This is a genomic window from Aeromicrobium sp. EU05-FHT14F07 (assembly GCF_058790455.1).
Genome location: NZ_JBYTCR010000006.1, coordinates 1 through 55,080 on the forward strand (window position 1 = coordinate 1; position 55,080 = coordinate 55,080).

Consider the following 55,080-nt stretch of genomic DNA (forward strand, 5'->3'; position numbering starts at 1 on the left):
GGTGGTGTCGGAGGGGGTGCCTAGGTTGGAACTATGAACCCCACCGACACCCTCCTGGCCGACGCGATGGATGCGTCACGTCGGGTGTGGGCTGCGGAGGCGGAACAGGCTCGGGCGGTGCTGCGGTTCGTCGAGACCCGCCGCACCGACGCCCTCACCCAAGGATTGAGCGCGCGTCAGGTGGAGGACGCCCGTCAGGTCGCGATCCTGGAGATCGGCGTCGAGCTGAACGTGGCGCAGGGGTTCGTCGCGAACCTGGTCTCGGCGACCCGGACCCTGGTGATGGACCTGCCCACGGTGTGGTCCGCGCACCAGGCCGGGGAGGTCGACCGGGCCAAAGCGAGGGAGATCGCCTCGACCGCATGGAAGCTCCACGCGCCGGAGAACATCACCCGGTTGGACGAGGAAGTGCTCGCCTACGCCACCAGCCACACCCTGGGCCAGCTGAAGGGTTGGTTGCGCCGGTTCCTGGTCCGGGTCGAACCCGACCACGCCACCGAGCGCCGCAAGAGTGCGGAGGCGGATCGCACTGTCACGATCACCGCGCTGGATGACGGGATGAGCCTGCTCCAGGCGTTGATCCCCACGGCTGACGCGGTGCTGATCGATCGGGATCTGAGCCTCGCGGCGAAGGCCTCCCGCAGTCAGAGCCCGGACGATGGCCGGACGTTGGCGCAGGCCCGCGCCGACGCCCTGGTGAACACTCTCCTGCGCAAGGACGACACCGTGACCACGTCAGGGCGGGGCCGCTTCCACATCGGCATCACCGTCCCCCTGACCACCCTCCTCGGTGTCTCGAGCGAGCCGGCGGTGTCGGCCGATGGGCAGCACGTCCTCGACCCTGCCCTGCTCGCCGAGCTCGCCACCCAAGAGGGGACGCTGTTCTCGCGGTTGTTGACCGACGAGAACGGCGGGATCCTCGACGTCACCGAGCTCGGCCGCTTCCCCACCCAGCCCCTCCGCAGGGCGTTGAACCTGGTGGACGGCACGTGTGACGTTCCCGGCTGCACCCGCCCCGCCGTCGCCTGCGACCTGGACCACCAGATCCCCTACGACCCCGACCCACCACCAGGACAACCACCCGGGCAGCAGCGCGGGCCCACCGCAGCGGGCAACTTGCACCACCGGTGCCCACCCCACCACGGCCTCAAGACCCGAGGAGCACTGACCGTCAGCCACGACGAGCACGGCAACGCCCACTGGCACCTACCCACCCGCACCATCCCCGCCCAGACCGCGTTCACCCGCGCCTGGAACCGCCAGACCCGCACCCTCCAGCTCCTCGAGATCCACCACCTCGACCCGCGCCGCATCGCGGACCATCGTCGAGGGGGCGGACCACGGAGGGGCGCGACGCGCGCGCCGTAGGCTGCCCTCATGATCACGCTCACCGATCCGCCCACCCTGGTGGCGCCGACGGCGGCCGTGCGTGCCACCTACCTGGTCGGCGAGATGGCCGACATGAGGCACCGTGGCGCCAGCGCGGAGTGGCTCTCCGCCGCCAGTCGCGACTTCGACGCCTTCGTCGCGGAACGCATCGGCGTGCGCGAGCGATGGGGCGTGCCCTCCGAGGTGTTCTGGTTCGTCTCCGGCGAGTACTACCTCGGCAGCCTCGTGATCCGGCACCGCCTCATCGCCGACCAGGGCGGCGGCCACATCGGGTACCACGTGGTCAGCCCGTGGCAGGGCCAGGGACACGCCACCGAGATGCTCCGCCAGGCACTCGTGAAGGCCGGTGCCCTGGGCATCTCCCCCGCGCTCCTCACGGTCTCTCCCGTCAACCACGCCTCCCGACGCGTCGTGGAGAAGAACGGAGGCGTGCCGGACGGGATCAACCACGAGGGCGAGCAGCGCTTCTGGGTGCCCACACCGGCGTCCTCGTCGGCAGCCTCACCCGCCGTCGCCGTGTGACCACCATCACGCTAGCCTGATCGCGGGTCCGACGCTCGGCCTTCCAGGGACGTCCGCACCGGGCGGACGACGGGCGACGAGCCGGGCCCGGGGGGAAATATGCTCACCGGGATCTTCCTGCCCGAGCTGCTGGGCACGGCCACGTTGCTGCTGCTCGGGTGCGGGGTCGTCGCCAACGTGGTGCTCGCCAAGACCAACGGGCACGGCGGCGGACCGCTGATGATCACGATCGGCTGGGGACTCGCCGTCTTCGCCGGCGTGTACGTGGCCTATCAGTCCGGCGCCCACCTCAACCCGGCCGTCACCCTCGGCCTCGTCGCCTCGGGAGACGACCTCGGCGGCGACACCGCGGTGAAGGTGCTGGTCTACCTCGCGGCGCAGCTGGTCGGCGCGATCCTCGGGGCCGGGCTCTGCTGGCTCGCCTACCGCGACCAGTTCGACGCCGAGGAGAGCGACCCCGACGACAAGCTCGGCGTGTTCTGCACCGCGCCCCAGATCCCGCGCACCAGCTCGAACCTGCTGACCGAGGTGATCGGCACCTTCGTGCTCGTGTTCGTCATCATCGCGTTCGGCAAGACGCCCAGCGGGCTCGGCCCGCTCGCCGTGGCCCTGCTCGTGGTCGCCATCGGAGCGAGCCTCGGCGGCCCCACCGGCTACGCCATCAACCCTGCGCGCGACCTCGGGCCCCGCATCGCCCACGCCGTGCTGCCCATCCGCCGCAAACGCGACAGCAACTGGTCCTACGCCTGGATCCCTGTCGTCGGACCGGTCGTCGGTGGCATCCTCGCAGGACTGCTCGCCGCTGCCGCGAACTACGCCTGACCTGACCGAACCCCACCCGACCGCACCACAGAAACGAGAACCGAGCATGGCCGACAACACGTACGTCCTCGCGATCGACCAGGGCACGACCTCCACCCGCGCGATGATCTTCGACCGCAGCGGCTCCGTCGTCGCGGTCGACCAGGTCGAGCACGAGCAGATCTTCCCCCGCGCGGGCTGGGTGGAGCACGACGCGCTGGAGATCTGGGAGAACACCCGGCGGGTCATCGGTGGCGCGCTCGCGAAGGCGAACTTCAACAGCCGCAACATCTCCGCCGTCGGCATCACCAACCAGCGCGAGACCGCCGTCGTCTGGGACCGCAGCACGGGCCAGCCCGTGTACAACGCGATCGTCTGGCAGGACACGCGCACCCAGAAGATCGTCGACCGGCTGGGCGGCGACGCCGGCCCCGACCGCTACAAGGAGACCGTCGGCCTGCCGCTCGCCACCTACTTCGCCGGCCCGAAGGTCACCTGGATCCTCAAGAACGTCGACGGCGTCAAGGAGCGTGCCGAGGCCGGCGAGCTGCTGTTCGGGACCATGGACACCTGGGTGCTGTGGAACCTCACCGGCGGGGCGGAGAACGACGGCGTGCACGTCACCGACGTCACCAACGCCTCGCGCACCATGCTCATGAACCTCGAGACCCTCGAGTGGGACGAGCAGATCGCCGCCGACATGGGCATCCCGCTCTCGATGCTGCCCGAGATCCGGTCCAGCTCGGAGGTCTACGGCGAGTGCAAGCCGGGCATCCTGCGCGGCACCCCCGTCGCCGGCATCCTCGGCGACCAGCAGGCCGCGACCTTCGGCCAGGCATGCCTGGCGAAGGGAGAGGCGAAGAACACCTACGGCACCGGCAACTTCATGCTCCTGAACACCGGCACCGAGGCCGTCCCGTCGGAGAACGGTCTGCTCACCACCGTCTGCTACAAGATCGGCGACCAGCCGACGGTGTACGCGCTCGAGGGCTCCATCGCCGTCACCGGATCGCTCGTGCAGTGGGTCCGCGACAACCTCGGCCTCATCTCCAGCGCCCCGGAGATCGAGGAGCTCGCGCGGAAGGTCGACGACAACGGCGGCGCCTACTTCGTGCCCGCCTTCTCCGGCCTGTTCGCCCCGCACTGGCGGCCCGACGCACGCGGCGCGCTCGTGGGACTGACCCGCTACGTGAACAAGAACCACATCGCCAGGGCCGTGCTCGAGTCCACCGCCTACCAGACGCGCGAGGTGCTCGACGCCATGAACGCCGACTCCGGCGTGCCGCTCGCCGAGCTGCGCGTCGACGGCGGCATGGTCGTCAACGAGACGCTCATGCAGTTCCAGGCCGACATCCTCGGTGTCGACGTCGTACGCCCCAAGGTGGCCGAGACCACCGCGCTCGGCGCCGCCTACGCCGCCGGGCTCGCCGTCGACTACTGGCAGAACGAGGACGACCTGCGCGCCAACTGGGGCGAGGACAAGCGGTGGACGCCCCAGATGTCCGAGGACGAGCGCGAGAAGTACTACCGCAGCTGGAAGAAGGCCGTCACCAAGACCCTCGACTGGGTCGACGACGACGTCGACTGAGCTGAGGGGCCGATGTCGTTCCTCCTGGCTACGGTGGAGCCAGGAGGAACGATGGCCGACGACCCCCGCCGCCGGGCGGCACACTACCGGCTCGGCGACGACCCCGCGCCCGAGGAGACGCCGTCGCGCCCCGAGCGCGGACGCCGCCCCGAGGACCAGACCCTCTACGTCGACGGACAGGTCCGGGCCGCGATCGCGCGCGGCGAGTTCGACGACCTGCCGCTGGCGGGCAAGCCGCTCCCGGCGCGGGTCTACCGCCACGACCCCGACTGGTGGCTCAAGCAGCTGATGGAGCGCGAGAACGTCTCCGGCGTCCTCCCGCCGGCGCTCGCGCTGCGACGCGAGGACGCCGAGCTCGACGACCTCCTCGACACCTCCGGCTCGGAGACCCACGTCCGCGACCTCCTGACCGACTTCAACCGGCGGGTCGTCGAGGCCCGACGTCAGCTCCAGGGCGGACCGCCCGTCGTCACGCCCCTGCGCGACGTCGAGGAGGAGGTTGCCGCGTGGCGTGAGCGCCTGCGCGCACGGGCCGCCGCGCGCACGTCTCCCCCGCCGCCTCGACGACGCTGGTGGCAGCGGCGGACGCCCCGTGGCTGAGCCTGAGGCGCAACGCATCCACGACGACGGCGCGCCGCTCGACCTCCGCCGCACCCTCTCCACCCTGCGCCGGGGGCCCGCCGACCCGGCGTACCGGCGCGTCGGCCACGACCACTGGCGCGTCGTGCACACCCCCGACGGTCCCGCCACCACGCTGCTGCGCCAGGTCGGACCCTCAACCGTCCACCTGCAGGCGTGGGGCCCCGGCGCCGAGCACCAGGCGGAGGCGCTGCCCCGGCTCGTCGGGCTGCCCGTCGACGACCTGCCCCTCGCACACCCCGTCGTCGCCGACGCGCACCGACGCTTCCCGGGGCTCCGCGTTCCGTGCACGGGCGACGTCGTGGGCGCCCTGGTGCCCGCGATCATCGAGCAGAAGGTGCTCGGCGCCGACGCCTTCCTGTCCTGGCGCCAGCTGCTGCACCGCCACGGCGAGCCGGCGCCGGGCCCGGCGCCCGCGGGGATGCGTGTGCCCCTCACCGGTGCCGCCTGGGCGGCGCTGCCGTCGTGGGCGTGGCACCACTGCGGGGTCGACCCGAAGCGCTACCGCACGGCACAGGCCGCCACCCGGATGGCGGACGCGCTCGAGCGTCTCGGCCCCCACGACCTTCTCGGTGCCTACCGTGGCCTGCGCAGCATCCCCGGCATCGGGGTGTGGACGGCAGCGGAGGTCGGCTCGCGGGCATTCGGCGACACCGACGCGGTCCCCTTCGGCGACTACCACCTGGCCAGCACGGTCGGCACCGCGCTGCTCGGCCGACGGCTCGAGCACGACGACGAGGTCGCCGCCGCGCTCGAACCGTTCCGCCCGCACCGGTTCGTCGCGCTGCGCCTCATGCAGCTCAGCCCGCACGTGCAGGTCGAGCGACGCGGGTCCCGCATGTCGCGCGTCGACCACCGCGGGCGGTAGCCGTCGCCCGCTCCTACAGTGGGCGCGTGCTGCTTCCCGGACCCGTCCACCGTGCGTCCCGGTCGTGGCCGGCGCCGGCGCTGTCGCTCTTCGCCGTCGGCTGGGGCGCCAACCAGTTCGCCGCCCTGCTGCCCGTCTACCGCGTCGAGGACGGTGCGACCGCCGCCGAGGTCACCCTGCTGTTCGGGGCCTACGCCGTCGGGCTCATCCCGACGCTGCTGCTCGTCGCACCCGTCTCGGACCGGCTCGGCCGACGCCGCGTCATGCGGCCGGTGCTCGTGCTCTCCTTCGTCGCCACCGTGGTGCTGCTGCTCGGTGGCCACAGCCTCCTGCTGCTCCTGCTGGGTCGCCTGCTCGCCGGTGTCGCCTCGGGTGCGGCGTTCGCTCCCGGGACCGCCTGGGTCAAGGAGCTCTCGACCGGACCGGCCGGCACGGGCGCACGACGTGCGGCGATCGCGCTGTCGGCCGGCTTCGGCACGGGCCCGCTCGTCACCGGGCTGATGGCCCAGTGGCTCCCGCACCCCCTGCTGCTGCCCTACGTCCCGCACCTCGTCCTCACGGTGCTCGTCGCCGTGTTCGCCTGGAACGCGCCCGAGCCGGTGCGCGCGCACCACGACCCGCTCGACGCCGAGACGGGGCGTGTCGTGCACGCGCTGCGCTCCCCCGCCTTCGTGCGACGCACGCTGTTCACCGCGCCCTGGGTCTTCGGGTGCGCGACGCTGGCGTTCGCGACGGTGCCGCAGGTCGCCCCCGTGCCCGGCCCGAACGTCGCCGTGGGCGGAGCGCTCGTGGCGCTGACGCTCTGGACCGGGGTCCTCGTCCAGCCGCTCGGTCGTCGCCGCTCCCCGCGCACCACCGTCCTGCTGGGCGTGGGCGCCGGCGTCGTCGGCTTCCTCGTGGCCACGCTCGCGTCGCTGACGGGGTGGGGCGCGCTCACCGTCCTGGCGGCCGTGGGGCTCGGCGCCGCGTACGGCTGGATCCTCGTCGCCGGCCTGGCCACGGTCGAGGAGGTGGCGCGGCCGGCCGACCTCGCCACGGTGACGGCCGTCTTCTACAGCCTGACCTACCTCGGCTTCGCCGCACCGTACCTGGGGACGCTGCTGCTGTCGTGGCTGCCCGGGACGCCCGCCATGCTCCTGCTCGCGGCGCTGCTGGCCGCGACCGCACCGCTGGTGCTCAGCTCGGCACGGCGTCGCTGAGGCAGGCCACCAGGGCGTCGACCAGCTCCTGGGGCCGGGTCAGGGCGTTCAGGTGACCCCCTGGTACCGACCTCGGCGTGACACCGAGCCGTTCCTGCGCCACGCGCTCCTGCAGGCCCGGCGGGAAGAGCCGGTCGTCGTCGGCGACGAGTACGCAGGTCGGGACGTCGGGCCAGTGCTCACCAGGCCACGGGGATCCGAACGCGCGATCGGTCTGCTGCCGGTCGTGCTCGGCGGCCTCAGCCAGCACGTCGTCGGGCGCGTCGTGGAAGAACACCTCGAGCACGTCGAACGGTCGCGACGGGTCGCGTCCGGCGGCCGCCTCGGCCTCGCGCCGGGCTGCGGCCTGCCCGACGGCGCGCCACCACTGCACGCCCGACTCGCCGGGCCGCGGGACCATCGCGTTCAGCAGCACGAGCAGGTCGACGGGCTCGACGAGGGCCGCTGCCGACGCACTGAAGCCGCCGAAGGACTGGCCCACCAGCACCACCGGACCCTCCGCGCGCGAGGTACGCACCGCGGCGACCACCCGGTCGACGTAGCCCTGCAGATCGACGTCGGGGTCCTCCCCCGGCAGGTCGACCGCGACCGCCCGGTGACCGATCGCCTCGAGCAGCGGCACCACACGGCTCCAGAACCACGGCGAGCCCCCGGCGCCGGGAACCAGGACGAAGGTGGCTCCCGGTGCGGCCGACGGGCTCACCGGAAGCGGTCCGGGTCGCCCGCGCCCTCGCGCACGACCTCCGGCACGCCGTCGACGAAGTCCACGACGGTCGTCGGCTCGGCCACGACCTCGCCCGACTCGACGACGGCGTCCACGAGGTGGTCGAGCTCCTCCTTGACCAGCCAGCCCTCCGTCATCGGCTCGGTCTCGCCGGGCAGGATGAGGGTGCTCGACAGGATCGGCTCCCCCAGGGAGTCGAGGAGTGCCCGGACGACGACGTGGTCGGGGATGCGCACGCCCACGGTCTTCTTCTTCGGGTGGAGCAGTCGTCGCGGCACCTCGCGGGTGCCCGGCAGGATGAAGGTGTAGGGGCCCGGTGTGGCGTTCTTGACCGCGCGGAAGATCGCGTTGTCGAGGTGCACGAGCTGCCCGAGCTGCGCGAAGTCCTTGCAGACGAGCGTGAAGTGGTGCTTGTCGTCGAGCCTGCGGATGCTCCGGATCCGGTCGAGGGCGTCCTGGTTGCCCGGAGCCGCGCCGAGCGCGTAGCCCGAGTCCGTGGGGTACGCGACGAGGCCGCCGTCGCGCAGGATCGAGGTCGCCTGCTCGACGGCGCGGCTCTGCGGGTTCTGCGGGTGGATCTCGAGGTAGCGGGCCATGTCCCGACCCTACGAGCCCGACGCCCCGATGCCCACCCGTCGACACCCGCACAGTTCGCCAAGAGATCTTTGCAAAGATCTCTTGGCGATCTACGCTGGTCCCGTGACCGAGCCTTCCGTCGTCCCGTCCGCCCACGCCCTCCGCGCCCTGAGCCACCCCCTGCGGCTGCGCCTGCTGGGACTGCTGCGGATCGACGGGCCGGCGACGGCCACGACCCTGGCCGCGCGGACCGGCACCTCGTCGGGGGCGACGTCCTACCACCTGCGCCAGCTCGCCGTGCACGGGTTCGTCGAGGAGGCCGAGGGCGACGGAGACGCCCGGACCCGCTGGTGGCGTGCCGTGCACCGCTCGACGTCGACCAGCACGCCTCGGGACGCCGACGAGCTCGCCGCGGTCGACGCGTTCGGCCAGGCCGTCGCCGTCGTGCACGCCGAGCAGCTCCAGCGAGCCGTCGAGGAGTACCCGCTGCTGCCCGAGGAGTGGCGAGCGGCCTCGACCCTCAGCGACTGGGTGCGGCGGCTGCGACCGGAGCGGGCCCGTGCGCTGACCGAGCAGCTCGTCGCCCTGCTGTCGGCCGTGGAGGACGACGACCACCCCGACGCGCGACCGTTCAGCGTCCGCGTCCACGCGAATCCGTGGCCCGGCAGCGTGACCGACGCATGAGGCTCGACGCATGAGGAGGGGTCGGCTGCTCGTCGCGTGGCTCGTCGCCGACGGGCTCGCCCTGACCGGCACGCGACTGGCGGCCGTCGCCATCCCGTGGCTGGCGCTCACGACGACCGGGTCACCCTCTGCGGCCGGGCTCGTCGCGTTCGCCGAGCTCGCTCCGCTCGTGGTCGCGAAGGTCCTGGCCGGGCCCGTGATCGACCACCTCGGAGCCCGTCGGGTTGCGGTCGGCTGCGACGCGGCCAGCGCCGCGGTGGTGTGTGCTGTGCCCGTGCTCCACCACCTCGGGGCCCTGCCCTTCCCGCTCCTCCTCCTGCTGGTGGCGGTCGTCGGCGCGCTGCGCGGACCGGCGGACGCGGCGCGGCGAAGCCTCGCGCCGACCGTCGCCGAGGTCGCGGACGTGCCGCTCGAGCGGGTCACCGGGCTCTCGTCGGGCGTCGAGCGCACGGCCGGCCTCGTCGGTGCGGCGCTCGCCGCCCTGCTCGTCGCCCTCGTCGGAGCGGCCGACGCCCTGCTGGCGAACGCGGCCGGCCTCGCCCTCGCCGCCGTGGTGCTCGGGACGGGAACCGGTCGCCTCCTGCCTCGGACCGAGCCGGCAGGTCGCCCCGAGCGGTACGGACGTCGGCTGCGGGAGGGCTGGACGTTCCTGCGCGGAGACCCCGTCATCCTGGCGCTGACGTCGATGATCGCCGTCACCAACCTCCTCGACGTCGGCCTGACGGCCGTGCTGCTGCCGGTCTGGGCCGAGCGCAGCGGCGCCGGGGTCGCCGCCGTCGGGCTGCTGCTCGCGGTGATGGCGGCGACGTCGCTCGTCGGCTCGCTGCTGGCGGCCGCGTGGGCGCAGCGGATGCCCCGGTTCGCCGTGTACGTGACGGCCTTCCTCGTGTGCGGGCTCCCCCGGTTCGTCGTCCTCGCCTGGACGGGCTCGACGGCGTGGCCCGTCGTCGTCATGGCGGTCGCGGGGCTCGCCTCCGGCTTCCTGAACCCCATCGTGGGCGCCGTGTTCTACGAGCGCATCCCGCGTGGACTGGTCGGTCGGGTCGGGTCGCTGTCGACGGCCGTCGCGTGGGCGCTCATGCCGTTCGGCGGTCTCGTCGCAGGCGGTCTGCTGGCCGTCCTGGGGCTCGAGGGCGCCCTCGTCGCCGCCGGGACGCTCTACCTCGTCGCGACCCTGGCGCCTCTGGCCGACCGCCGGTTCCGCGCGATGGAGAGACCTGCTCCTGCCGTGTCGCGTGCCCCGGAGCGCGTGCCGTAGCCGACCTGTCCATCATGTGACTGCCGTGCCCACTCTTCGGGATGCCCGCCTACGCTTGAACCATGCCCGAGACCCTGCCCACCTCCGGCCTGACGCTCGCAGAGCGCCGGGACCGCCAGCTCGCGCACGACGCCGCGCGCGAGGAGCACCACCGCACCCGCGACGCGGTCCTCGGACCCCGCCGCGACGCGGACACGCTGCGCGCCGTCGCCGAGGAGGCCGCCGTGCGCCTCGCCGACGCGAGCACGGACGAGGTGCTGGCGTGGGTCGCGGACGAGTTCGGCTACCGCACGGCGGTCGCGTGCTCCATGGCCGACGCCGTGCTCCCCCACGTCGTCGCGCGGCACCTGCCCTGGGTCGACACGCTCTTCCTCGAGACCGGCTACCACTTCGCCGAGACCATCGGCACGCGTGACGCCGTCGAGTCCTCGATGGAGCTCACGATCGTCGACGTGATGCCCCGCCAGACCGTCGCGGAGCAGGACGCCGAGCACGGCAAGGACCTCTTCGCCCGCGACCCCGGGCTGTGCTGCCACCTGCGCAAGGTCGAGCCGCTCACCCGCACGCTCGCCGGCTACGAGGTGTGGATCACCGGCGTGCGCCGCGACGAGGGCCCGACCCGTGCCGACACGCCCCTCGTGACGTGGGACGAGAAGAACGGCCTGGTCAAGGTCAACCCGCTCGCCGCCTGGACCTTCGACGAGCTGCTCGCCTACGCGGAGGAGCACGACGTCGTCGTCAACCCGCTCGTGAAGGACGGCTACCCCTCGATCGGCTGCGCGCCGTGCACCCGCCGCGTCGCGCCCGGCGAGGACCCCCGCGCAGGTCGCTGGGCCGGTCTGGACAAGACCGAGTGCGGCCTGCACACGTGAGCGAGACCCTCACCCCGAACGAGAAGGAACGCATGACCGTCGTCGACGACGCGCCCGGTACCGCCGAGCGCCCGACCTACCGGCTCGACCAGCTCGCCTGGCTGGAGTCGGAGGCGATCCACATCATCCGCGAGGTCGCTGCGGAGTTCGAGCGTCCCGTGCTCCTGTTCTCCGGCGGCAAGGACTCCGTGGTGATGCTGCACCTGGCGACGAAGGCCTTCTGGCCCGCGCCGGTGCCCTTCCCCGTCATGCACGTCGACACCGGGCACAACTTCCCCGAGGTGCTCGCGTTCCGCGACGCGACGGTCGAGCGGCTCGGGCTGCGCCTCGTCGTCGCCTCCGTCCAGGACTACCTCGACGACGGCCGGCTGCGCGAGCGCAGCGACGGCACCCGCAATCAGCTGCAGACCCAGCCGCTGCTCGACGGCATCACCGACCACAAGTTCGACGCCGTCTTCGGTGGCGGTCGCCGCGACGAGGAGAAGGCCCGGGCCAAGGAGCGGGTGTTCAGCCTGCGCGACGAGTTCGGCCAGTGGGACCCCCGCAACCAGCGGCCCGAGCTGTGGAACCTCTACAACGGTCGGCACCGCCCCGGTGAGCACGTGCGGGTCTTCCCGCTGAGCAACTGGACCGAGCTCGACGTGTGGCAGTACATCGCCGCCGAGGGCATCGAGCTGCCCGAGCTGTACTACGCGCACGAGCGTGACGTGTTCGAGCGCGACGGCATGCTCGTCGCCGTCACCGAGGTCTCCCAGCCGCGACCCGGTGAGACCGTCGAGCGTCGCCTGGTCCGCTACCGCACGGTCGGCGACATGTCCTGCACCGGGGCCGTCGAGAGCGACGCCGCGACCGTCGAGGACGTCGTCGTGGAGGTGGCGGCCACGCGGCTGACCGAGCGGGGCGCCACCCGTGCCGACGACCGCGCGTCCGAGGCAGCCATGGAGGACCGGAAGAAGGAGGGGTACTTCTGATGGCCACGCTGCCCACCACGACGTCGCCCACCAGGACGCTGCTCAGGCTGGCCACCGCCGGCTCCGTCGACGACGGCAAGTCCACCCTCGTCGGCCGCCTGCTCTACGACTCCAAGTCGGTGCTGGCCGACCAGTTCGACGCGGTCGAGCGGGTCAGCCGCGACCGGGGGCTCGCGTCGGCCGACCTCGCGCTGCTCACCGACGGGCTGCGGTCCGAGCGGGAGCAGGGCATCACGATCGACGTCGCCTACCGCTACTTCGCGACCGCCGAGCGGTCGTTCATCCTCGCCGACTGCCCCGGACACGTGCAGTACACGCGCAACACCGTCACCGGGGCCAGCACGGCCGACGTCATCGTGCTGCTCGTCGACGCCCGCAAGGGCGTGCAGGAGCAGACCCGACGCCACCTCGCCGTCGCCTCGCTGCTGCGGGTGCCGCACGTCGTCGTCGTGGTCAACAAGATCGACCTGGTCGACTTCGACGAGGCCACGTACGACCGGGTCGCGTCCGAGGTGCTCGGGGTGGCCACGTCGCTCGGGCTGACCGACGTGACGACCATCCCCGTGTCCGCCCTCGACGGCGACAACGTCGTGGAGGCGTCCGCCCGCACGCCCTGGTACGAGGGGCCGAGCGTCCTCACGTTCCTCGAGACCCTCGCACCGGCGGGCGAGCCGCACTCCGAGCCGCTGCGCTTCCCTGTGCAGCTGGTCATCCGCCCGCAGGCCGCGGCCGGCGACGAGCACCGTGACTACCGCGGTTACGCCGGGCAGATCGCGTCCGGCCTCGTGCGCCCGGGCGATCCCGTCACGGTCCTGCCGAGCGGACGCACGAGCACCGTCGCGGGCATCGACACCGCCGACGGCGAGCTCGACGTCGCGTTCGCGCCCCAGTCGGTCACGCTGCGGTTGGCCGACGACGTCGACGTCTCGCGCGGTGACCTGATCGTGACCTCGCGGAGCGTCCCGGCGGTCACCCAGGACGTCGAGGGCACGATCGCGTGGCTCGCGGACCACCGGCTCGCGGGCCGCACGAAGGTGCTGCTCAAGCACGGCACCCGGACCGTGCAGGCGATGGTGACCGAGATCAAGGGACGCCTCGACCTCGACGCGGCGAGGCTCGAGCCCGCGGACTCCCTCGAGCTCAACGACATCGGGCACGTCACGCTGCGTCTGGCCTCCCCCATCGCGGCCGAGGAGTACCTGCACGCCCGCGCGGGCGGCTCGTTCCTCCTGGTCGACGGCCAGGACGGCACGACGCTCGCCGCGGGCATGGTGGGCGACGCGCTGCTCGCGACCGCTACGGTCTGAGCGTGCCTCTCCCCCTCACCCTGCGTCCTGAGGGCCGCCGCGTCGTGGTGGTCGGCGGTGGCACGGTCGCCTCGCGCCGCGTCCACGCCCTGTTGGGCGCCGACGCGGACGTCGTGGTGGTCGCCCCGGAGGTGAGCGCCCGCATCCGGGAGCTCGCCGGCCTCGGCCGCCTGACCTGGCTCGAGCGCGGGTACCGCACCGGCGACCTCGACGGTGCCTGGCTGGTGCAGACCGCCACCGACAGCGCGGTCGACGACCAGGTGGCCGCCGACGCGGAGCAGGCGCGGGTCTGGTGCCTCAAGGGTGGCGATCCCGACCACGCGACGGCATGGATGCCGGCCGTCGCGTCCGTCGACGACGTGCACGTCGCGGTGAGCGGCGGGGGCGACGCGCGCCGCGCCTCGGTGCTGCGCGACGCCGTCGCCGCGGCCTTGCAGACCGGTGACCTGCCGCTGCGGCACCGGACCCACCACCCCGAGGGATCGGTCGCCCTGGTGGGCGGCGGACCGGGTGACGCCGACCTGCTGACGACGCGCGGCCGACGGCTGCTGGCCGAGGCCGACGTCGTCGTCGTCGACCGGCTCGCGCCGCTGGACGCCCTCGAGGAGCTCGCGCCCGACGTGGAGGTGGTCGACGTCGGCAAGCTGCCCGACCACCACCCGGTGCCGCAGGACGAGATCAACCGGATCCTCGTGGACCGTGCCCTCGCGGGCAAGCTCGTCGTCCGGCTGAAGGGCGGCGACCCGTACGTGCTCGGGCGCGGCGGCGAGGAGCGTCAGGCCTGCGAGGCGGCCGGGGTGCCCGTCGAGGTCGTCCCCGGCGTCACGAGCGCGATCGCCGTCCCGGCGGCTGCCGGCATCCCCGTGACCCACCGAGGCGTCGCGACCGGCTTCAGCGTCGTCACCGCGCACGACGAGCTCGGCGACCTCCCCGCGTCGCCGGACCACACCATCGTCATGCTGATGGGTGTGCGCCGTCTCGCCCAGAGCGCGGCGACCCTCGTCGCCGCAGGACACCCCGAGAGCTCGCCCGTCGCCGTGGTGGAGCGCGGCTGCACCCCGGACCAGCGCGTCACCGTGGGCACGCTGGCCACGATCGCCGACCGCTGCGTCGAGGTCGGCGTGGGCTCCCCCGCCGTCACCGTGGTGGGCGAGGTCGTGCGCCTCTCCCCCGCCTGGCGCTGACGACTCAGGCCGGGCCGCGCGTGCGGTGCAGCCACCACAGGCCGACGAACGGCAGCACGAGCGGCACGTAGCCGTACCCGGCGCCGAAGTCCGACCACACCGTCGCGTCCGGGAACAGCCCGCCGTCGAGGAGCGTCAGCAGCCCGACCCCGAGCACGCCGGCCAGCTCGAACAGCACGGCTCCCACGGCGAGGCGGTGCCGGTCGGTGGCGAGAGCGTAGGTCGCGAGGACGTAGACGACGCCGGCGAGCGCCGAGAGGGCGTACGCCACGGGCGCCTCGTCGGCCTTGACGACCAGCTGGTAGACCGAGCGCGCCGTCGCAGCGATCGCGAAGACCGCGTAGACCGCCACGAGCGCCCGGCCCGGTCCGGTCGAGGTCCGGCCGGCGGCGCCGTCCTCGGAGGAGGTGTGCTCAGACATAGGTCCCCTTCCAGATCCCGAGCAGCCGCACCATCAGGGCGGCGACGGTGAGCAGTGCCACGACGACGACGCCGGTGCCCCACCGGCTCTTCTCGGCGATCCCCCACAGCACCGCGGCCGGCGGCAGGACCACCACCGTGAGCCAGTACGACACGTACAGGCCGCCCGAGACGTCGCGGTCGGTCTGCGCGAGCGCCACGAAGCCGCCGACCATGACGACGAGCAGGACCAGCTCCAGCACCGACACCGCGTAGAAGAGCGGGTTCCCGAACGGGGCGTCCCGCACGGTGTGCGTCGCCGCGAACACGGCCACCAGCAGCGCCAGCAGGGCGACGCCGTAGGCGATCGTGTCGGTCACGTCAGGCTGGTCCTCTGGTCGGCTCGTCGGTGTCGCGGGCCTCCCGCGCGTCGACGCCGAGGATCCGCAGGGTCGAGTCTTCCACGAAGCCGTTCCAGGCCGACACCTGGCGCAGCATGTAGTGCCCCGCGCCCGGGAGCGCCGTCCACGTCGCCTCCGTCGCGATCGGACGGCAACGCTCGACGAAGGTCCGGCTCAGGGCGGCGGAGGTCCACCGGTCGTGTGGTCCGTGCAGCACGTGCAGCGCCCGCCCGGCGAGCGCGCGGTGCGGCTCGCCGGCGGGCAGCCACGGCGCGAGGCCGACGACGCCGACGACCGAGGAGTCGTCCGCCGTGCGGCACGCGGTGCGTCCGCCCATCGAGTGACCGACGAGGACCACCGGCAGGTCGCCGTGCTGCTCACGCAGCCGGTCGAGCGCCCACCGGGCGTCTCGCACGGGCGACGGGTCGCGGTCGTCGTTCCAGCCACGCACCCGGTGCTGCAGGAGGTGCACGGCCAGCTGCTCGCGACGGGCCACCGGCCGAAGCGCCTTGGCGACCAGCAGCATGCGCCACCAGCTCGCGTTGCGGTTGCGCACGGGCTGCGTGCTGCGCTGCTGACCGCCGTGCAGGACCAGCACCACGGCCCGCGGCTGGTCCGGACGGTGGATGACGTCCAGCCGCGGCTCGCGCGGTTCCTCGCTCATCTGGCCACCGTGACACAGCGGCCCTGAGGCTGCAGCCGGAGGATGGGAGGCGCTCCCTAGGATGTGACCGAGAACTCTTCCCCGCTCGACCCATCCACCCCGGAGGCAGCCGCGAATGGCCCGTAGAAGCTTGTTCGGGAAGGAGTCGCGCATGAGCCAGTCAGCAGCCGATCGCCTGGCCGCGGTTCCGGAGACCGCGCCCGCGGTCGACCCCGACGACCTGCTCGTCCGTGTCGCCCGCGGCGACGAGAGCGCGTTCGCGGCGCTCTACGACGCCCTCGGTGCCACGGTCTTCGGCATGGCCCGTCGCGTCATCCGCGACCCCGCGCGCGCCGAGGAGGTGGCCCAGGAGGTGTTCCTCCAGGTCTGGCAGACCGCCGCCAGGTTCGACCCCGCCCGCGGGACCGCCAAGAGCTGGGTGCTCACCCTGGCGCACCGCCGGGCCGTCGACGCAGTGCGTCACGACCAGGCGGCGACCAACCGGGAGAACAGCTATGACTGGTCGCCCGGCGTCGACCACGACCAGGTGCTGGAGACGGTGACCGTCCGTCTGGAGCACGAGCAGGTGCGGCGCTGTCTCGAGGGCCTGACCGAGCTGCAGCGCGAGGCCGTGAACCTCGCCTATTACCAGGGATACACGTACGCCGAGGTGGCACAGGTGCTCGGCGCCAACCCTGCCACCGTCAAGACGCGCATGCGCGACGGACTCGTGCGTCTGCGTGACTGCATGGGAGTGGAGGTCTCATGACGCACGATCTGCACACCCTCGCCGCGCCCTACGCACTCGACGCGCTCGACCCGCACGAGCGGGCCCGGTTCGAGGGACACCTCGACCAGTGCGCCGAGTGCCGCCAGGAGCTGCGCGGATTCCACCTCACGGCGCTCCGCCTCGCGGAGGCCGAGGCCGACACGCCGCCGCCCGCGCTCCGCGCGCGTCTGCTGTCCGAGGTCAGCGCGACCGCGCAGGAGCGCCCGGTCGTCACGACGCTCGCCCAGCGGGGCCGCATCCGCCGCGCCGGTCCTCGGCTCCTGGTCGCCGCGTCCGTCCTCGTGGCCGCCGGTGCGATCGGTGGCTACGTCTCCGAGCACAACAGAGCCGACGACCTGCAGGCCGACTCCGCGCGGATCAGCGCGGTCATGGTGGCCGGCGACGCGACCATGCTCGACGGGAAGGTCCGCACCGGCGGCACCATGCGCGTCGTCGCGTCCCCCTCGCACGACGCCGCCGTCGTGATGGGCTCGGACCTCAAGCAGCTCGACGACGGGCACGTCTACCAGGTGTGGGCGATGCACGACGGTGTGCCGCGGTCGCTGGGCGTGCTCGGCAGCGGTGCCGGCATGCTCTACGCCCAGGACATCGCGGGCAGCGACGCCTTCGCGGTGACGGTCGAGCCCGACGGCGGCTCGCCGGCCCCGACGACCGATCCGGTCGCCGCGATGCCGGCCTGACCCCTCGGCCGACCCGCCGGACACCTGCGCGACCATGGACGACGTGAACCCGCACGTCCTCGTCTCCCCCGCCATGGCGGTCCCGTCCCGCTTCTACCGACCGCTGGTGGCGGCGTTCGAGGACGTCGGCTGGTCGGCGCAGGCGCTCGGCCGGCGTGGGTTCGAGCCCGACGGGCGGACGGCGTCGCGGGCGGACGACTGGTCCTACGCCGACGAGATCGACGACCTCGCCGACGCAGTCCGGGCTGCACGCAGGGCCGAGCCCGCGCGCCCCGTGCTGGTGCTCGGACACAGCCTCGGCGCCCAGCTGGCGGTCGGGCTCCAGCAGCGGGACGACACCACGGTGCACGCCGACGGGCTGGTGATGGTGGGGGCCTCCACCCCGCACCACCGCTTCTACCCCTACGGCGGCCTGCCCATGCTCGCCTTCGCGTCGGCGATCCCACTGGTGACGCAGGGGCTGGGCCACCTCCCGAAGCCGGCCTTCGGGGCACCGGGTGCGCGCACGCTGATGCGCGAGTGGGCGCACTTCGTCCGGACGGGACGCCCACCCTTCGAGGTGCGCGAGCCGGTGACCACCCCCGCGCTCGTCGTGCACCTGCAGGGTGACGCGTACGCGGTGTCCGCTGCCAACAAGCGCTTCGTGGAGCAGTTCCTCGACCCTGCCGCCGTCACCCGGTGGGTCTACACCCGCGACGCCGTGCCCGACGGGGGCAGCACGGACCACGTGCGCTGGGTGAAGCACCCGGGCGTGGTCGTGGACCGCGTGGTCACGTGGTGGCAGACCGCGTCGGTGCCGACGGCGTCCTAGGATCGGCTCCATGAGCCGGAGCAGCGCATGACGCCCGCCATGGACCTCCTCCTGCAGGCCGTCCGGGACGCGGTCGAGGACACGCCGTACGTCGTGGACGTCGTCGACGACGGATTCGACCTGCGGCTCGACCTCGCCGACCGTCGCTGGCGGACGGTCCTCGGGCAGGCCGGGATCGAGCGGACGGTGATCCACGAGGTACGACCCCGTGGTGACGCCGTCGCCATCACCGACGTCGTGCGCCGTGTCGACTGGGTCGCGGGAGCACCGGCACTGGCCGGTTCCGCGTCGGTCGAGCGGGGACGCACCATCGCGCTCGGGGTCGAGAAGGTCTGGGGGCTCGACGAGCACGGCATGCCCGTCAAGGTCGCCGACCTGCGCTTCGCTCCCCAGGAGGGACGCGAGCTCATCACCCTCGCGGCGCGCCAGGTGGGTCTGCGCGTGGCCCTCGGTTCGTCCGAGCTGGTCGGGCTGGTGTTCGCCGGCATCGCGGTCGGCGGACTCGTCATCGGCGGACTGGTGGTCCTGGTGCTCTGGCTGACCGGCGTGCTCCCGCCGGGCTGACGCGGGGGCGGCGACCGCTCAGGCGCCCTCGGGGCGCGCCGACGCCACGAACGACTGGAGCTGGGGGCCGAGGATGGCGAGCTGCTCGGCGAGGCAGGTCAGCGTGAAGACGACGACCGCGCGACGGTCCGCGTCCCTCGTCGGAGCCGTCGCCACGACCTGCGCCTGCCGCACCTCACGCTGACGCCCCTGCAGCGGCGCCCGGCCGGCGAGCACCTGGGTGACCCCGGGCGCCGTCGGGGTCCCCGACGTCACCCGGCCGACGACCTCGGCGTCCTCGACCTGCTCGGCGAACACGGCCAGGGACTCGTCGGCCACCACGGCCACGTCCTCGGCGGCGTCGCGCAGACCGCCCGACACGGTGAGCAGGGGTGCGAAGACGGCGCCGGGCTCGGGCCGGGTGGCCGCGAACGCCGCACCGGGGAGGCCGAGCTCGGCGGGGTCGGCCACCAGCCACGCGGGGTCGGGCAGCCTCAACGTCAGGTCGATGGGCAGCTGGGCCACGGCCGGTCCTCTCCTCGAGCGGTCACGCGGGCGGTCGCGGGAATGGTCACGGGAGCAGCTCCTGCAGGGCGGTGACCCCGCTGTCGAGCGACTCCACGAGCTCCGGGACGTCGACCTCGAGGTCGAGCCCGAGCTTGCCACCCAGCCCCCAGGCGGCTCCGCCGGACCCGCTCAGCCGGAAGACGCCGTCATCGTAGCCGAGCACGCCGTCGGCCCCGGCGCCCGCGCCGGCCCAGCCCTCGGCCGTGCCACGGGCGGTGATGCCGAAGAGCCCGCCCTCGAGGTCCCCGGCGATCCGCGCGCCGGCGAACACCTCGCCCCCGACGTGGGCACCGGTCGCCCCGATGTCGGCGTGCCCCTGGGCCGACGCCTCGACGGACCCCTCGGCGGACGCTCCGTAGTGACCGTGCTCCCAGGCGTGCTCGAACTGCCCGGAGGCGCCGACCAGCGTGAGCGTGCCGTCGGCGTTGAGGCGCAGCCCCTCGGGGGTCAGGCTGCCGCTGGCCGATCCGTCGGCGGTGAGGAACCGGAACTCGCCGTCGGCGGTGGCACGGCCCCCGGCAATGTAGTCCTCCCAGCCTCCCTGCGCGCGGAAGACCCAGGCGTCGCCGCTGAGACTGCCGAAGCTGAGGCCCGCGTCGCTGTGCTCGGCATCGCGGTAGTCGCCGGTGCGTCGGTCGCCGAACGCCTGGGAGAAGGCGTCCCAGGTGAAGGTTGGGCCGGACACCTCGCCCTCGGCGCCGAACCAGCTGCTGCTGCCCTCGGTCCGCGACCCCGGTAGCCCGCCGAGCGCCCGCACGGCGTCGGTTCCCGCCGCGTCGAGGGTGTCGCGCGCGTCGGAGAGGATCTGCTCGGCCTCGTCGCGCAGGTCCTGGCCGGGGTCGACGAACGTGCCCGGGTGCGGCGGGAGCGGTCCACCGGTGCGGATCGCGTCGTTGTAGGCGTCGACGTCGCGGTTGAACGCCTGGGTCGCGGTCTCGGTGGCCTGCTCCCCCCGGTCCCAGGACTCGATGGCCTCGCGGGCGCGGTCCTGCGCCGTCCTCAGGGCGCCGGCGTAGCCGGTGAACGCGGTCGCGGCGGTCTCCAGTACCTCCACGAGCCGGGTGAACCGGGTCAGCTCCTCGTCCATCCGCGTCTCCCAGGCGTCGGCCGCGACGCCTGTCCACGACGAGGCACGCACCCGCGACAGGGCGGTCCGGCGGTTCTCCACGTCGCTCGCGGTGTCGGAGAACCGCGTGGCGATGCTCTCGACGGTCTCGACGCTGCCGACGACGAGCCCCGCGGGGTCGTCGGTGCTGCCGAGGGACGCGCCGCCGACGAGCGTCACGGCTGTCCTCCCGTGCCCGATCCCTGCAGCGGGACGGCCGGGCCGATCCGCGGCGGCCCGGGGTCGAAGCCCTCGGGCAGGCCCAGCGCCGTGATCGGGTCCTGGGCGAAGCACTGCGCGACCTGGTCGTCGGTGCTCTCGTACCGCGACGCGACGTAGTCAAGGGCGCCCGCGATGCCCACCATGGCCTCGCGGAGCTGTGCGGCGGCGTCGTCGACCTGCTCGGCGATCGTCGTCATCCAGGTGTCGAGCTCGACGTGGCCGAGCGCGGTGTCGGCGTAGCAGACCTGCAGCACCAGGAACCCGGCGAACGGGTCGACCTCGGTGCGCAGCGTCTCGGCCGCCGCGCGCAGCTCGGTCGGAGCCACCTCGAAGGACATGACCCCACCCCCTCTGGACGAACATGTCAGACACTAGTCCAGGTCTCGGGTGCAGGTCACGTCCTCCCGCGTGGGCGTGGGTATCGTGGGTGCCCGAGCCGACCTCGGAGGAGCGCCATGGGACGTCGCACGGCCACCATGCTCGTGCTGGCCGCCCTCCTCCTCGCGGCGGCCTGCAGCGTCGAGGTGGGGGCGGGACGCGTCGGCAGCATGCCCGAGCGGCAGGTCGAGCAGCAGGTCATGGACAGCCTGAGCGAGAAGTACGGCCGCGCGCCGGACCGCATCGACTGTCCCGGACGTCTGGTGGGCGAGGTCGACCGCACCATGCGCTGCACGCTCGTCGACGGCGACACCCGCTTCGGCCTGACGCTCACGGTCACGTCCGTGACCGGCAAGCGGGTGCGGTTCGACATCCAGGTGGACGACACGCCGCTGCCCGGCGACACGGCCTGAGACCGCGCGCCGGGCCACGGCTCAGGCGAAGGCCTCGATCGGCGGGCAGGAGCAGGTGAGGTTGCGGTCGCCGTAGGCCTGGTCGATGCGCCCGACCGGCGGGAAGTACTTGTCCTGGGTGCTGCCGGTCGGGAACACGCCGGTGGCGACCGGGTACGCGTGCTGCCAGTCGAGCAGCTCGCGGGCCGCGTGCGGAGCCTGCGCCAGCGGGTTGTCTCCCTCGGGCCACTCCCCCGCCGCGACCCGGTCGATCTCCGCGCGGATGGCGAGCATCGCGTCGCAGAACCGGTCGAGCTCGGCGAGGTCCTCGGACTCGGTGGGCTCGACCATGAGCGTGCCCGCGACCGGGAAGCTCATGGTGGGTGCGTGGAAGCCGTAGTCGACGAGCCGCTTCGCGACGTCGTCGACGGTCACGCCGGTCTCCTTGGTGATGCCGCGGACGTCGAGGATGCACTCGTGCGCGACGAGCCCGGAGCGTCCGGTGTAGAGCACCGGGAAGGCCTCCTTCAGCCGGGCGGCGACGTAGTTGGCCGAGAGGACCGCCACCGACGTCGCGTCGGTGAGTCCCTGCGCGCCCATCATCGACACGTAGGCGAACGGGATCGGCAGGATGCCCGCCGAGCCGTACGGTGCCGCGCTGATCGCGCCGATGCCCTGGCGCTTCGCGGCGACCGGGTGCAGCGGGTGGCTCGGCAGGAAGGGCACCAGGTGCTTGGCCACCGCGACCGGGCCCACGCCGGGACCGCCGCCACCGTGCGGGATGCAGAAGGTCTTGTGCAGGTTCAGGTGCGACACGTCGCCGCCGAAGGTGCCGGGCTCCGCGTGGCCCAGGAGGGCGTTGAGGTTGGCGCCGTCCACGTAGACCTGTCCGCCCGCGGCGTGCACGACGTCGCACAGCTCCGTGATGCCGTCCTCGTAGACACCGTGCGTCGACGGGTAGGTCACCATGATCGCCGCGAGGTCGTCGGCGTGCTCGGCGCACACCGCGCGCAGGTCGTCGAGGTCGACCTCGCCGACCTCGGTGGCCTTGACGATCACGACCCGCATGCCGGCCATCACGGCCGACGCGGCGTTGGTGCCGTGCGCCGAGCTCGGGATGAGGCAGACGTCGCGGCGCTCGTCGCCGTTGCTGCGGTGCCAGGCGCGGATGGCGAGCAGACCGGCCAGCTCACCCTGCGAGCCGGCGTTCGGCTGCACGGAGACGGCTGCGTAGCCGGTGACCGCGGCCAGCCACGACTCGAGCGTCTCGACGAGCTCGATCATGCCCGCGGCGTCCTCGGCCGGCACGAAGGGGTGCAGGTCGGCGAACCCGGGCCAGCTGATCGGCTCCATCTCCGCCGTCGCGTTGAGCTTCATGGTGCAGGAGCCCAGTGGGATCATGCCGCGGTCGAGCGCGTAGTCGCGGTCGCTCAGGGTGCGCAGGTAGCGCAGCAGCTGCGTCTCGCTGCGGTGCTCGGCGAACACGGGGTGGGTGAGGATCGCGTCGTCGCGCACGAGGGCCTCGGGCAGCGCGTCGGCGGCAGGCCCCTGGTGCGAGCCGGCCACGCCGAACGCGCGCCAGACGGCCTGCAGGTGCGCCACGGTCGTCACCTCGGAGGTCGAGACCGCGACGTGGTCGGCGTCGACCCGGCGCAGGTGGATGCCCTCGGCGCGGGCGCGGCCGACGACGGCGTCCGCCTCGCCGGGGACGCGGGCCACCACCGTGTCGAAGTACGTCTCGTGGAGCACCTCGACCCCGCCGGCCACGAGGCCGGAGGCGAAGGTCGTGGCGGCGGTGTGCACGTGCTGCGCGATCCGCCGCAGGCCCTCGGCGCCGTGGTACACCGCGTACATGGACGCGGTGACGGCCAGGAGCACCTGCGCCGTGCAGATGTTCGAGGTCGCCTTCTCCCGGCGGATGTGCTGCTCGCGGGTCTGCAGCGCGAGGCGGTAGGCGGGACGCCCGTCCTTGTCGACCGAGACGCCGACGAGGCGGCCCGGCAGGTGCCGCTCGAGCCCGTCGCGCACGGCCATGAAGCCGGCGTGGGGGCCGCCGTAGAACATGGGGACGCCGAAGCGCTGCGACGAGCCGACGACGACGTCGGCGCCCAGCGACCCGGGCGAGCGCAGGAGCACGAGGGCGAGCGGGTCGGCGACGACGACGGCGAGCCCGCCGGCCGCGTGGACCGCCTCGATGGTGCGGGAGGGGTCGGTCACGGCACCGTCGGCCGCCGGGTAGGCGACGATCGCGCCGGCGACGTCCGCGGGCACGTCGTCGGTGCCGAGGTCGACGTCGAGGAGGTCGATGCCGAGGGCCTCGGCGCGGGTGCGCACCACGGCGAGCGTCTGCGGCAGGAGCCGCGTGTCGAGGACGATCGGTCGCAGGTCCTTGCCACGGGCGGCGCGACGCACGAGCGTCATCGCCTCGGCGGCCGCCGTGCCCTCGTCGAGCAGCGACGCGTTGGCCGTGGTCAGGCCGGTCAGGTCGGCGACCATCGTCTGGTAGTTCAGGAGCGCCTCGAGACGGCCCTGGGAGATCTCCGGCTGGTACGGCGTGTAGGCCGTGTACCAGGCGGGGTCCTCGAGCACGTTGCGCCGGATGACGGCGGGCGTCACCGTGGGGTGGTAGCCGAGGCCGATCATGGAGACGCCCGGGTTGTTGCGGGCGGCCAGGGCCTTGAGGGTGCCGAGCGCGGCCTGCTCGCTCAGCGCCGCGGGGAGCGCCGGGGCCGAGGTCGCCCGGATGGACTCGGGGACGGCCGCCTGCATGAGCGAGTCGAGCGAGGTGTGGCCGATGCGCTCCAGCATGGCCTGCTGGTCGCTGGCACGGGGGCCGATGTGACGGTCGACGAAGACGTCGGTCGGGGCCGTCAGCGGGCTGGTCGAGGGGGCGTCAGAGGACATGCAGGGACTCCAGGGATCGAGGTCTGGTTTCCCTCCCCTCCTGTCACGTCCGCACGGTGGCGTGCGCTCCAGGATGGCCTCGTCCGCATGGTCCGTGGTGCCTGAGAGGTTCCGGGGAGGAATTGCCCCTTCGGCGCCGCCTGGGCGATCTCTCCCACGCGTGGTCGACAGCGGTCCTACGGTACCAGCGTGGCGCCGGTCAGCTGGTCAGTCGGGCGCGACGACGCGCCGACAACTCGTCGTCGGCGGTCTCGGGCGCGACCGAGCGCTCGCTGGGCAGCTCGTGCAGCGACCCCTCGATCTCCTTCCACACACCGCCGATGGCGATGCCGAAGACGCCCTGGCCGCCCTGCAGCAGGTCGATGACCTCGTCGGCGGAGCGGCACTCGTAGACGCTGGCGCCGTCGCTCATGAGCGTCACCTGCGTCAGGTCGTCGGTGCCACGCTCGCGCAGGTGCTCGACCGCGGTGCGGATCTGCTGCAGCGAGACGCCCGCGTCGAGGAGCCGCTTGATGATCTTGAGCAGCAGGATGTCCTTGAAGGAGTACAGGCGCTGCGTGCCCGAGCCCGTCGCCGAGCGGACGGTCGGCTCGACCAGCTTCGTCCGGGCCCAGTAGTCGAGCTGGCGGTACGTGATGCCGGCCGCGCTGCAGGCGGTCGGACCGCGGAAGCCCGTGTCGCGCGGGAGCGGCTCGACGTCGTCGGTGAACAGCAGGCCTTGGTCGCCGGCCTGCGCCGCGGCCTCGGCGGCCTCCAGGGCCGTCGTGTCGTCGTCGCGTCGCTCGATCATCGGGTCTCGCCTTCCAGACAAGGGTGAGGGGGAAGACCACCTCGGCGAAACTACAACGGTGTTCGCGTGCGGCAGTGCTCTCACGGTAGGCCCGGCGGGGACTCCGGTCAATCACTGCGACGGCGTGTCGCAACCCTTGCGTGAGGGTTGAGGGTTGGTGTCGACGACCCGCTCAGGCGAAGTCGTCCGGCTCGACGTGGTCGAGGAACGCCCGGAACCGCTCCACCTGCTCGTCCTCCTCGCGCGTCGACGCGATGCCCGCCTCGTCCAGCACGTCCTCCGCGCAGAGGATCCGTGCGCCGCACCGCAGCGCGAGCGCGATGGCGTCGGACGGACGCGCGTCGACCGTGGCCCCCGACGCGAACACGAGGGTGGCGAAGAACACGCCGTCGTCGACGTCGACGATGTGGATCTCGGTGAGCTCGTCACCCAGCGCCTCGACGATCCGCTGCATGAGGACGTGGGTCAGCGGACGCGGGGTCTCCTCGTCCTGCTGGGCGAAGGCGATGGCCGACGCCTCCACCGCGCCGATCCAGATCGGGAGGTAGCGGGCACCCTCGCTCTCGCGCAGCAGCACGAGCGGCTGCTTGGTGGGCATCTCGACCCGTACGCCGAGGACGTCGAGCTCGCGCACGGTCAGTCCCGGAGCCGGTGCCGCAGGAGCACCGTGTGCAGACGCATGAGGAGGGCGGCCAGCTCCCCCAGCTGCTCCGCCGCGGCCGCCTTGTCCTCGCGGCGACGGCGCTCGGGCACCGCGCGGCCGAGGAGGTCGGACTCACGCTCCGCGGCCGTGCGCACCGTGCGCAGGTGACGCGGCTCCACGCCGAGCGCGGACAGCCGGACGACTGCGTCGACCACGACGAGGTCGTCGCCGTCGTACGCGTGCTGGCCCGGTCGACGCTCGAGCAGGCCGTGCTCCTCCACCTGGGCGAGCAGCTTCTCGCTCGCGCCGGTGCTCTCCAGCACCTCCTCGCGGCTCAGCCGCATCCGGCTGCGCCCCTCCAGGAAGGCACCCGGCGTCGGCAGGCCGTCGGCGTCGCTGGAGACCTCCGGCACCCGGACGTTGCCGTCGAGGTCGGTCTGCGGGACGAGGCCGCGGTCCATCTCGTCGAGCGCCTGTCGGATCGCGCTGAGCGGCCAGTAGCGCTTCTGCTGGCGCAGGACGAACCGCAGCCGCTCGACGTCGTCGAAGGAGAACTTGCGGTAGCCCGACGGCGTGCGCTCCGGCTCGAGCAGACCCTCCCGCTCGAGGTAGCGGATCTTGCTGATGGTCAGCGACGGGAACTCCTCACGGAGCTCCGCGAGGACCTTGCCGATCCCGAGCCGAGCCGTCTCCGGCAGCGGCTGGGTCACGCCTGGCCCCGCTGGGCGCCCGCGAAGTAGATGAGCCGGTACTTGCCGATCTGGACCTCGTCGCCGCCACCCAGCGCGATGTCGCCGTCGATGCGGTCACGGTTGACGTAGGTGCCGTTGAGGCTGCCCAGGTCGCTGACCACGTAGCCCCGGCCGGAGCGGCTGAACACCGCGTGGCGGCGCGAGACGCTGATGTCGTCGAGGAAGATGTCGCTGTCGGGGTGCCGGCCGACCGACACCGTGTCGGTGTCCAGCAGGAACCGCGCCCCCGCACCCGGACCGCGCTGCACGAGGAGCATCGCGCTGCCCGCGGGCAGGTTCTCCACCGCGTCCACGTCGGCCGAGGTCATCTCCTCGGTGTCGGCGTCGATCAGCGGGATGTGCGTGGTCTCGTCCGGGACGTTGCCGTGCTCGGGACCGGGCGAGGTCATCGGATCACTCCTGGCTGTGCTGTAGAGGCGGTCTGTGGAGGCGGCTGGAACGGGTGCTGCAGGGTCTCACCCCGGGGTCGAGGGTCGACGTGACCAACCTAGCACCCGCACCAGGTCCAGCCGGGGGGTCCGGCCCGACGTCAGGACGAGACGAGAGCCGTGTACTGCTCGGGTCCGAGCAGCGCGGCGGTGGCGTCGTCCTCGGAGGCTCGCACCTTGAACAGCCAGCCCTCGCCGTACGGGTCGGAGTTGATGACCTCGGAGGCCCCGTCGAGGCTCTCGTTGCGGGCCACGACCTCGCCGCTGACCGGGCAGAAGACGTCGCTCACCGACTTGGTCGACTCCAGCTCACCCACGACCGACCCGGCCTGCACCTCGTCGCCGACGTCGGGCAGGTCGACGTAGACGATGTCGCCGAGCTGGTCCTGCGCGAAGTCGGTGATGCCGACGACGAGGACGTCGCCCTCCATGCGCACCCACTCGTGCTCTTCGCTGTAGTACAGGTCCTCTGGGATCACGCGGCGCTCCTGCTCGGTGGGTGGTGGTGATGGTGATGGGGTCGGCCGGTCGCTCAGGGCGTGCCGACGTCGGGACGAGCGTACTCGGGGGTGCGCACGTCAGCCAGGGCCGTGATGGTGATCGTCGAGCGCCGGTCCACTGCGGCCTGGGCGCCGCGGGCCTGGAGCAGGTCGCGCACGCCGCCGCGGAAGGTGATGGACTCCTCGAGCGTGCTGGGGTCGCCGATGACGTCGAACACGTACGGGCTGCTGACCTGGCGGCCGCCGATGCGCAGACCCTGCTCGTCGTCCAGGACGTACGTCTGCGCGACGACCCGCGCGGTGTCGTTCACGACGATCGCCTCCGCGCCCGCCTCGCGCAGCTCCTGCAGGACGTCTAGGACCAGACCCGCGTCGACGAGCCCGTCCGGGTCGGAGACGGTGAGCCGCACGCCCGGCCCCGTCGCGCCGACCGAGCCGGCGAGCACGGCCAGCTCCTCGGCACGCTGGCGGGCGACGTCCTCGGCCTCCGCCGCGTCGCCGCGGGAGGCACGCAGCCGGTCCCGCGTCGCGGTGAGCTCGTCGATCTGCCCGGCGAGCCGCTCGTTGGCGACGTCGACGGACTTGAGCAGCTCGACCAGCTCCACGCCGCGCAGCGACCCGTAGTCGGTCGCGTCGTCCTGACGCACCTGCACGGTCACGGCGAAGGCGAGTCCGCCGACGAGGAGCGCGACCAGCACCTGGGACCCGGCGCGCCGGGACGGCGCCGCCCGGTGCGGCCGCTCGGCGTCAGGCATGGAAGATCCTGCGGCGGATGGCGGCGGCGTTGGCGAAGATGCGGATGCCCAGCACGACGACGACGCCGGTCGACAGCTGGGAGCCGACGCCGAGCTGGTCGCCGAGGAAGACCATGAACCCGGCGATGGTGACGTTGGAGATGAACGAGACGACGAACACCCGGTCGTCGAAGCGACGCTCGCCGAGCGCCCGCAGCGCACCGACGACGGCGTCGAGCGCGGCGACGATCGCGATCGGGAGGTACGGCTGCAGCCAGAGCGGCACGTCGGGCTGCAGGAAGAGCCCGAGGCCGACGCCGACGACGAGTCCGATCACCGGGATCACGGTCTGCCCTCTCCTCGTGGACCGTCCGCCGGTGCCGGGAGAGGCTCCGCGCGGCGCAGCGTGGTCCGTTGCTCGGGCGCCGACGGCACCACCTCGTCGTCCGATGGTGCCATGCCGACCGAGAGGCCGGCGTCCTCGGCACGCTCCTGGAGGTAGCGTCCCGCGAGGTTGGACTGCAGACGCGAGCGCAGCACCGCGCCGTCGCCGAGGGCCACGATCCGCACCGGCACCTCGATGCGGCGGAAGTTCACGGTGATCGCGCCGTCGAGCGAGGAGATCGCGGACGTCTCGGCGAGCCGCTGCCCGCCGACCGACACGGCCTCGGCACCGGCGTACCAGAGACCGTTCACCACGGCGACGACGTCCTGCGCGGTGACCCGGCCCGCCCGCGCACCGTCGGGGCTGCCCGCCATCGTCACCACCAACGCGCTCCCCCGCAGGGCTCGTGCCCCGGCCAGCACGGTGTCGGTGGCGACGTCGGTCGAGGTCTCCGCGGCCGTGCCGCCGCGCAGCGACGCCACCTGCTGGCGCAGCGCGCCGACGGCCTCCTGGCGCGCCGCCAGGACGTCACGCCGGTCGGCGACGTCCGCCACGAGCGTGCGGCGCTCCAGCTCCGACCCCGGGCGCTCGGTCTGGGTCTGGACCGCGGTCACGGTGAGCATGGCCGCGAGCACCGCGACCACCACGCCGACGGCCGGCGTGGCCACCGGGCGCTGCCCGTACCGCTCCCCCGCCCGCACGACGTAGTAGTCGTCGTCGAGCGCGTTCTCCGCGACCTGCTCCAGCAGGCTCTCCGCAGGACGGACGACAGCCACGGCCGACCTCAGCGAGCGAGGGGCTCGGTCGTGGCGAGCAGGCGTCGCACCTGGAAGGCGTAGAGCACCCCGCCCCACCAGTAGAGGCCGACGCCCCAGATGGCGAAGGCCCAGCCGAAGACCTCGGCGAGGTCGGCCACCGTGCCCGAGCCGTCGCCGAGGAGCAGCAGCGGGAAGGCGTAGAGCAGACCGGCCGTGGCGGCCTTGCCGAGGAAGTGCACCGGGAGGGAGCTGTACCCGCGGGTGCGCAGGAACGGCACGAGGCTGAACAGGAACACGTCGCGCAGCGGCAGCAGCACGGCCAGCCACCAGGGGATGATGTCGCGCAGCGCGAGCCCGACGACCACGGCGAGGATGTACAACCGGTCGGCGACGGGATCGAGGATGGCGCCGATCTTCGACGTCTGGTTCAGCCGGCGGGCGAGCTTGCCGTCGAGGTAGTCGGTGACGCCGGAGACGACGAGCACGAGCAGCGCAAGGACGTCCTGCTCCGGACCGAGGACGAGCCACAGGAACACCGGCAGCAGCACGATCCGGACCACGCTGAGCAGGTTGGGGATCGTGACGAGCCTGTCCTCACCCACGTCGACCCTCTCGCAGCTCCTTCATCGCGCGCTCAGCCTAGGGCATCGTCGACGGGCCGGGTGACTGCCCGGGCCGTCCGCATCGCGGGCCGGTCTTGCGTGCGGGTGAGCGACTGACAGACTGAGGGAGCACGATCCGCAACGACATCCGTGGGCACCGTGTGTGCCCCGACCTAGGAGGACGCGTGGCCGACTACACCCTGCCCGAGCTGCCCTACGACTACGGTGCGCTGGATCCGCACATCTCCGGCAAGATCATGGAGCTGCACCACAGCAAGCACCACCAGAACTACGTCAACGGCCTGAACACGGCCCTCGAGAAGCTCGAGGAGTCCCGCGCCAACGGCTCGTACGACACGATCAACCTGCTGGAGAAGAACCTCGCGTTCAACCTCGGCGGCCACATCAACCACTCCATCTTCTGGAAGAACCTCTCTCCCGAGGGTGGCGACAAGCCGACCGGAGAGCTGGCCGCGGCGATCGAGGACAACTTCGGCTCCTTCGACGCCTACCGTGCGCAGTTCGAGGCGACGGCCCTCGGCATCCAGGGCTCCGGATGGGCGATCACCGCCTGGGACACGCTGGGTCAGAAGCTGGTCATCGTCCAGCTGTACGACCAGCAGGCCAACATCCCGGCGACCCTGATCCCGATCTCCCAGCTCGACATGTGGGAGCACGCCTTCTACCTCGACTACCTCAACGTCAAGGGTGACTACGTGAAGGCGTTCTGGAACATCGCCAACTGGGCCGACGCCCAGGAGCGGTTCACCGCGGCCACGAGCGGCGGCCAGGTCCTCTTCTGAGACCCGGCGGCCCGCCACGCACGAGGGCCCCGCACCGACCATGGTGCGGGGCCCTCGTGCGTGCTGCGTCAGGCGTCGGGGTCGCGCCGCTTGCCGTGCTCGGCGAGGTCCTTGAGCCGGGCGTTGTAGGCGGCGAGGGCGGCGTCGCCGTCGCGGTCCGCGGCGCGGTCGATCCGTCGCGCCTCGCGCTGGTCGGAGCGGAACCACTGGAAGAGCAGCGCGATCATGACGAGCACGAGGGGCACCTCGCCCAGCGCCCAGGAGATGCTGCCCCCGAGGTACTGGTCGGCGAGCAGGTCGGTCCGGTACGGCCGGTCGATCGTGGTCCAGTACGGCTCCGCCAGGACACGTGCGGAGGACATGATGGCGATCGAGAAGAACGCGTGGAACGGCAGCGTGACGAGCATGATCCCGAACCGGGCCAGCGGCGGGAGACGTCGCGGTGACGGGTCGACGCCGATGATGACGTAGTAGAACAGTGACCCCACGAGCAGGAAGTGCAGCTCCATCGCGGTGTGCCCCCAGTGCTCGCGCATCAGGAACCCGAACAGCGGTGTGAAGTACAGCGCGTAGAGGCTGCCGACGAAGAGCACCGGCGGCACCACCGGGTGGGTCAGCACGTGCAGGAAGCGGGACGCGAGGAACGACGTCAGCAGGGTCCGCGGCGAGACGTCACCCGGCTGGCGCGGCCCGGGCAGGGTGCGCAGCGCGAGCGTCACGGGCGCGCCGAGCACGAGGAAGATCGGCGCGACCATCGACAGCAGCATGTGCGAGACCATGTGCGCGCTGAACAGCACGTGCGAGTAGACGCCGAGGCCGCCGATCGTCGACCAGGCCACCACGAGGAGGCCGACGAACCAGGCCACGGTGCGGCCGACGGGCCAGGCGTCACCGCGACGACGCAGCACCAGGAGCCCGCGCACGTAGAGGGCGGCCCCGAGCACGACGATCGTGAGCCCCAGCCCGTTGGGGGTGAAGCCGAGGGCCATGCGCAGCACGTCGGGCGCGGGCGGGACGGGCCCGCCGAGCAGCTCCTGTGCGGGCGTGGTGAGGATGTCCCCGACCGGCGTGGGCGTGCGCGACAGCGCGACTGCCAGGCCGACCGTCGCGGCCATGAGCAGCACCTCCGACGTCGCCACCAGCAGGAACCCGGCGTCGCGGTCGGCGAGCCGCCGGCGCTGGACCCAGCCGAACCAGCCGAGCGCGACGAGCGCGACGACCTTGGCCAGGACGAGCTGTCCGTACCCGGTGGCGACGACGTCGCTGACGCTGCGCAGCCGCACGGCGGCGTTCACCACGCCGGAGACCCCGACGACCACGAACGCCCAGAGCGCGAGCACCGAGTAGCGGCGCAGCGCCGGGGCGAGCCGCTTGCTGCCGCGCCAGGCGACCCAGGTGAGGGCGACGAGCCCGCCGACCCACAGGCAGACGCCCACGAGGTGCAGCAGCAGGCTCAGCGCGGCGAGGTCGTGCGACCCCGACGACGCCGAGTGGCCGGAGAAGGCGACCGGGACGAGCGAGGCGAGGACGACCCCGAGCACGACCGCGAGGCGTCGGACGGCGATCGTCCAGCGCAGCACCGCCCAGGCCAGCGCGCCGACGACGACCTGGAGCAGCACGACGCCGCCCGTCGCGGTCGTGGCGAGCTCCGAGAGCAGCGGGAACGTCAGGGAGCCGAGGGGGCGAGCGAACACGTCGGCGACCGTGAGGACGTAGAGCACGATGCTGAGCAGCGACCATGCGGCGGCGACGCGGGCGGCACCGCGGACCGCGTCGACCGACAGGCCCTGCACGTCGTCGGCCGACGTCGGCAGCAGGGCGACGACCGCGAGGAGGAGTCCGACGAGCACCAGGAGCAGACCGTCGGAGACGACCGACGCGAGCGGCAGCGACCAACCCACGAACGGACCGGGGTCCGGCAGGCCCTCGGGGACCTGCTGGGGTGCTCCCCCGCCCAGGCTGAGCGCAGCCACGCAGGCCGCGGACGCGACCAGGAAGCTGGCGACGGTGGTGCGCAGGACGCTCACGCGTGCTCCTCGGTCCGGCGGCGCAGGAGCGGCCAGACGATCAGGGCGACGGCCACGAGGCCACCGCCGACGGCCCACCACAGGTGCTCTGCGTGGCGGTGGAGGAAGGACTCCGAGGCGTCGTCCTCACGGGGAGCCTGCGCGACGGTGCGCCCGACGGTCGTGCGGAAGGTCGACTCCCCCGCGATCGGGTGGCCGTCGGCGGAGACGACGCGGTAGGCGATCGTGTAGGTGCCCCGCTGCCCGTCGGCCGTCCCGTCGCGCAGCCTTCCCGTGACCTCGCGGTCGCGGGCGCTCACGGCGAGCGGCACACGGCTCCCGTCGGGTGCGGTGAGCACGAGCTCCGAGCGCGTGACCGGTTCGTTGAACTCCAGGGTGACCGTGCCCGGCACCTTCTCGACGACCGCCTCGTCCCCGGGGTCGGTGCCCACCAGGGCGGCGTGCGCCGACGCCGGGCCGGCGGCCAGGGCCGGCGCCAGGACGACGGGCAGGAGCAGCAGGACGGCCAGGGCTCTACGCACGGCGTCGATCCTGTCGCAGGACGGCCAGCAGTGCGGCGAGCGCGACCACGAGGGCCGCTCCGCCGAGGACCCGGCCCAGGACGTCGGTGCCGGACCCGTCCGTCTCGTGCGACCCCGCGTCCTGGGAGCCCTCGCCGTGGCCCGCAGCGGAGCCGCCGTGCGCGTGGCCGCCCTCGCCGGCGGGCAGCAGGCTGAGCGTGGGGGCGGGCTTGTCGGGCTCGGTGTCGCCCTGCTGGACCTGGTCCCAGTCGACGACCTCGCCGTCGGAGTAGGTCTGCTCGGCCTCGAACCGGATGCTGTCGGCGTCGGGGAACGGACCGCCCGACAGCGCGAACTCGTCGAACTCGCCCGGGGGGATGCCGTCGCCGTCCGCGGACCACGTGACGGTGCGGACGGCCCGCGTGATCTCGGTGCCGTCGACCTCGACCGGCTCGGGCAGGCGGCCCTCGCGCGTCGTGATGGTCCAGCCGGGCTTGGTCTGGGCCGTGAGGTGCAGGAACGGGGCGTCGGCGGGCAGCGTCACGACGAGCTTGGTGGTGTCGGCCGTGTCGGACTCGGTGGGCACGCGGAAGACGATCTTGCCGTAGCCGTCGCGCGCGGCGTCGGGCGAGGAGACACCGACGTGGGCGACGGCGGGGCCGGCGACGGCCACGGTGGCGAGGGTGAGTGCCGCGACGGCGGCGAGACGGGTCGGACGGATGGTGGGCATGACGGGACCTTCGGGTGCGAGGGACTGGTGGACGGGCTCAGGCCGTCAGCGGCGGAGCCCGGCCCGCGGGTCGTCGGCCCGCGTCCCTCCCGTCGCCCACCAGCACGGCCCGCAGGACGCACGTGCCGGGCCTGACCCGTGCCACGACGCCCGGGACGCGCAGGAGCCCGAGCACGGTGTCGGCGGCGCGCCACCACAGGTCCTCGGCGTGACGCAGCGCGAGCAGGCTCACGAGCGTCGCGAGGCCGTGCGCTCCGAGCATCCTCGTGTCGTGGGACCCCGACGGCGTGGCGAGCAGGTGCACCGCGACCTGGCCGAGCACCAGCAGGCCGAGCAGCTGGGAGGACGTCAGCCGCCGGGCGCCGACCAGTCGGGTCACCGCAGCAGCACCGGCCGCCACGGCGGCGACGGCCGCGACCGGGACGTCTCCGCCGGCCAGGACGTGGGCGGAGGTCGCGCACGCGGCCACCACGACGCCCACGAGCGCAGGGCGCACCAGCCGCGGGCCGAGCCCGCGTGCCGCCGTCCTGCTGTGCGTCGTCACCCCACGAGGGTAGTCGGGAAGGACCACGGACCTGGCGGCGGCCGTTACGGTGGGAACCATGTCCGACATGCAGCAGACCGCCGGCATCATCGCGCTCGACGAGCAGTGGGGTGCCCACAACTACCACCCGCTCCCGGTCGTCATCGCCGAGGCCGAGGGCGCGTGGGTGACCGACGTCGACGGTCGCCGCTACCTCGACTTCCTCTCCGGCTACTCCGCCCTCAACTTCGGGCACCGCCACCCCGACCTGGTCCGTGCCGCGCACGAGCAGATCGACCGGCTCACCCTGACCTCGCGCGCCTTCCACAACGACCAGTTCGGGGCGTTCTGCGCCGAGCTGGCCGAGCTCACCGGCACCGAGATGGTGCTGACGATGAACACCGGGGCCGAGGCCGTCGAGTCCGCCATCAAGGTGGCACGCAAGTGGGCCTACGAGGTCAAGGGGGTCGCGTTCGACGCGGCCGAGATCATCGTGGCCACGCACAACTTCCACGGCCGCACGACGACGATCGTCTCCTTCTCCGACGACCCGGTCGCGCACGACAACTACGGACCCTTCACCCCGGGGTTCGTCACCGTCCCGTACGGCGACGCGCAGGCCGTGCGCGACGCCATCGGCCCGAACACGGCGGCCGTCCTCATGGAGCCGGTCCAGGGCGAGGCCGGCGTGGTCGTGCCACCGGCCGGGTTCTGGTCCGACGTCCGCGACGCGTGCACCGCGAACGACGTGCTCCTGGTCGCCGACGAGATCCAGTCCGGCCTCGCCCGCACCGGCCGGCTCTTCGCGCTCGACCACGAGGGCGTGCGGGCCGACCTGTACACCCTGGGCAAGGCGCTCGGCGGCGGCATCATCCCGGTCTCGGCGGTCGTGGGCCGCGCCGACGTCCTCGGCGTGCTCCGCCCGGGGTCCCACGGCTCCACGTTCGGTGGCTACCCGGTGGCCTGCGCCGTGGGCCGGGCCGTCGTCGGTCTGCTGTCCACGGGCGAGTTCCAGGAGCGGTCCGCCGACCTCGGCCGGCACCTGCACGACCGGCTCGAGGCCCTCGTCGGGCAGGGCGTCGCCGCGGTGCGCGGCCGCGGCCTGTGGGCCGGTGTGGACCTCGACCCGCTCGGACGCACCGGACGCGAGGTCTCCATGGCCCTGCGCGACGAGGGCGTCCTGTGCAAGGAGACGCACGAGCGGACCCTGCGCATCGCGCCGCCGCTCGTCATCACGCGGGACGAGATCGACCACGCGGTCGACGCGCTCGAGCGTGCGCTGAAGGTCTGAGCGGTGGGCACGCTGCTCACGGTCCTGGCGCTCGTCGCCGGGCTCGTGCTGCTGCTCGTCGCCGTCGGTGTCGTGCGGGTCGTGCTGCTGCGACGCGGCCACCGACGGCGCGTGGCCGGCTACGTGCCCGAGGTGGTCGAGCAGGCGGGTCTGTTCGCGGTGGCCTCCGACCGGCAGACCCAGGTGCGGGGCGTCGGCTCGCTGCTGCTCGGGCGGGAGCACCTCGCGTTCGTCCCGCTGGTGGCCGGGCGCGACGTGGAGGTGCCGCGCGAGGCGATCACCTCGGCGACGCTCTCGCGGACCTTCCTGGGGCGCTCGACGGGTGCGGACCTGCTGGTGGTCACGTGGTCGCTGGACGGTCTGGCCGACGCGGCCGCCTTCCAGGTGCCCGACCCGGCCGGGTGGCGCGACCGGCTCGTCTGAGCCTCAGCCGAAGAAGGTCGCTCCACCGGGCGGGGCGGGCGACGCCTCGGTCCGCGCGTCGGTGAACGCCGTCCCCCCGGCCAGGCGGTCGCGCACCTGGGCGGCGTCGAGCACGCGGTAGGGGAACATCGAGCCGGCGGCGCGCCGGGCGAGCGGCCCCGGGTCGACCGGCGCGCGGGACGCGACGACGAGCACGTTGCCGTGGCGTCGACCCTTGAGCGTGGCCGGCTCGGCGCTGACCACGACATGTGGCAGGGCGGTCTCGACGGCCCGCAGCGCGTCGCGCACGAACGGGAACGGCGCCCGGTCGGCCAGGTTCAGCAGGACCAGGCCCTGCGGTCCGGCCACGCGCGCGACGTCCGCGTACCACTCGCGGGTCACGAGGTCCGACGGCACGCGGGCCCCGGCGAACGCGTCGACGACTACGAGGTCGTAGGCGGCGTCGCGCAGGCTCGCGACGCCGGCACGGCCGTCCTCGGCGCGGACGCGGATCCCGCTCCGCTCGGGCAGGGGCAGCTCGGCCCGCACGAGCGCCGTCAGCTCCGCGTCGGGCTCGAGGACGAGCTGGCGGGAGCGCGGGCGCGTGGCGGCCACGTAGCGCGCCAGCGTCATGCCCGCACCGCCCACGTGCAGCGTGCGTACCTGCAGGCCCTGCGGCCAGGCGGTGTCGATCACGTCGGCCATGCGTCGCACGTAGTCGAACTCGAGGTGGGTCGGGTCGTCGAGGTCGACGTACGACTGCTCGGTGCCGTCGACGCGGACGGTGGCCGCGTGCGGGCGGTCCCGGTCGGCGACCACCTCGACGACGCGGCTCACCAGGGCACGTCGACGTCGTCGCCGGTCACGACGCGTAGCACCCGCGCACCGCCCGGGAGGGACACGGTGACGACGGCACCGTCGCCGAGCTGACGTCCGCGACGCGTCTCGACCTCGCCGTCGACCTGCACGTCGCCGGACGCGACGAGGGCACCGGCCTGGGCGCCCGACTCGGCGACGTCGGCGAACTTGAGCAGCTGACCCAGCCGGATCATGTCGCTCGTGATGGCGATGGTCTCCACCTGGTCCGGTCCCGTCATGACGACCAGCCTAGGCGGGGCGCGCCTAGGGTGGACGGGTGGAACCGAGCAGCGTGCGCGCCGACGTGTGGGTCTGGTCCGTGCGCCTGTTCGCGTCACGCTCCGCGGCGAGCGCCGCCTGCAAGGGCGGTCAGGTGCACGTGAACGGCCGTCGGGCCAAGCCGTCGCAGCCGGTGCACGTCGGTGACCGGGTGGAGGCGACCACCCCCGGGGGCCCACGGGTCGTCGAGGTGCGTCGCGTGCTGACCAAGCGCGTGGGCGCGTCCGTGGCGGCCGAGTGCTTCACCGACCACACGCCACCGCCCCCGCCGCGCGAGGAGCGTCTCGCCATGCCCCGTCGCGACCGCGGAGCGGGCCGGCCGACCAAGCGCGAGCGTCGCGAGATGGACCGCTTCCGCGGTCGTTGAGCGGTCGTCAGCGGCTGGTGAGCAGCGGGAGCAGGTGCTCCGCCGCGAGCGGAGCCAGGGCGACGTCGGGGGCGTGCGGGTCGACCCAGCGCGCCTCCTCGATCTCCGCGGCCACCTCGTGGGCGGGGTCGTCGACGGGGAGGCGGAAGCAGTGCGCGACGAGGTCGTGGCCCGGCTCGTTCGCGGCGACGGTCCGGATGGTGCCGAGCGGCTCGAGGCGGGCCGGGTCGACGACCAGGCCGAGCTCCTCGTCGAGCTCGCGGGTCAGCGCCTCGACGTGGGACTCCCCCGCCTCGGGCTTGCCGCCGGGATTCATGAAGAGTGCGGTGCCGCGCTTGCGCACGAGCAGGGTCCGGCCGTCCGCGCGCGTGACCAGCGCCGCGACGACCTCGATCACCGGGCGCTCGCTCACGGCCGGCTCACGGGGTGGGCGACGGCAGGGTGCCGCCCCACTTGTCGGTCCACGTCGGCGCCGAGGCGAGCACGTCGAGCAGCGCGTCGAGGTCGGCGTCGATGGTGACGATGTGCTGCTGCTCCTCGCGCACGAACCCGTCGGCGACCATGCGGTCGAGCATGGCCCGCATCGGCGACCAGAACCCCTCGACGTCGAGGAAGCCCGACCGCTTCGCGTGGATCGTGAGCTGCGCCCACGTCCACTGCTCCGCGACCTCCTCGAGGGTGCCGGCGCCGCCCGGCAGGGCGAGGAACGCGTCGGCCAGGTCGGCCATCATGGCCTTGCGCTCGTGCATCGTGTCGACCACGTGCAGCTCCGTGCAGCCGGTGTGCGCGAGCTCGCGGTCGTGCAGCGACCGGGGGATCACGCCCACGACGGTGCCGCCGGCCGCGAGCGCGGCGTCCGCGACGGTCCCCATCAGCCCGACGCGGCCGCCGCCGTACACGACCGTCGTGCCCCGCTCGGCGAGCGTGCGTCCGACGTGGTCCGCCGCCTCGGCGTACGCCGCGCTGCTGCCGTGGCTGGACCCGCAGAACACCGCGACGGCGCCCAGCGCGGAGGTCACGCGCCCTCCTCGAGCGCCGTGCGCAGGGCCTCGACGGCCTGCGCGGCCCCGGCGAGCGACCAGCGCAGCCCGGCGACCTCGACCTGCTCGGCCGCGCCTCCCGCGCCGCGGACGAGCGCGGCGCCGGGCAGCCAGTCCCAGGCCGGGGTGCTGTGCTGGAACCAGGCCCCGAGCCGCCCGGTGACGACGCCGACCAGGTCCATCGAGCCCGAGCCGTGCATGCGCAGCGTCGCGGGCAGCGCGGCGGCCCGCAGGAACGGCTCGCGGACGTGGGCGTCCGACACGTTGCCGGGGTGCAGGTAGGTGGCGGCACCGACGGTGGTCACGTCCACGTCGCGGATCCGCTCCACGAGCGTCCCGTTCCACGTCGTCGGCAGGTCGGGTCCGCCGACGAGCACGCCGTCGCGGGCGTGGGCCACCGCGCCCAGCACGAGCGTCTCGCCGTCGAGCAGCGCCAGGGCGGAGCACCAGTAGTCGGATCCGCTGGCGAAGTTGTAGGTGCCGTCGACCGGGTCGATCACCCAGCGGCGGCCCGAGGTGCCGGGCTCGTCGGTCCCCTCCTCCCCGAGCAGTCCGTCCTCGGGACGCAGACGTCGCAGGGTGTCGACGACGAGCGCCTCGGCGGCGTGATCGGCCGCGGTGACGACGTCGGAGACCGACGTCTTGCTGCGGACGTCGAGGTCGCTGCCCTCGCGCATGCGCGCGGCCAGCGCGACGGCCTCGGTGACCAGGCGGACCGCCAGGTCGGCGTCGGACAGGACGGACGGGTCGGCGGCGAGGTCGCTCACGCGTCCATCCTGCCGTGCCGGCCGCGGAGCGCGCTGTGTGGGTCGCCCAGTGTGGGTCGGCGAGCGTGGGTCGAACGCGGGTGGGGTCAGTCGACGGGCGCGGCGGCGAGCCGGTCGCGGACCGTGCCGATGAGGCGTCGCAGGGTGGCGAGGTCGGACTCCTCCATCTCGAGCACGTCGGCTGCGTGCTCGTAGAGCCGGTCGGCGAGGGGTCGCAGCGCGGCGCCGGCAGGCGTCAGGGTGACCAGGGTGGAGCGCTCGTCCTGCGGGTTGCGGGCCCGGGTGACCCGACCGTGCGCCTCGAGCCTCTTCACGAGCGGCGACAGCGTGCCGTAGTCGAGCCGCAGCCGCGCCGCGAGCTCCTTCACGCTCTGCCCGTCCTGCTCCCACAACGCCAGCAGCACCAGGTACTGCGGGTAGGTCAGGTCGTGCTCGTCCAGCAGCGGTCGGTAGGCCGCCGTCATCTGTCGCGACGTCGAGTACAGGTCGAAGCAGAGCAGGTCGGACACCGTGGGAGTGCTCATCCTCCGATGCTACATCGTGCACGATGGATTCGGGACGGGTTCGCGTGGTCGTGCGGAGGTCTCGACCTGCTGGTGCGTGGGCCGCGGGGGTTGGTGGATGCTGGTGCGCTGGCGGCGGTCGTCGTGACCTTGCCGGTGAGCTGGCGCAGGGGTCTGTGGTTGCTGGTGCGCTGCCGCAGGGGGTCTGTGGTTGCTGGTGCGCTGCCTCGGCTCACGCTGGGCCTGGCCTCCGAAAGGGCCTCGACCGGCAGCGGGTCCGGGGTGGCTTCGGGTCTCGGGTCTGGCCTGGGCCCGTGGGTGACGCACGATTCTTCTTTTCTGCGTTCTGGGGCCACGGTTCTGCGTTGGCGCGTCCTATCGGTGGATCTGCAACCGCAGGAGCGCTTCTGCGGTTGCAGATCCACCGATGGCGGGCTGAGCGGCGGAAGGATTCTTCCTTCGCGTGGAACGGTCCACGCGAAGGAAGAATCGTTCGTCCCCCCAACCCAAAGGGCACCCAAGATTCTGCATTCACGCGAACCAGACCGAACGCTTCTGCGTTCACGACGGGATCCCGTAGCAAACGCAGCATCCTTGACCCTCCCGCACACGAACGCAGATTCTTGCGTCCCACAGCGCGAGCCACAGCCCGAGACCCGAAGCCGGCTCCCGCCCAACCGCCCGGTCGAGGCCCTTTCGGAGACCACACCCAGCGCCAGCCGAGGCAGCGCACCACCAAGGCCAGACCCCCGCAGGCAGCGCACCAGCTGAACGAGACCCCCGCCGGCAGCGCACCGACAAGACTCCTACCGCGCCGAACGCGGCGCGCGGGGAGAGCGGCGGTAGGCCGACACGGTGGGGTCTCCTGCGATCCAGAACCGCCACGGCACGTCGGCGGCCTGCGCGACGCCGACCCTCGGTCCGCTGGCGACGTCGAGCTGCTCGGTCCGTTCCGGGCCGAGATGGACGCCGGTGGGGTCGAGGAGGTCGGTGCCGAGGTCGGTCACGGTGATGCCGAGCGCCTGCGCGAGGTTGCCCGGACCACGGGCGAGCCGCGGGTCGGCGACGTCGCCGCGTCGCTCGCGGGCGAGGGCGAGGCCGTCCACGACCCGTCCCGCCCGCACCAGGACGGCCGCCGCCTGCTCGGTCGGTCCGGTCACGACGTTGGCGCACCAGTGGATGCCGTAGGAGCGGTAGACGTACAGCCGCCAGGGAGGGCCGTACATGATCTCCGAGCGCGGTGTCCGCGTGTACGCGTGCGACGCCGGGTCGAGCACCCCGCCGTACGCCTCGACCTCGGTGATCCGCACGGTCACGCCGTGCCCGCGCAGCTCGCGGCCGAGCAGCGCCACCGCGCGCGCGGCGACGTCGTCGTCCGACGTCACGGCAGGTCCGGGACCGCGGTCGCCCTCACCCACTGGTCGAAGAGGTCGGTCTGCTCCCCCGCGACGTCTGCGACGACGCGCTCCAGGTCGGCCGTGTCGGCGTTGGCGTGGCGGAAGCGGTCCGTCCAGGTGCGCAGCACCGTGAAGAAGGCGTCGTCGCCGATCCGGAGGCGCAGCGCGTGCAGCGTGAGGGCGCCGCGCTTGTAGACCCGGTCGTCGAACATCAGGTCGGGTCCGGGGTCGGCCAGCAGCAGGTCCTGGTCCTTCGCCTGCAGCTTCGCGTGGTGGTGGCGCGCTCGTTCGTCGGCGCTCTCGCGTCCGGACTCCTCCGACCACAGCCACTCGGCGTAGCAGGCGAAGCCCTCGTGCAGCCAGATGTCGTTCCAGTGCCGCAGCGTCACGCTGTTGCCGAACCACTGGTGGGCCAGCTCGTGCGCCACGAGCCGCTGGGCCTCCCAGCCGTCGTGGAGCAGGTTCGGGCCGAAGATCGAGAGCCCCTGCGCCTCGAGCGGGATCTCCAGGTCGTCCGGCGTGACGACGGCCAGGTAGCGGCTGAACGGGTAGGGCCCGAAGACCCCGTCGAAGAAGGCCACCATCGCGGGCTGGTCGGCCAGCGCGTCGCGGGCCTGCTCGCGCAGCCCGCCGGGGGCGACGAAGCCGACCGGCACGGGTGACGACGCCTGCTGCTCCTCGACGAAGTCACCGACGTGCACGGTGGCGAGGTAGGTGGCCATCGGCTCCGGCTGGTCGAAGACCTGCACGACGCGTCCTGCGGTGCGTCGCCGCTCGCCGGGCACGCCGTTGCCGATGACGCTGAACGCCTGGGGCACCGACAGCTCGAGCCGGAACGGCGCCTTCGCGGACGGCAGGTCGTTGCACGGGAACCACGACGGGGCGCCGTGCGGCTGGGAGGCGACGATGGCGCCCTCCTCGAGCTCCTCCCACCCGGCGTCGCCGTCGAGGCCGCGCATGGGGTGCGGGCGGCCGCCGTAGGCGACCATGATCTCGGTCTCCTCGCCCTCGGCCAGCTCGCGACCGAGCTCGACGCTCACCGACGCCCGCTGCTGCCGGTACTTCGCGCGGGCACCGTCGACGAGGAGCTTCTGCACGCGCAGGTCGTTGAGGTCCAGGCGGACCTTCCGCAGCGGCTCGAGCGCGCGCACGCCGAGGGTCGCGGTGCCGGTGAGCCGGTTCGACTCGGGGACGTAGTCGACGACGAGGTCGTAGCGGGTGACGGTGTACGAGGGATCCCCGTGGTGCGGGACGTAGCGCTCGTCGACGGATGCGGCGCGGCTCACGCGGGCGCCGTCGCGTCGGTCCACGGGCCGATGGGGTTTCCGACCCAGCTGGTGCCGTCGGGCACGTGCTCCCCGCGCATCACGAGCGACCCGGGCCCGACCCGGGCGTGACGGCCGATGCGCGCCGCCGGCAGCACGACACCGTGCGGGCCGAGCGTCGCCCCCGCCTCCAGCCTGACCTCGTCCATGCTGAGTATCCGATCATGGAAGAGGTGGGTCTGCACCACGCACCCCCGGTTGACGGTCGCGCCGTCGCCCACCGTCACGAGGTCGGGCTCGGGCCACCAGTAGGTCTCGCACCAGACGCCCCGTCCGACGCGTGCACCCAGGCTGCGCAGCCACAGCGGCAGCAGCGGCGTGCCCAGCGCCCACCGGCAGAACCAGGGTGCGGCGACCACCTCGACGAAGGTGTCGGCGAGCTCGTTGCGCCACACGAAGCTGCTCCAGAGCGGGTGCTCCTCGGCGCCGACCCGGCCCACGAGCAGCCACTTCGCCGCGGTGGCGACGAGCGCTGCGACGACGCCGGCAGCCAGGAGGAGCGGTCCGGTCATGAGCGCAGAGACCCACCAGCCGGCGCGGTCCGCGACGACGACGATGCCGCCGGCGACCCCGAGGACGAGGAGGGCGGCGGCGCCCACCGCGAGCACGCGGCAGGCCTCGAGGGCGGCACGCGCGACCCTCAGCCGTCGGCCCGGTTCGTAGGTGCGCGCCTCGTCGACCTCGCCGGCGGCGCGGCGCAGCCGGGTGGGCGGGCTTCCCAGCCACGACGACCCCTTCGTCGCCTTCGTGCGCCGAGGCGCGGCGGACAGCACGGCGACGAGGCCGCGGGCGGGCACCTTGCGGCCAGGAGCCGCCATGCCGGAGTTGCCGACGAACGCCCGACGGCCGACCTTCACGCGCTCGACGCGGAGCCACCCGCCGCCCAGCTCGTACATGCCGAGCATGGTGTCGTCGGCGAGGAAGGCGCCGTCGCCCACCGACGTCAGGCTCGGCAGCATGAGCACGGTGGACGCCTCCACGTCGGCCCCGACGTCGGCGCCGAGGGCGCGCAGCCAGGCCGGGGTGAGGCTGCTGGAGTAGAGCGGGAACAACCACTCGCGCGCGCTGTCGAGGACGCGCAGCACCGTCCACGCCGACCACGCGGCACGGCCGTGCACGGGGTGCACTCCTGCGGCGACCCCCGTCGACGCCCCGCGAACCACCGCCCACACCAGACCGGCGAGGAGCAGCAGCGACGCCAGGACGACGACGGGCAGGAGCACGACCAGGAGGACCGCGAGGTCGGCGGGCGACCCCGGGTCGGCCCCGGCCGCGACGGCGACGCCGACCGCCCCGGCGGTCGCGAGCCCCACGGCGACCGCCGGCAGGGCTGACAGGGCCACCCCCGTCAACGCGTAGACCGTGGGCCAGCCACGACGACGCGGCGCCGGCTCGAGCTCCGCGGGTCCGCGCGCCTCGCCGACCCGGGCAGCGGGGGCGCCGGCGGCGAAGCTGTCGTCGGCGACGTCGGCCAGGACCGTCGAGCCCGCGCCGACCTCGGCACGACGACCGACCACGACGCCGGGACCGAGCGTGCTGCGGACGCCGACCCGGGCCTCGGCACGGACCCGCACCGGACCGACGACCAGGCGGTCGCCGTCGATCCACCAGCCCGACAGGTCGGCCTCGGGCTCGACCGTGGCCCCTCGTCCGAGGGTCAGCATGCCGGTGAGCGACGGCAGCGCGTGCAGGTCGACGCCCGGGCCCACCTTGGCGCCCAGCATCCGGGCGAACACGCTCAGCACGCCCACGCTCGCGAGGGTGCCCACGCGCAGCTCCTCGACCACGCGCTCGGCCGTCCACAGCCGCAGGTGGGTCGATCCCCCACGGGGGTAGGTGCCCGGCGTGAGGCGGCGCAGCAGGAGCCGCACGGCTCCCGCCGCCGCGGCAGCCCGGACGGGCGGGAGGAGCAGCAGCGCTGCCACCGCGGCCGCCGGCCACCCCGGTTCCGGCAGCCACGACCATCCCGTGACGACCCCCAGCGCCTGGACCGCGAGGAGGGTCCAGGCGACCCACACGAGACCGCCGACGGCGCGCAGCGGCAGGAGCAGGAGCAGCTGGACCGCCGCGGACCTGCGCGGCACGGGCCGCACCTCCCGCACGTCGACCACGGCGGGGGTGGTCAGGGTGTCGAGACGGGCCGCGAGCCCACCGACGGTGGGTGCCTCGTAGACGTCGGCCACCGTCACCTCGGGGTGCGTCTCGCGCAGTCGGGCGACGAGCTGCGCCGCGGTCAGGCTCGACCCGCCCGCCTCGAAGAAGTCGTCGCCCGGACCGCCCACGGCGGACCCGAGGATGCGGCCCCACGCTTCGGCGACGAGCGCGGCGGTGCCGTCCAGCGACGTCTCCGTGCCGGTCTCGAGGGGCCAGGGCAGGGCGTCCCGGTCGACCTTGCCGGACGTACGGACCGGGATGGTGTCGACGACCGCGATCCGCGGCACGGCCGCAGCGGGCAGCCGCTCGCGCAGGGTCGCGCGGGCGCTCCTCGGGTCGAGGGTCCCGTCGGTCACGACGTAGCCGACCAGGACGCTGTTGCCCGCGTCCGACCGCCGCACGGCCGCGGCGGCCGCCTCGACGCCGGGCAGGGCGAGCAGCGCGTTGTCCACCTCGCCGAGCTCGATCCGTCGACCGCCGATCTTGACCTGGTCGTCGGCGCGACCGGCGAACAGCAGACCCGCCTCGTCGAGCACGACGCGGTCACCGCTGCGGTAGGCGCGGTCCCAGCCGAGCGACGGCATCGGCGCGTAGGTCGCGGCGTCCTTCTCGGCGTCCAGGTACCGCGCGAGCCCGACGCCGCCGATGACCAGCTGGCCGGTCTCCCCCACGCGGACGGGACGCTCGTCGTCGTCGACCACCGCGAGGTCCCAGCCCTCGAGCGGCAGCCCGATGCGGACCGGCTCGCCGGGCTGCAGCTGCGCCCCGCAGGCGACCACCGTGGCCTCGGTCGGCCCGTACGTGTTCCACACCTCGCGGTCGGCAGTCGCGAACCGCTCGCCGATCTCCGGCGGGCAGGCCTCCCCGCCGAGGATGAGCAGCCGCACCGCGTCGAGCGCCTGCGCGGGCCACAGCGACACGAGCGTCGGGACCGTGGAGACGACGGTGACATCGTTCGCGACGAGCCACGGGGCGAGGTCCGCCCCGCTGCGCACGAGGGACCGCGGGGCGGGCACGAGGCAGGCGCCGTGCCGCCAGGCCAGCCACATCTCCTCGCAGGACGCGTCGAAGGCCACGCTGAGCCCGGCCATCACGCGGTCGCCGGGACCGAGCGGTGCGTCCTGGCAGAAGAGCACCGCCTCGGCGTCGACGAACGCCGCGGCCGAGCGGTGGGTGACGGCCACGCCCTTCGGGGTGCCGGTCGAGCCGGAGGTGAAGATGATCCAGGCGTCGTCGTCGAGCGCGGGCGGCTCGACGGTCCCCGACCCACGCACGTCGTCGCGCAGGCGCCGCACCACGAGCCCGTCGGTCACAACGGCGTCGGCCTGCGCCTCGCGCAGCACGGTTGCCGCGCGCTCCTCGGGATCGTCGACGTCGATGGGCACGTAGGCGGCGCCCGCCAGCAGCACCCCGAGGATCGCGACGTGCAGGTCGGTGCTGCCCGAGGAGACCCGCACCCCGACGCGTGCCCCTCGGCCGACGCCGACGGCACCGAGCTCGTCGGCCAGCGCCGAGGCGGTCTCGAGCAGCGTGTCGTAGGTCAGGACGACGTCGCCGCAGGCGAGCGCGGGCTCCTCGCCGTGGCTCTGGGCGGTGGCCTCGAGCACGTCGACGAGGGTGCGCGCGGGGGCGGCACGGTCGGAGCGCAGGAACGTGGCAGGGACGTCGACGCTCTCGAGCACGTGCGCATGATGCCAAGGCCGCGTGAACGAGCCGTGAACACGGCCCCCTCGCGCGGCGAGGTGTCCGTCACGCGCCGTCGGCGGGGAGCCCTCCTGCGCGGCGGACGAGCTCGTCGAGGTAGGTGTCGACGTCGCTCATGTCGTAGCCGGCACCGAAGTGCACCGTCGCGAACCGCGCCTGCCCGATCCGCTCGGCCAGCACGGGGTCGGGCCGGTCCGTCAGGCGAGGCAGCACGTCGGCGAGGAAGTCGTCGACGTCGTCGACGCGGTACCCGGTGCGCCAGCGCGTCGTGCGGAAGACGGGGCCGCTCACGACGCCACCCGCGTCCGCACCTCGGCGAGCTGCTCGGCCACCCGCACCTCGGCGGTCCCGCCACGGCCGTCGCGCGAGGAGATCGACCCCTCCACGGACAGCACGCTGCGCACGTCGGGCGTCAGGTGCGGGGAGATCCGGGCGAAGTCGTCGTCGGAGAGGTCCCACAGCTCGATGCCGCGCTGCTCGCACTCCTGCACGCAGGCGCCGGAGAGCTCGTGGGCCACCCGGAACGGCACACCCTGGCGCACGAGCCACTCGGCCACGTCCGTGGCGAGCGCGAAGCCCTGCGGGGCGAGCGCGGCCATGCGCTCGGTGTGGAAGGTGAGCGTGCGCACCATGCCGGTGAAGGCCGGCAGCAGGACCTCGAGGGTGTCGACCGAGTCGAAGACCGGCTCCTTGTCCTCCTGGAGGTCGCGGTTGTAGGCCAGCGGGAGCGCCTTCAGCGTGGCGAGCAGACCGGACAGGTTGCCGATCAGCCGGCCGGCCTTGCCGCGGGCCAGCTCGGCGATGTCGGGGTTCTTCTTCTGCGGCATGATGCTGGACCCGGTGGAGTACCCGTCGTCGAGCGTGACGAAGTCGAACTCCTTGGTGTTCCAGAGGATGATCTCCTCCGCCAGGCGCGACACGTCCACCCCGACCTGGGCGAGCACGAACGCCAGCTCGGCCACGAAGTCGCGCGCCGCGGTGCCGTCGATCGAGTTGGCCGTCGACCCCGTGAACCCGAGCGTCGCCGCGACCTTCTCGGGGTCGAGCCCGAGCGACGACCCGGCGAGCGCGCCGGACCCGTACGGCGAGTCCCCCGCGACCCGCGCGTCCCAGTCGGAGAGGCGGTCGAGGTCGCGCACGAGCGGCCAGGCGTGGGCGAGGAGGTGGTGCGAGAGCAGCACCGGCTGGGCGTGCTGCAGGTGGGTGCGTCCGGGCATCGGGTCACCGAGGTGCCGCTCCGCCTGGTCGGCGAGGGCCTCGACCAGGTCGCGGATCAGGCCGCTGATGCGCTGCGCGTGCTCGCGCAGGTAGAGCTTGAACAGCGTCGCGACCTGGTCGTTGCGCGACCGGCCGGCGCGCAGCCGTCCACCGAGGTCGGGGCCGAGGCGCTCCATCAGGCCCCGTTCGAGGGCCGAGTGGACGTCCTCGTCACCCGGCTGCGCCGTGAACGCCCCGGAGGCGACGTCGGCGTCGAGCGCGTCGATGCCCTCGAGCATCGCGCGCAGGTCGTCGTCGGCGAGCAGGCCGGCGGCGTGCAGCACCTGGGCGTGGGCGCGGGAGCCCCGCAGGTCGTAGGGCGCGAGCCGCCAGTCGAAGTGGGTCGAGCGCGACAGCTCGGTCAGCTCCGGCGACGGACCGCCCGCGAACCGGCCGCCCCAGAGTCGGGAGTCGCCCGAAGCGTCGGGCTGGGCGCCCGGCGGGGCGGCGGACGGGCTCTGCTCGGTCATGCGGTTCCCTCGCTGGTGGATCGGGTGTCGGTCGGGAGCTCGGCGAGCTCGGTCAGCCGGGCGGCGACGGTGGCGCCGCCCTCGGGGTCACGACAGATCATCATGACGGTGTCGTCGCCCGCGATGGTGCCCAGCACCTCGACGGCGCCGGTGTGGTCGATCGCCGAGGCGAGGAACTGGGCTGCTCCAGGCGGCGTGCGCAGCACCACCAGGTTGGCCGACGACTCGGCGGAGACCAGCAGCTCGCGCAGGAGCCGGGTGAGCCGCTGCTGCGAGGCAGCGCTGTCCTGCGCGGCCCGGGGCGTCCGGTCGCCGCCCTCGCCGGGCACGGCGTAGACCAGCGCACCGTCGGGGTTGCGGACGCGCACGGCGTCGAGCTCCACGAGGTCGCGTGAGACGGTCGAGGCGGTCGCGGTGACGCCCTGCTCCTGCAGGAGTGCCGCCAGCTCGCCCTGCGACCGCACCGCCGTGCGGCCGAGCAGCTCGATGATGAGCCGCTGGCGGGCACGCTTGGTGTCGGGGATGCTCACGAGCGCTCCAGCAGGAACGCGAGCAGGGCCTTCTGGGCGTGCAGCCGGTTCTCGGCCTCGTCCCACACGACGCTGCGGGGACCCTCGAGCACGTCCTCGGCGATCTCGAGCCCCCGGTAGGCGGGCAGGCAGTGCAGCACGACGGCGTCCTCGGCCGCGTGCTGCAGCAGGGCTCCCGTCACGGCGTACGGGCCGAAGGTGGCGATCCGCTCGGCCTTCTCGGCCTCCTGGCCCATCGACACCCAGGTGTCCGTGATGACGACGTCGGCACCGCGCACCGCCGCGACGGGGTCGTCGGTCACGGTGACCGACCCGCCCGTGGCCGCGGCAGCCTTCTCCGCGTCGGCGACGACGTGGTCGGCGGGGGCGTAGCCGGCGGGTGCTCCGACCCGCACGTGCATGCCGGCGACCGCGCCGCCGAGCACGTAGGAGTGCGCCATGTTGTTGGCGCCGTCGCCCACGAAGGCGACGGTCAGACCCGCGAGCGTGCCCTTGTGCTCCCGCACGGTGAGCCAGTCCGCCAGCAGCTGGCAGGGGTGGAAGTCGTCGCTGAGCGCGTTGACGACCGGGACACCGGCGTGGCGCGCCATCTCCTCGAGGTCGGCCTGGGCGTAGGTGCGCCAGACGACGGCGTCGACCATGCGACCGAGCACGCGGGCGGTGTCGGCCACCGGCTCGCCGCGGCCGGCCTGCGTCGTCGCGGCGTCGAGGATGACGCAGTGTCCGCCGAGCTGGGCGACACCCACGGAGAACGACACCCGCGTGCGGGTGGAGGACTTGTCGAAGACGACGGCCACGGAGCGCGGACCCTCGAGCGGACGGAACGCGAGCGGCTCGGCCTTCATCCGCAGCGCGAGGTCGAGCACCTCCGCCTGCTCCGCCGGGGTCAGGTCGTCGTCGCGCAGCAGGTGCCGCACGGTCGCCGCCCCGCTCATGCGAGCACCTCCTCGAGCACCGCGGACAGCGTGGTGGTCGCGTGCGCCGCCTCGGCCTCCGTGAGCACGAGCGGCGGGACGATGCGCAGCCGGTCGGGCGTGGGCGCGTTGAGGACGAGGCCGGCGTCGAGCGCGGCCCTCTGCACGTCGGCCGCACGGGGCTCCGTGAGCACGACGCCCAGCATGAGCCCGCGCCCGGTCACCTCGACCACCCGTGGGTGCGCGGCGAGCGCGGACGCCAGCTGGTCGCCGCGGGTGACCGCGTGCGCCAGCAGGTCGTCGGCCTCGATCGTGTCGAGCACCGCGAAGGCCGCCGCGCAGGCGACCGGGTTGCCGCCGAAGGTCGTCCCGTGGTTGCCGGGACCGAGCAGCGTGGCAGCCTCGCCGAGGCCGATGCACGCCCCGATCGGGAACCCGCCGCCGAGACCCTTGGCCAGCGTCACGAGGTCCGGGACGATCCCCGCCTCCTGGAACGCGAACCAGGCGCCCGTGCGCCCCACCCCGGTCTGCACCTCGTCGATCCACAGCAGGGCGCCGTGATCGTGGGTGATCGCGCGGGCCCGGGCGAGGTAGCCGTCCGGGGGCACGACCACGCCCGCCTCACCCTGGATGGGCTCGAGCAGCACTGCAGCCACCGTGTCGTCGACGGCTGCGGCGAGCGCGTCGGCGTCGCCGTAGGGCACCCACCGCACGTCGCCGGGCAACGGCTCGAACGGCTCGCGGTAGGCGGCCTTCGACGTCAGGGCGAGCGCGCCCATCGAGCGACCGTGGAAGCTGCCCTCGGCGACGACGACGGTCGTGCGACCCGTGCGCCGGGTCGCCTTGAACGCCGCCTCGTTGGCCTCGGTGCCGGAGTTGGTGAAGAACGTGCGCACCGGCACGTCGCCCACGTCGAGCAGGGCGGCGAGACGCTCGGCCAACCGGACCTGCGGCTCGGTGGTGAAGAAGTTCGACACGTGCCCGAGGGTCCCCAGCTGCTCGGTGACCGCCTGCACGACGGCCGGGTGGGCGTGGCCGAGGGCGTTGACGGCGATCCCGGCCAGCAGGTCGAGGTAGTGGTTGCCGTCGACGTCCCAGACCGTGCTCCCCTCGCCCCGCACGAGCACGCGCTGGGGGTCGCCGAACGTGTTCATCACCGCACCGCGGTAGCGCTCGGTCCACTGCTCGCCGCTCTCGGGACGTCCCTGTGCGGCGTAGGGCAACGCGGCGCGGGTGGGCTGGTCGGACGTGGTCACGACGACTCCTTCGGTGCACTCGTGGCGTACAGGGCGGTACGGATGCGGGTCTCGACGCCGGGCAGCACCTGCGTGCCGACGCCCTCGTCGGTGAAGATCTCCAGCAGCACGGCGTGCGGCTCGCGACCGTCGACGACGGTGGCGCCGCGCACGCCGCCCTCGACCGCCTCGAGGCAGGCCTTCATCTTCGGGATCATGCCCGACGCGAGCGTCGGCAGGATCTCGCGCAGCGCCTCGGGGGCGATCTCGCCGATCACGTCGGTGCTGTCGGGCCAGTCGCGGTAGAGCCCCTCGACGTCGGTGAGCACGAGGAGCTTCTCCGCGCCGAGCGCCACGGCCAGGGCGGACGCCGCGGTGTCGGCGTTGACGTTGTGCACCTGTCCGGACGCGTCGGGCGCGATCGTCGACACGACCGGGATGCGGCCGGCGTCGATGAGGTCCCGGACGGCCTCCGGACGCACCTGGGTGACCTCGCCGACCAGGCCGATGTCGGTCTCGACGCCGTCGATGACCGGTCGGGTCGTCGTCGCCGTGAACAGGCCGGCGTCCTCGCCGGACAGGCCGACGGCGAGCGCGCCGTGCCGGTTGAGCAGACCGACCAGCTCACGACCCACCTGGCCGGTGAGCACCATGCGGACGACCTCGACCGCCTCGGGGGTCGTCACCCGCAGCCCCCCGCGGAACTCCGACTCGATGCCGAGCCGGTCGAGCATCGCGCTGATCTGCGGACCGCCCCCGTGCACCACGACCGGCTTGAAGCCCGCCAGACGCAGGAACACGATGTCCTCCGCGAAGGCCTGCTTCAGCGACTCGTCGGTCATCGCGTTGCCGCCGTACTTCACCACCACGACCTTGCCGTGGTAGCGCTTCAGCCACGGGAGCGCGCCGGCCAGGGTGGCTGCCTTCTCGGTGTGCTCGGCCCACTGCTCACGGGTGTGGCCGGGATCGGGGGTGCCGAAGGTGTCGTCGTCCGTCATCGGAGGTCCTCAGGAGGAGTAGGCGGAGTTCTCGTGAACGTAGGCATGGGTCAGGTCGTTCGTCCAGACGGTGGCCGTCTCCGACCCCGACTTCAGGTCGATCGTCACGGAGACCGCGCGGTCCTCGAGCGACACGCTCGTCGCCGGCTCGCCGGGACCGCTGTCGCGGCACACCCACACACCGTTGAGCGCAACGTCGAGATCGGCGGGGTCGAACGTCGCCGACGTCGTGCCGACCGACGCCAGCACGCGGCCCCAGTTCGGGTCCTTGCCGAACACGGCGGCCTTGAAGAGGTTGCTCCGGGCCACCGAGCGGGCGACCTCGACCGCGTCGTCCTCGCTGGCCGCACCCCGGACCTCGATGGAGATCTCGTGGTCGGCGCCCTCGGCGTCGGCGAGCAGCTGGAGCGCGAGGTCGTGGCAGACCGCGGTCACGTGCTCGGCCAGCTCGTCGACCGTCGGCGACGCGCCGGAGGCACCGCTCGCCATGAGCAGGACGGTGTCGTTGGTGGACTGGCAGCCGTCGGAGTCGAGGCGGTCGAACGTCACGCGGGTGGCCCGTCGAAGCGCGGCGTCGAGGGTCGCGGCGTCGACGTCGGCGTCGGTGGTGACGACGACGAGCATCGTGGCCAGCGCGGGCGCCAGCATGCCGGCACCCTTCGCCATGCCGCCCACCGTGAACGCCCGTCCCGTCGCGTCGGTGCCCTCGGCGACGGACTGCTTCGGGACGGTGTCGGTCGTCATGATGGCCGCTGCGGCCGCCGATCCCCCGTCGTCGGACAGCTCCGCGTGCGCGGCCCGGACGCCGGCGAGCAGGTCGTCGCGGTCGTTGAGCAGGCCGATGAGGCCGGTCGAGCAGACCTGCACGTCGATCGCGCCTACGGGACCGTCCTCCGCCCGTGGCCCGGAACCCCCGCCGGAGAGGAGCTCGCCCACGAGCTCGGCGGTGGCATGGGTCAGCTGGAAGCCCTCCGCGCCCGTGTAGCAGTTGGCGCCGCCGGAGTTCAGCACGACGGCACGCGCCGACCCGGTCTTGATCGCCTCGGCGCTCCAGAGCACGGGGTTGGCCCGGCAGCGGTTGCTGGTGAACACCGCGGCCGCCGCGGAGGACGGACCGTCGTTGACGACGAGCGCGACGTCGGGCGCGCCGGTCGACTTCAGGCCGGCGGCGACGCCGGCGGCGCGGAAGCCCTGTGCTGCGGTGACCGTCATGGCGCCACTCCCGTGGTCGTGAGGCCCGTGGTCTCGGGGAGGCCGAGGGCGAGGTTCATGGACTGGATGGCGCCGCCGGCGGTGCCCTTGACCAGGTTGTCGATCACGGTGGTGACGACGAGCCGTCCCGCGGCCGAGTCGACGGCGACCTGCAGCTGGGCGGTGTTGGCGCCGAGGGTCGCGGCCGTCGTCGGCCACTGGCCCTCCGGCAGCAGGTGCACGAACGGCTCGCCGTGGCCCGGGCCGCCGTACGCCTGCTCGTAGACGGCACGGACGCGGGCCGCGTCCACGCCGTCGGCGAGCCGGGCGGTGGCGGTCGCGAGGATGCCGCGGGCCATGGGCACGAGCGTCGGCGTGAACGAGATGGTCACGCCCTCTCCCCCGGCCTTCGTCAGGTTCTGGACGATCTCGGGGACGTGCCGGTGCACGCCGCCGACACCGTAGGGCGACGCCGCACCGAGACCCTCGGAGGCCAGGAGGTGCGTCTTCGGCGCCTTGCCCGCGCCGGAGAACCCGTTGGCGAGCACGGCGACGAGGTCGTCGGCGGCGACGATGCCGGCGGCGACCGCCGGCTGGAGGCCGAGGGTCACGGCGGTCACGTTGCAGCCCGGCACCGCGATCCGCTTGACACCGACGAGGACGTCGCGCTGCCGGCCGTCGCCGACGAACAGCTCGGGGAGGCCGTAGGGCCACGTGCCGGCGTGCTCGCTGCCGTAGAACGCAGTCCAGTCCTCGGCGCGCTCGAGCCGGTGGTCGGCGCCGCAGTCGATGACGAGCACGTCGTCACCGAGCTCGGCGGCGATCCGCCCGGACTCGCCGTGCGGCAGGCCGAGGAAGACGACGTCGTGACCGGCGAGGGTCGAGGCGTCGGTCGGCTGGATCACGCGGTCGGCGAGCTCCACGAGGTGCGGCTGGTGCTCGCCCAGGCGCGACCCCGCGGAGGACGCCGCGGTGACAGCGCCGATCGTCACGTCGGGGTGCGCGCCGAGCAGCCTCAGCACCTCTCCCCCGGCGTAGCCGCTCGCGCCGGCCACGGCTGCGGTGTAGGTCGTCATCGGTCCACCTTGTCAGGTCGGGTCGTGCGGGGTGGGACGTCGTGCTCAGTCGGTGCCGAGCTCCATCGCGGCGGCGTCGAGCGCCTGCTCCCCCTTGCTGTCGACACCGTCGGCGTCGACCACGGGGTTGGCCTCGATGCGGGTCGCGCCACCGGCGGGCAGCTCGCCGAACAGCGTGCCGTTCTCGACGAGGACCTGGCCCTGGTCGAGCGGCTGGTCGGCGTACATCTCCAGCTTGGCGCGCGAGTCGGCGATGTCGAGGTTGCGCATCGTGAGCTGGCCGATGCGGTCCGTGGGGCCGAACGCGGCGTTCTCGGTGCGCTCCATCGACAGCTTGTCGGGGTGGTAGGAGAAGTTCTCGCCCTGGGTGTCGAGGACGGTGTAGTCCTCGCCGCGCCGCAGCCGCAGCGTGACGCTGCCGGTGACGAGCGACGCGATCCAGCGCTGCACCGACTCGCGCAGCATCAGCGACTGCGGGTCGAGCCAGCGGCCCTCGTACATGAGGCGGCCGAGGCGACGCCCGTGCGCGTGGTAGCTCGCGATCGTGTCCTCGTTGTGCACGGCGTTCACGAGCCGCTCGTAGGCCGCCCACAGCAGCGCCATGCCGGGCGCCTCGTAGATCCCGCGGCTCTTGGCCTCGATGATCCGGTTCTCGATCTGGTCGGACATGCCGAGGCCGTGGCGTCCGCCGATCGCGTTCGCCTCGTGGACGAGGGCGACGGCGTCGTCG

General features: G+C 73.3%; 62 protein-coding genes and 1 riboswitch (1 of these 63 only partly in view). Of the genes, 22 read left to right on the plus strand and 40 right to left on the minus strand.

What is annotated here, in order from left to right:
• Positions 1-33 precede the first annotated feature (33 nt).
• From AC3WRM_RS07280 to AC3WRM_RS07310, 7 genes are all read left to right on the plus strand, one after another.
• Positions 34-1,368, plus strand: a complete 1,335-nt coding sequence (locus AC3WRM_RS07280; RefSeq protein WP_492247661.1) for a DUF222 domain-containing protein — start codon at positions 34-36, stop codon at positions 1,366-1,368.
• 9 nt (positions 1,369-1,377) lie between these two features.
• Positions 1,378-1,911, plus strand: coding sequence for a GNAT family N-acetyltransferase (locus AC3WRM_RS07285; RefSeq protein ID WP_492247660.1), 534 nt, complete (start codon positions 1,378-1,380; stop codon positions 1,909-1,911).
• Positions 1,912-2,010: 99 nt separating this feature from the next.
• Complete coding sequence (locus tag AC3WRM_RS07290; RefSeq protein ID WP_492247659.1) at positions 2,011-2,733, plus strand: MIP/aquaporin family protein; 723 nt, start codon at positions 2,011-2,013, stop codon at positions 2,731-2,733.
• Between the two features lie 46 nt (positions 2,734-2,779).
• Positions 2,780-4,300, plus strand: coding sequence for a glycerol kinase GlpK (gene glpK, locus AC3WRM_RS07295; RefSeq protein WP_492247658.1), 1,521 nt, complete (start codon positions 2,780-2,782; stop codon positions 4,298-4,300).
• Between the two features lie 51 nt (positions 4,301-4,351).
• Complete coding sequence (locus tag AC3WRM_RS07300) at positions 4,352-4,900, plus strand: DnaJ family domain-containing protein (protein WP_492247657.1); 549 nt, start codon at positions 4,352-4,354, stop codon at positions 4,898-4,900.
• Positions 4,893-5,807 carry a DNA-3-methyladenine glycosylase family protein gene (locus tag AC3WRM_RS07305; RefSeq protein ID WP_492247656.1) on the plus strand — a complete coding sequence of 305 codons (915 nt, stop codon included), beginning with the start codon at positions 4,893-4,895 and terminating at the stop codon, positions 5,805-5,807. The genes AC3WRM_RS07300 and AC3WRM_RS07305 overlap by 8 nt, the downstream gene beginning before the upstream one ends.
• Positions 5,808-5,833: 26 nt before the next feature.
• Positions 5,834-7,006, plus strand: coding sequence for an MFS transporter (locus AC3WRM_RS07310; RefSeq protein WP_492247655.1), 1,173 nt, complete (start codon positions 5,834-5,836; stop codon positions 7,004-7,006).
• On the opposite strand, the gene AC3WRM_RS07315 is transcribed toward AC3WRM_RS07310, so the two are convergent.
• Positions 6,984-7,709: an alpha/beta fold hydrolase gene (locus AC3WRM_RS07315; protein WP_492247654.1), complete on the minus strand. Its 726-nt coding sequence runs from the start codon at positions 7,707-7,709 to the stop codon at positions 6,984-6,986. The genes AC3WRM_RS07310 and AC3WRM_RS07315 overlap by 23 nt on opposite strands.
• Positions 7,706-8,326, minus strand: a complete 621-nt coding sequence (locus AC3WRM_RS07320; RefSeq protein WP_492247653.1) for an L-threonylcarbamoyladenylate synthase — start codon at positions 8,324-8,326, stop codon at positions 7,706-7,708. The genes AC3WRM_RS07315 and AC3WRM_RS07320 overlap by 4 nt, the downstream gene beginning before the upstream one ends.
• A gap of 103 nt (positions 8,327-8,429) precedes the next feature.
• Between AC3WRM_RS07320 and AC3WRM_RS07325 the strand changes: the two genes are divergently transcribed.
• The 6 genes from AC3WRM_RS07325 (at position 8,430) to cobA (ending at position 14,582) form a co-directional block, all read left to right on the plus strand.
• On the plus strand, positions 8,430-8,990 hold the full coding sequence (locus AC3WRM_RS07325; protein ID WP_492247652.1) for a helix-turn-helix domain-containing protein: 561 nt from the start codon (positions 8,430-8,432) through the stop codon (positions 8,988-8,990).
• Positions 8,991-9,000: 10 nt separating this feature from the next.
• Positions 9,001-10,248 (plus strand): MFS transporter, encoded by a 1,248-nt coding sequence (locus AC3WRM_RS07330; RefSeq protein ID WP_492247651.1) that lies wholly within the window; start codon positions 9,001-9,003, stop codon positions 10,246-10,248.
• Between the two features lie 62 nt (positions 10,249-10,310).
• Positions 10,311-11,120, plus strand: a complete 810-nt coding sequence (locus AC3WRM_RS07335) for a phosphoadenylyl-sulfate reductase (protein ID WP_492247650.1) — start codon at positions 10,311-10,313, stop codon at positions 11,118-11,120.
• Between the two features lie 32 nt (positions 11,121-11,152).
• Positions 11,153-12,091, plus strand: a complete 939-nt coding sequence (cysD, locus tag AC3WRM_RS07340; protein WP_492247649.1) for a sulfate adenylyltransferase subunit CysD — start codon at positions 11,153-11,155, stop codon at positions 12,089-12,091.
• Positions 12,091-13,398, plus strand: a complete 1,308-nt coding sequence (locus tag AC3WRM_RS07345) for a sulfate adenylyltransferase subunit 1 (RefSeq protein ID WP_492247648.1) — start codon at positions 12,091-12,093, stop codon at positions 13,396-13,398. The genes cysD and AC3WRM_RS07345 overlap by 1 nt, the downstream gene beginning before the upstream one ends.
• A gap of 2 nt (positions 13,399-13,400) precedes the next feature.
• Complete coding sequence (gene cobA, locus AC3WRM_RS07350) at positions 13,401-14,582, plus strand: uroporphyrinogen-III C-methyltransferase (protein ID WP_492247647.1); 1,182 nt, start codon at positions 13,401-13,403, stop codon at positions 14,580-14,582.
• A 4-nt stretch (positions 14,583-14,586) separates the two neighbouring features.
• Here the strand turns inward: cobA and AC3WRM_RS07355 are convergent, their stop codons facing one another.
• From AC3WRM_RS07355 to AC3WRM_RS07365, 3 genes are read right to left on the minus strand one after another with little or no spacing between them, the layout of a single operon-like run.
• Positions 14,587-15,003: a hypothetical protein gene (locus AC3WRM_RS07355; RefSeq protein WP_492247646.1), complete on the minus strand. Its 417-nt coding sequence runs from the start codon at positions 15,001-15,003 to the stop codon at positions 14,587-14,589.
• Entirely contained in the window at positions 14,996-15,361 is a 366-nt protein-coding gene (locus tag AC3WRM_RS07360; protein ID WP_492247645.1) for a hypothetical protein, read from the minus strand. Before AC3WRM_RS07360 ends, AC3WRM_RS07355 begins: the two co-directional genes overlap by 8 nt.
• A 1-nt stretch (position 15,362) precedes the next feature.
• On the minus strand, positions 15,363-16,046 hold the full coding sequence (locus AC3WRM_RS07365; RefSeq protein ID WP_492247644.1) for an alpha/beta hydrolase: 684 nt from the start codon (positions 16,044-16,046) through the stop codon (positions 15,363-15,365).
• Positions 16,047-16,197: 151 nt separating this feature from the next.
• Here AC3WRM_RS07365 and sigK point away from each other — a divergent pair, with 151 nt between their 5' ends.
• From sigK to AC3WRM_RS07385, 4 genes are read left to right on the plus strand one after another with little or no spacing between them, the layout of a single operon-like run.
• The gene (gene sigK, locus AC3WRM_RS07370) at positions 16,198-16,794 is read left to right on the plus strand and encodes an ECF RNA polymerase sigma factor SigK (RefSeq protein WP_492247643.1); all 597 of its coding nucleotides are present in this window, start codon (positions 16,198-16,200) and stop codon (positions 16,792-16,794) included.
• Positions 16,791-17,495, plus strand: a complete 705-nt coding sequence (locus AC3WRM_RS07375) for an anti-sigma factor (protein WP_492247642.1) — start codon at positions 16,791-16,793, stop codon at positions 17,493-17,495. The genes sigK and AC3WRM_RS07375 overlap by 4 nt, the downstream gene beginning before the upstream one ends.
• A 43-nt stretch (positions 17,496-17,538) precedes the next feature.
• Positions 17,539-18,306 carry an alpha/beta fold hydrolase gene (locus AC3WRM_RS07380; protein ID WP_492247641.1) on the plus strand — a complete coding sequence of 256 codons (768 nt, stop codon included), beginning with the start codon at positions 17,539-17,541 and terminating at the stop codon, positions 18,304-18,306.
• Between the two features lie 27 nt (positions 18,307-18,333).
• Positions 18,334-18,870 carry a hypothetical protein gene (locus tag AC3WRM_RS07385; RefSeq protein WP_492247640.1) on the plus strand — a complete coding sequence of 179 codons (537 nt, stop codon included), beginning with the start codon at positions 18,334-18,336 and terminating at the stop codon, positions 18,868-18,870.
• A gap of 18 nt (positions 18,871-18,888) precedes the next feature.
• Here the strand turns inward: AC3WRM_RS07385 and AC3WRM_RS07390 are convergent, their stop codons facing one another.
• The 3 genes from AC3WRM_RS07390 to AC3WRM_RS07400 are packed head-to-tail and all read right to left on the minus strand — an operon-like array spanning position 18,889 to position 21,081.
• Positions 18,889-19,374, minus strand: a complete 486-nt coding sequence (locus tag AC3WRM_RS07390; RefSeq protein WP_492247639.1) for a hypothetical protein — start codon at positions 19,372-19,374, stop codon at positions 18,889-18,891.
• Between the two features lie 46 nt (positions 19,375-19,420).
• Positions 19,421-20,701, minus strand: a complete 1,281-nt coding sequence (locus AC3WRM_RS07395; protein ID WP_492247638.1) for a WXG100 family type VII secretion target — start codon at positions 20,699-20,701, stop codon at positions 19,421-19,423.
• Positions 20,698-21,081 carry a hypothetical protein gene (locus tag AC3WRM_RS07400; protein WP_492247637.1) on the minus strand — a complete coding sequence of 128 codons (384 nt, stop codon included), beginning with the start codon at positions 21,079-21,081 and terminating at the stop codon, positions 20,698-20,700. Before AC3WRM_RS07400 ends, AC3WRM_RS07395 begins: the two co-directional genes overlap by 4 nt.
• A gap of 117 nt (positions 21,082-21,198) precedes the next feature.
• Between AC3WRM_RS07400 and AC3WRM_RS07405 the strand changes: the two genes are divergently transcribed.
• Positions 21,199-21,534 (plus strand): DUF4333 domain-containing protein, encoded by a 336-nt coding sequence (locus AC3WRM_RS07405; protein ID WP_492247636.1) that lies wholly within the window; start codon positions 21,199-21,201, stop codon positions 21,532-21,534.
• A gap of 21 nt (positions 21,535-21,555) precedes the next feature.
• Here the strand turns inward: AC3WRM_RS07405 and gcvP are convergent, their stop codons facing one another.
• The 10 genes from gcvP to clsA all read right to left on the minus strand — a co-directional run bounded on the left by gcvP (position 21,556) and on the right by clsA (position 30,009).
• Positions 21,556-24,417 (minus strand): aminomethyl-transferring glycine dehydrogenase, encoded by a 2,862-nt coding sequence (gene gcvP, locus AC3WRM_RS07410; RefSeq protein ID WP_492247635.1) that lies wholly within the window; start codon positions 24,415-24,417, stop codon positions 21,556-21,558.
• A 78-nt stretch (positions 24,418-24,495) separates the two neighbouring features.
• A riboswitch (glycine riboswitch) is annotated at positions 24,496-24,584 on the minus strand.
• Between the two features lie 32 nt (positions 24,585-24,616).
• Entirely contained in the window at positions 24,617-25,207 is a 591-nt protein-coding gene (locus tag AC3WRM_RS07415; RefSeq protein WP_253024968.1) for a MerR family transcriptional regulator, read from the minus strand.
• 172 nt (positions 25,208-25,379) lie between these two features.
• Entirely contained in the window at positions 25,380-25,841 is a 462-nt protein-coding gene (locus AC3WRM_RS07420) for a bifunctional nuclease family protein (RefSeq protein WP_492247634.1), read from the minus strand.
• A gap of 2 nt (positions 25,842-25,843) precedes the next feature.
• The gene (gene ftsR / locus AC3WRM_RS07425) at positions 25,844-26,560 is read right to left on the minus strand and encodes a transcriptional regulator FtsR (protein WP_492247633.1); all 717 of its coding nucleotides are present in this window, start codon (positions 26,558-26,560) and stop codon (positions 25,844-25,846) included.
• Complete coding sequence (locus tag AC3WRM_RS07430) at positions 26,557-26,991, minus strand: FHA domain-containing protein (protein WP_067857294.1); 435 nt, start codon at positions 26,989-26,991, stop codon at positions 26,557-26,559. Before AC3WRM_RS07430 ends, ftsR begins: the two co-directional genes overlap by 4 nt.
• Positions 26,992-27,131: 140 nt before the next feature.
• Complete coding sequence (gene gcvH, locus AC3WRM_RS07435; RefSeq protein ID WP_492247632.1) at positions 27,132-27,509, minus strand: glycine cleavage system protein GcvH; 378 nt, start codon at positions 27,507-27,509, stop codon at positions 27,132-27,134.
• Positions 27,510-27,562: 53 nt separating this feature from the next.
• Positions 27,563-28,285, minus strand: coding sequence for a DUF881 domain-containing protein (locus AC3WRM_RS07440; RefSeq protein WP_492247631.1), 723 nt, complete (start codon positions 28,283-28,285; stop codon positions 27,563-27,565).
• Positions 28,278-28,610 carry a small basic family protein gene (locus AC3WRM_RS07445; RefSeq protein ID WP_067857287.1) on the minus strand — a complete coding sequence of 111 codons (333 nt, stop codon included), beginning with the start codon at positions 28,608-28,610 and terminating at the stop codon, positions 28,278-28,280. The genes AC3WRM_RS07440 and AC3WRM_RS07445 overlap by 8 nt, the downstream gene beginning before the upstream one ends.
• On the minus strand, positions 28,607-29,425 hold the full coding sequence (locus AC3WRM_RS07450) for a DUF881 domain-containing protein (RefSeq protein WP_492247630.1): 819 nt from the start codon (positions 29,423-29,425) through the stop codon (positions 28,607-28,609). Before AC3WRM_RS07450 ends, AC3WRM_RS07445 begins: the two co-directional genes overlap by 4 nt.
• A gap of 8 nt (positions 29,426-29,433) precedes the next feature.
• Entirely contained in the window at positions 29,434-30,009 is a 576-nt protein-coding gene (gene clsA / locus AC3WRM_RS07455) for a cardiolipin synthase ClsA (protein ID WP_492247629.1), read from the minus strand.
• A gap of 185 nt (positions 30,010-30,194) precedes the next feature.
• Between clsA and AC3WRM_RS07460 the strand changes: the two genes are divergently transcribed.
• Positions 30,195-30,812, plus strand: a complete 618-nt coding sequence (locus AC3WRM_RS07460) for a superoxide dismutase (protein ID WP_492247628.1) — start codon at positions 30,195-30,197, stop codon at positions 30,810-30,812.
• A 68-nt stretch (positions 30,813-30,880) separates the two neighbouring features.
• Here AC3WRM_RS07460 and AC3WRM_RS07465 read toward each other — a convergent pair whose 3' ends face one another.
• The 4 genes from AC3WRM_RS07465 to AC3WRM_RS07480 are packed head-to-tail and all read right to left on the minus strand — an operon-like array spanning position 30,881 to position 34,613.
• A complete protein-coding gene (locus tag AC3WRM_RS07465; protein ID WP_492247627.1) occupies positions 30,881-32,839 on the minus strand; it encodes a bifunctional copper resistance protein CopD/cytochrome c oxidase assembly protein in 1,959 nt (652 codons plus the stop codon).
• Positions 32,836-33,360: a copper resistance CopC family protein gene (locus tag AC3WRM_RS07470; protein WP_492247626.1), complete on the minus strand. Its 525-nt coding sequence runs from the start codon at positions 33,358-33,360 to the stop codon at positions 32,836-32,838. Before AC3WRM_RS07470 ends, AC3WRM_RS07465 begins: the two co-directional genes overlap by 4 nt.
• Positions 33,353-34,069, minus strand: a complete 717-nt coding sequence (locus AC3WRM_RS07475; RefSeq protein ID WP_492247625.1) for a YcnI family copper-binding membrane protein — start codon at positions 34,067-34,069, stop codon at positions 33,353-33,355. The genes AC3WRM_RS07470 and AC3WRM_RS07475 overlap by 8 nt, the downstream gene beginning before the upstream one ends.
• A 37-nt stretch (positions 34,070-34,106) precedes the next feature.
• Positions 34,107-34,613 (minus strand): hypothetical protein, encoded by a 507-nt coding sequence (locus tag AC3WRM_RS07480; RefSeq protein WP_492247624.1) that lies wholly within the window; start codon positions 34,611-34,613, stop codon positions 34,107-34,109.
• A 58-nt stretch (positions 34,614-34,671) separates the two neighbouring features.
• On the opposite strand from AC3WRM_RS07480, the gene rocD reads away from it, so the two are divergent.
• Positions 34,672-35,883 carry an ornithine--oxo-acid transaminase gene (gene rocD, locus AC3WRM_RS07485; protein WP_492247623.1) on the plus strand — a complete coding sequence of 404 codons (1,212 nt, stop codon included), beginning with the start codon at positions 34,672-34,674 and terminating at the stop codon, positions 35,881-35,883.
• A 3-nt stretch (positions 35,884-35,886) separates the two neighbouring features.
• The gene (locus AC3WRM_RS07490; protein WP_492247622.1) at positions 35,887-36,306 is read left to right on the plus strand and encodes a hypothetical protein; all 420 of its coding nucleotides are present in this window, start codon (positions 35,887-35,889) and stop codon (positions 36,304-36,306) included.
• Between the two features lie 3 nt (positions 36,307-36,309).
• Here the strand turns inward: AC3WRM_RS07490 and AC3WRM_RS07495 are convergent, their stop codons facing one another.
• Complete coding sequence (locus tag AC3WRM_RS07495; RefSeq protein ID WP_492247621.1) at positions 36,310-37,122, minus strand: spermidine synthase; 813 nt, start codon at positions 37,120-37,122, stop codon at positions 36,310-36,312.
• Complete coding sequence (locus AC3WRM_RS07500) at positions 37,119-37,337, minus strand: RNA-binding S4 domain-containing protein (protein ID WP_492247665.1); 219 nt, start codon at positions 37,335-37,337, stop codon at positions 37,119-37,121. Before AC3WRM_RS07500 ends, AC3WRM_RS07495 begins: the two co-directional genes overlap by 4 nt.
• Before the next feature lie 83 nt (positions 37,338-37,420).
• Between AC3WRM_RS07500 and AC3WRM_RS07505 the strand changes: the two genes are divergently transcribed.
• Positions 37,421-37,789, plus strand: coding sequence for an RNA-binding S4 domain-containing protein (locus tag AC3WRM_RS07505; protein ID WP_492247620.1), 369 nt, complete (start codon positions 37,421-37,423; stop codon positions 37,787-37,789).
• 7 nt (positions 37,790-37,796) lie between these two features.
• Here the strand turns inward: AC3WRM_RS07505 and AC3WRM_RS07510 are convergent, their stop codons facing one another.
• The 16 genes from AC3WRM_RS07510 to argG all read right to left on the minus strand — a co-directional run.
• Positions 37,797-38,201 (minus strand): NUDIX hydrolase, encoded by a 405-nt coding sequence (locus AC3WRM_RS07510; RefSeq protein WP_492247619.1) that lies wholly within the window; start codon positions 38,199-38,201, stop codon positions 37,797-37,799.
• A gap of 7 nt (positions 38,202-38,208) precedes the next feature.
• Positions 38,209-38,808, minus strand: a complete 600-nt coding sequence (locus tag AC3WRM_RS07515; protein ID WP_492247618.1) for an LOG family protein — start codon at positions 38,806-38,808, stop codon at positions 38,209-38,211.
• On the minus strand, positions 38,805-39,596 hold the full coding sequence (locus AC3WRM_RS07520) for an inositol monophosphatase family protein (RefSeq protein WP_492247617.1): 792 nt from the start codon (positions 39,594-39,596) through the stop codon (positions 38,805-38,807). Before AC3WRM_RS07520 ends, AC3WRM_RS07515 begins: the two co-directional genes overlap by 4 nt.
• An 86-nt stretch (positions 39,597-39,682) precedes the next feature.
• A complete protein-coding gene (locus tag AC3WRM_RS07525; RefSeq protein ID WP_492247616.1) occupies positions 39,683-40,120 on the minus strand; it encodes a MarR family winged helix-turn-helix transcriptional regulator in 438 nt (145 codons plus the stop codon).
• A 785-nt stretch (positions 40,121-40,905) separates the two neighbouring features.
• Complete coding sequence (locus AC3WRM_RS07530) at positions 40,906-41,484, minus strand: DNA-3-methyladenine glycosylase (protein WP_492247615.1); 579 nt, start codon at positions 41,482-41,484, stop codon at positions 40,906-40,908.
• Positions 41,481-42,806 carry a M1 family metallopeptidase gene (locus AC3WRM_RS07535; protein ID WP_492247614.1) on the minus strand — a complete coding sequence of 442 codons (1,326 nt, stop codon included), beginning with the start codon at positions 42,804-42,806 and terminating at the stop codon, positions 41,481-41,483. Before AC3WRM_RS07535 ends, AC3WRM_RS07530 begins: the two co-directional genes overlap by 4 nt.
• Complete coding sequence (locus AC3WRM_RS07540) at positions 42,779-46,657, minus strand: Pls/PosA family non-ribosomal peptide synthetase (RefSeq protein WP_492247613.1); 3,879 nt, start codon at positions 46,655-46,657, stop codon at positions 42,779-42,781. The genes AC3WRM_RS07535 and AC3WRM_RS07540 overlap by 28 nt, the downstream gene beginning before the upstream one ends.
• Positions 46,658-46,724: 67 nt before the next feature.
• Positions 46,725-46,970 carry a DivIVA domain-containing protein gene (locus AC3WRM_RS07545; protein WP_492247612.1) on the minus strand — a complete coding sequence of 82 codons (246 nt, stop codon included), beginning with the start codon at positions 46,968-46,970 and terminating at the stop codon, positions 46,725-46,727.
• Positions 46,967-48,406: an argininosuccinate lyase gene (gene argH, locus AC3WRM_RS07550; RefSeq protein WP_492247611.1), complete on the minus strand. Its 1,440-nt coding sequence runs from the start codon at positions 48,404-48,406 to the stop codon at positions 46,967-46,969. Before argH ends, AC3WRM_RS07545 begins: the two co-directional genes overlap by 4 nt.
• Positions 48,403-48,936 (minus strand): arginine repressor, encoded by a 534-nt coding sequence (locus AC3WRM_RS07555; protein ID WP_492247610.1) that lies wholly within the window; start codon positions 48,934-48,936, stop codon positions 48,403-48,405. Before AC3WRM_RS07555 ends, argH begins: the two co-directional genes overlap by 4 nt.
• Positions 48,933-49,871: an ornithine carbamoyltransferase gene (gene argF / locus AC3WRM_RS07560; RefSeq protein ID WP_492247609.1), complete on the minus strand. Its 939-nt coding sequence runs from the start codon at positions 49,869-49,871 to the stop codon at positions 48,933-48,935. Before argF ends, AC3WRM_RS07555 begins: the two co-directional genes overlap by 4 nt.
• On the minus strand, positions 49,868-51,073 hold the full coding sequence (locus tag AC3WRM_RS07565; RefSeq protein WP_492247664.1) for an acetylornithine transaminase: 1,206 nt from the start codon (positions 51,071-51,073) through the stop codon (positions 49,868-49,870). The genes argF and AC3WRM_RS07565 overlap by 4 nt, the downstream gene beginning before the upstream one ends.
• A 29-nt stretch (positions 51,074-51,102) precedes the next feature.
• Entirely contained in the window at positions 51,103-52,083 is a 981-nt protein-coding gene (argB, locus tag AC3WRM_RS07570; RefSeq protein WP_492247608.1) for an acetylglutamate kinase, read from the minus strand.
• Between the two features lie 9 nt (positions 52,084-52,092).
• A complete protein-coding gene (gene argJ, locus AC3WRM_RS07575) occupies positions 52,093-53,295 on the minus strand; it encodes a bifunctional glutamate N-acetyltransferase/amino-acid acetyltransferase ArgJ (protein ID WP_492247607.1) in 1,203 nt (400 codons plus the stop codon).
• The gene (gene argC / locus AC3WRM_RS07580) at positions 53,292-54,350 is read right to left on the minus strand and encodes an N-acetyl-gamma-glutamyl-phosphate reductase (protein ID WP_492247606.1); all 1,059 of its coding nucleotides are present in this window, start codon (positions 54,348-54,350) and stop codon (positions 53,292-53,294) included. Before argC ends, argJ begins: the two co-directional genes overlap by 4 nt.
• 45 nt (positions 54,351-54,395) lie before the next feature.
• A protein-coding gene (gene argG, locus AC3WRM_RS07585) for an argininosuccinate synthase (protein ID WP_492247605.1) crosses the window boundary here: on the minus strand, positions 54,396-55,080 show its 3' portion. Its footprint extends 761 nt past the window's final position; the window shows 685 of its 1,446 coding nt (coding positions 762-1,446); its start codon lies beyond the right edge, outside the window; the stop codon is at positions 54,396-54,398.

Coding starts and splice junctions, on each gene's coding strand:
- AC3WRM_RS07280 (WP_492247661.1), top strand. CDS start 34: ATGAACCCCACCGACACCCTCCTGGCCGACGCGATGGATGCGTCACGT.
- AC3WRM_RS07285 (WP_492247660.1), top strand. CDS start 1,378: ATGATCACGCTCACCGATCCGCCCACCCTGGTGGCGCCGACGGCGGCC.
- AC3WRM_RS07290 (WP_492247659.1), top strand. CDS start 2,011: ATGCTCACCGGGATCTTCCTGCCCGAGCTGCTGGGCACGGCCACGTTG.
- glpK (WP_492247658.1), top strand. CDS start 2,780: ATGGCCGACAACACGTACGTCCTCGCGATCGACCAGGGCACGACCTCC.
- AC3WRM_RS07300 (WP_492247657.1), top strand. CDS start 4,352: ATGGCCGACGACCCCCGCCGCCGGGCGGCACACTACCGGCTCGGCGAC.
- AC3WRM_RS07320 (WP_492247653.1), bottom strand. CDS start 8,326: ATGGCCCGCTACCTCGAGATCCACCCGCAGAACCCGCAGAGCCGCGCC.
- AC3WRM_RS07330 (WP_492247651.1), top strand. CDS start 9,001: ATGAGGAGGGGTCGGCTGCTCGTCGCGTGGCTCGTCGCCGACGGGCTC.
- AC3WRM_RS07335 (WP_492247650.1), top strand. CDS start 10,311: ATGCCCGAGACCCTGCCCACCTCCGGCCTGACGCTCGCAGAGCGCCGG.
- cysD (WP_492247649.1), top strand. CDS start 11,153: ATGACCGTCGTCGACGACGCGCCCGGTACCGCCGAGCGCCCGACCTAC.
- AC3WRM_RS07345 (WP_492247648.1), top strand. CDS start 12,091: ATGGCCACGCTGCCCACCACGACGTCGCCCACCAGGACGCTGCTCAGG.
- AC3WRM_RS07355 (WP_492247646.1), bottom strand. CDS start 15,003: ATGTCTGAGCACACCTCCTCCGAGGACGGCGCCGCCGGCCGGACCTCG.
- AC3WRM_RS07365 (WP_492247644.1), bottom strand. CDS start 16,046: ATGAGCGAGGAACCGCGCGAGCCGCGGCTGGACGTCATCCACCGTCCG.
- sigK (WP_492247643.1), top strand. CDS start 16,198: ATGAGCCAGTCAGCAGCCGATCGCCTGGCCGCGGTTCCGGAGACCGCG.
- AC3WRM_RS07375 (WP_492247642.1), top strand. CDS start 16,791: ATGACGCACGATCTGCACACCCTCGCCGCGCCCTACGCACTCGACGCG.
- AC3WRM_RS07385 (WP_492247640.1), top strand. CDS start 18,334: ATGACGCCCGCCATGGACCTCCTCCTGCAGGCCGTCCGGGACGCGGTC.
- AC3WRM_RS07400 (WP_492247637.1), bottom strand. CDS start 21,081: ATGTCCTTCGAGGTGGCTCCGACCGAGCTGCGCGCGGCGGCCGAGACG.
- AC3WRM_RS07405 (WP_492247636.1), top strand. CDS start 21,199: ATGGGACGTCGCACGGCCACCATGCTCGTGCTGGCCGCCCTCCTCCTC.
- gcvP (WP_492247635.1), bottom strand. CDS start 24,417: ATGTCCTCTGACGCCCCCTCGACCAGCCCGCTGACGGCCCCGACCGAC.
- AC3WRM_RS07415 (WP_253024968.1), bottom strand. CDS start 25,207: ATGATCGAGCGACGCGACGACGACACGACGGCCCTGGAGGCCGCCGAG.
- AC3WRM_RS07430 (WP_067857294.1), bottom strand. CDS start 26,991: ATGACCTCGCCCGGTCCCGAGCACGGCAACGTCCCGGACGAGACCACG.
- AC3WRM_RS07440 (WP_492247631.1), bottom strand. CDS start 28,285: ATGCCTGACGCCGAGCGGCCGCACCGGGCGGCGCCGTCCCGGCGCGCC.
- AC3WRM_RS07475 (WP_492247625.1), bottom strand. CDS start 34,069: ATGCCCACCATCCGTCCGACCCGTCTCGCCGCCGTCGCGGCACTCACC.
- rocD (WP_492247623.1), top strand. CDS start 34,672: ATGTCCGACATGCAGCAGACCGCCGGCATCATCGCGCTCGACGAGCAG.
- AC3WRM_RS07500 (WP_492247665.1), bottom strand. CDS start 37,337: ATGATCCGGCTGGGTCAGCTGCTCAAGTTCGCCGACGTCGCCGAGTCG.
- AC3WRM_RS07525 (WP_492247616.1), bottom strand. CDS start 40,120: ATGAGCACTCCCACGGTGTCCGACCTGCTCTGCTTCGACCTGTACTCG.
- argH (WP_492247611.1), bottom strand. CDS start 48,406: ATGACCGAGCAGAGCCCGTCCGCCGCCCCGCCGGGCGCCCAGCCCGAC.
- argF (WP_492247609.1), bottom strand. CDS start 49,871: ATGAGCGGGGCGGCGACCGTGCGGCACCTGCTGCGCGACGACGACCTG.
- argB (WP_492247608.1), bottom strand. CDS start 52,083: ATGACGGACGACGACACCTTCGGCACCCCCGATCCCGGCCACACCCGT.
- argJ (WP_492247607.1), bottom strand. CDS start 53,295: ATGACGGTCACCGCAGCACAGGGCTTCCGCGCCGCCGGCGTCGCCGCC.
- argC (WP_492247606.1), bottom strand. CDS start 54,350: ATGACGACCTACACCGCAGCCGTGGCCGGCGCGAGCGGCTACGCCGGG.